Consider the following 56593-nt stretch of genomic DNA (forward strand, 5'->3'; position numbering starts at 1 on the left):
CGACCGCGACCGACACGTCGTAGTGCCCCTTCTCCATCCCGAAATTCCCCGCCAGTCCACAGCACCCGGCGATCGAGGTCACCGTCGCACCCGCCCGGTGCGTACGCTCCCCACGGGTTGCCCGCCAACCCGCATCCGGCCCTGTACCCCGGAGCGCCGATTCCGCCCGGAGTGCCCGCGCCGCCGCCTGCGCGACCTGCCCCGACCACCATCGGTGAGATGCTGCTGCCGGCCGAGGCCGCGCCGGAGGGGACACCGTGATGACAGGTCGTTCCCGCACCACGGCCCGCCGGTGGGCCGCGACAGCGTGCTGTGTGACGTTGACGGCGACCGGTTGTTCCTTCGACGGGCTGAACTCACTTCCGCTGCCCGGGACGGTCGGCACCGGTTCGGACGCGCTCGTCTACCACCTCCAACTCGCCAATGTCGGTACGCTGGAGTCGAATTCACCGGTCATGCTGGACGATGTCGTCGTCGGCGCGGTGCGCAAGATGACGTTCACCGACTGGCACGCCGAGGTCGAGGTCTCGGTGAAGCCCGATGTGGTGGTGCCCGCCAACGCCGTCGCAACAGTCGGTCAGACCAGCCTTCTCGGCTCGATGCACGTGGCCCTGGACCCGCCGGTCGGTGAGGAGCCGGCCGGCCGGTTACAGCCGGGAGCGAACGTCCGGCTGGACAGAACCTCCACGTATCCGTCGACCGAGCAGACGTTGTCCTCGCTGTCGGTCGTCGTCAACGGAGGTGGCCTCACCCAGATCGGCGACATCATCGGCAACTTCAACGCCGCACTGGACGGCCGCCAGGAACAGATCCGGAGCCTGCTCACCCGCATCAACGACGTGATCGGCATCCTCGACAACCAGCGCGACAACATCAACGCCACGATCGGAGCGCTGCACCGGCTGACCGACACGTTCGCCGGGCAGCGCGACGTGCTCGCCGCCGCGCTGACGCGGATTCCGGAAGCTCTCGAGGTGCTCAACCGGCAACGGCCGCGCATCGTCATCGCAATGCAGAGACTCGGTGAGTTCAGCGAAACCGCAACACATCTGATCGACGAGTCACAGGACGACATCGTGCGCAACCTGCGAAACCTCGAGCCGGCGGTGCGTGCCCTCGCCGACGTGGGACCTGACCTGGCCACGGCACTGTCGTTCCTGCCCACCTATCCCTACACGCAGGAGTTCATCGACCGGGGTATCCGGGGTGACTACATGAATCAGTTCATCGTCTTCGACTTCACGATCCCGCGACTCAAGAGCGGCATCTTCCTGGGCACACGCTGGGGTGAACCGAATGCGTCGCTGGTGCCCGCACCGGGTGACCCGTGGTACTCGTCGTACACGCTCGACCCGCTCCAGGCTCCGGTGACACCCGTCCCGGCGGAGGTGGCGACCGTGCCACCGCTCATCGACCCGCCGGCCGCGGCGAGCGGGCAACCTGCCGAAGGCGGCAACTGATGCTGACCCGTTTCGTCCGGATACAGTTGATCGTCTTCACCATCGCCTCGGTGGTGGGGGTGGGGGCGAAGGTGTTCGGCTACCTACAGGCCCCGGTTCTACTGGGAATCGGGCGGATCGCGGTGACCCTGCAGCTGCCCACCACCGGCGGTCTGTACGAATTCTCGAATGTGACCTACCGGGGGATCGAGGTCGGCAAGGTCACCGGCATCCGGCCCACCCGCGACGGGGTGACGGTCACGATGTCGCTGAAGAGTTCGCCGAAGATCCCGGTTGATCTGAAGGCCAACGTGCGTAGCGTGTCCGCGGTCGGCGAGCAGTACGTCGATCTCGAGCCGCGCTCCGACAGCGGGCCCTATCTGGAGGACGGCTCCGTCATCACCGGCGACCGCTCCTCGATTCCGCGGGCCGTCGGACCGATGCTCGACCAGATGAGCGCGCTTGTCGACAGCATCCCGACCGGCACACTGAGTGGCCTGCTCGACGAATCGTTCAGGGCGCTCAACGGATCCGGCTACGAGTTGGGGTCGCTGTTCGACTCCTCGGCCCGGCTGGCCGCCGACGCCAACGCCACCGGTGAGCAGATGCGCACCCTGATCGACGACGGCCGCCCCCTTCTGGACGGTCAGGCCGAGAACACCGATGCGATCACCACCTGGGCGCGCAGTCTGGCCGGGATCAGCCGCCAGGTCGCCGACGACGACCAGGCGGTGCGCACGATTCTTCAGACCGGTCCGGCAACCGCCGACGAAGCCACCCGCCTGCTCGACGCGGTCAAGCCCACGTTGCCCGTGCTGCTGGCCAATCTGACCACCGTGGGCCAGGTCGGCGTCGCCTACCATCCGTCGCTGGAGCAGTTGCTGGTGTTGCTGCCCCCGTATCTGGCGGCGACACAGTCCTACGGCTCGTCGCTGAACAATCCGACAGGCATGGCCCTGTCGGAGTTCACCCTCAACCTGGGGGATCCGCCCGCCTGTACGGTGGGCTTCCTGCCGCCGTCGTCGTGGCGCTCACCGGCGGACCTGACCGACGTCGACACCCCGGACGGGCTGTACTGCAAGCTGCCGCAGGATTCACCGATCGGTGTACGCGGCACCAGGAACTTCCCGTGTATGGAGCAGCCGGGCAAGCGCGCACCCACGGTCGAGATCTGCGAGAGTGACCGGCCTTTCGAACCGTTGGCGATGCGCCAGCACGTGCTCGGGCCCTACCCGATCGACCCGGCGCTGATCGCTCAGGGCGTGCCGCCGGACGACCGCATCACCCGCGACGGCCAGATCTTCGGGCCACTCCAGGGCACCCCGATGCCCGCCCCGGAAGCGCCGGTACCGCCGGCACCCGTGCCTGCGCCGGCTGCCAACGGCGCGATTCCGGTCGCGCCGAGCGGTTTCGACACGCCGGACGGTGGCCCGTCGGTGGCGGTCGCCACCTACAACCCGGAGACGGGGCAGGTCGCAACCCCGGACGGGAACGTGTTCAGGCAGTCGAATCTTGCTGCGGGAACCCCGGACAGCTGGGAGGACCTGTTCCCCAGGTGAGGCCGGTCAGCCGACCTTGACCAGTTTGAACGGCATGTTGATGTACACCGGCCGGTTCACGCCACACGCTCCGCTGACACCGGTGGTGATGTCCTCGCCGACGAGCGTCGTCGATGACGGGTCGGCCATCGCGCCTTCGGCGTTCATGGCCTTGAACCGGAACACCTGAAGCCCGGGCGCCGAAGTGCCGTCAGGACAAGGGATCCAGTTCTCGACGGTGTGCTTGACGTACCAGACGCCGCTCTTCTGGTAGATCGGTGCGCTCCACCCCCACTCGCTGTCCACGGTGCCGGTGCACTCACCGGGGTAGCTGCACTGTGTGCGGACCGTCCAGGTGCTGCGCAGACTCGCCTGGTCGTAGAAGACCTCGTTCTTGCGGCCCACTCCCCGTTGGAGGTGGCGAGGTATGAGCCGTTGAGCCCCCAGTCCGGGTTGTCGGCCGTTGCCGGGGACGTACTCCCCGCAACGCCGCAGACGGCCATCGTCGCGACAGTGGTCAGCACCACGGGGACACGGATCATGGCTGCTCCTCACGCCGCCGACCGGCACGCCTCGGCGGCGCACGAGGCTAACACCGGGACACGCGGGTTCACGGGTGAATGTCCGCTGAGCGGACTCGCCGAAACCGTTCCGGTGCCGCTCCTGTCATGCTGTGCGCCGTGCGCAGGGCAATCGGTGTGATCGCGGCATCACTGACCGCTGGACTGCTGACGGCCGCACCCGGTGCGGCCCAGCCGGTGCCCTGCGACGACCCGTTCTGTACGCCCGGGATCAGGCCTGCGGTCGTCCTCGGGGCGCCATGCTCGGACACATCCCATTACGTGTTCGGTACCACCTCGTGGGGCCGGCTGGTGTTCTGCGGTTCACCGCGGCGGTTCGAGCCGCGCTACTTCCGTTCCCCGTCGATGGCGGGCGTCAAGGAGTTCGACTCCGGCTGTGCGGGTTACGAGAACTGGGTCGCGCAGAGCCCCGACGGGCTGTTCCTGACCTGCCAGTCGAACAACGGTGCGCCCAGATGGATCCGCGGCGATGACGGGTAGGGCGCTGCAGGCGGGATTGGCGGTCCTCGTCGCGGCAACCGTGTCGGCGCCGTTCGCGACGGCCGACCAACCTGTGCTGCGGCAGGTCACCTACACGGTGACCGCGGACCACCCCGTCACCGCCGACGTCTACTACCGGGACACCGATCCGCCGACGTGGGCCGACTACAGCCACAACCCGTACCGGTACAGCCCGAAGGCACGCGCCGAGATCGGCCCGCACCAGCCCTGGGTGCTCAGCGTGGCACTGGCCGATCCGGACCGCTGGGCGATGGTGTCGGCGACCAGTGGACTGCTTCCCGGGGAACCGCTGTTCAGGTGCGAACTGGCGGTGGACGGAGTCGTGGTGGCCACCGGCGAAGGGGCACGAGGTGCGCTCTGCTCGCTACGGCACTGGTGACCGCCGTGCGGCGCGGTGAGGCAGCCCACTGGGTGGGAAGGCGGCCTCGGTGGACTTGCGCCGCGTCCTACGGTGCCGTCGAGGGTCGCCGCCGGCAGCCGGGGACGGAGGGAAGGTGCGGATGTCGAAACGCGAGGCGCCGATGCGGGCCGACCGAGTCGCGGAGCTCGACGACCTCGGCGAACTGACCGCGCAACAGGCGGCGCTGTCGGCCGGGACCGGTGATCGGCCCAGGCCGCGGTGGAAGTGGGTGGCCGGCGTCGTGGCGGTGCTGTGTGCGGTCGCGATGGCGGCGGCCAGCGGTCACATCCTCTGGGAGCACCGTAATGGGGTCCGCGACCAGCAGAACCGAGCCGAGTTCGCCGCAGCCGCCAAACAGGTCGTGGTCACGTTGATGTCCATCGATTTTCGCGACCCGCAGGCCGGCGCGCAGCGCATCGCCGACAACTCGGTCGACCCGTTCCGGACCGAATTCCAGAGCAGCGTCGATGATTTCGTCAGGTTGTCCGCCGATGCGGAGGTCACCACGAAGGCGACCGCGAACGCGGCTGCGGTGCAGTCGGCCACCGCTGATTCGGCGGTGGTCCTGGTGGCCGCCACCTCCACGGTGACCGGTGCCGACGGTGTCGCCGAGGCGCCGCGGAGCTGGCGGCTGGCAGTCGACCTGCAGCGGGACGGAGATCGGATCAAGATGTCGAAAGTGCAGTTTCTGCAATGACGTTCCGGGGCATTTCCCGCAGCACCGTTGCGGCGCTGGGGTCGCGATGGCGCTCCATGGTCGTCGCGGTGCTGGTGATCGCGTCGGCGGCGGTGTTGCTGACGCTCTACGTGACGCAGTACCGCGTCGACCGCCAGACCGGTCCCGCCGCGGAGGAGTCGGCGGTGGAGGCGGCCTCGAGCGCCAGCGCTGCTCTGCTGTCGTACGCCCCGGAGACCATCGACGCGGACCTGAGCACCGCGCATTCGCTGATGACCGGAGAGTTCGCCACCTACTACGGCAAGTTCACCGCCGACGTGGTCGCGCCTGCCGCGCGCGAGCGCGGGGTCAAAGCCCGTGCACACGTGGTTGATTCGGCTCTGATGGAGCTCCAGCCCGACCAGGCCAAGGTGCTCGTCTTCCTCAATCAGGAGACCGTCAGCCGCGAACGACCGGAGCCCTCGCTGACCGCCAGCAGCGTGGTCGTGACCATGACCAAGGTCGACGGCCGTTGGCTCGTCTCGTCCTTCGAACCCGTGTAAGTCAGCAGCCCCCTCTGAGCGCGAGTGTGCGTGTCTGTGGGCGCCACGCCGTGGTTTTTTAGGATTTCACGCACGCTCGCGGTGGTGTTGGGGTGTGTCGGCGGGCGATGGTGACCGTGGCGTTGTCGACTTGGCGGCGGCTGGTGGCTTGGCCTTTGAGTTGCCCGGTGAGTTCGCAGACTTGGGCGATGGCTTGGGCGGGAATGGCTTCGCCAGGCCTTCGGCGGCCAGTTCGACGGCGGCCACGGCGAACGGTTCGAGCGGATCCGGGGACGGCAATCGCAGGCTGCGAAGACATGTCAACGGTCATGACTTCACTTTCGGTCGGATGAAGACACCCTCGGCCTCGACGGTCACCACCCCGTGGCTGTCCGTGATCCGGCCCACGGCAAAGGTTTTCGAGCCGGCATCGCGGTCAACCCACGCCTCGGCCCGCAGCGCGCCCAGCCGGGTGGGCGCCAGATACCGAACGGTCAGGGTGCCGGTGACGGCGGGCTCTCCCGGCCGGTGCGCGGTGGCGCCGAGGACATGGTCGAGCACGAGGGCGCACACCCCGCCGTGGACATGGCCTGGAGGACCCTCGTAAGCCGCACCCAAGTTGAGATCGGTTGTGGCCCTGCCATCCTGGTCGCTGCGGACGTCCAGCGGGGGAGCGATCGCATTGCGCATCCCGATCGCGACATTGCCCCACGTGAGGATCCGGCCGTCGGTGGTGCAGCGCACTCCGAACGGTTCGGTGTCGAGTCGGCTGCCGAGCAGGTCGGCGGCCTCCTCGATCAACCGGTGCGCGCGCGTCACCTCGGCTTCATCGGCCCGGCTGCGGATCGTCACGTCGACGAGCCGGCGCAGCGACTGCGTGAGCGGACGGTAGAGCTCCTCTGTCCGGTGCGCCTCGTCGGGGTCCAGGGGTGTGTTCACCGGGTGTGGCCCCCGCCGGCCATGTCCAGCGCCGCCAGGTGGCTGAACAGCAGCGACGCGCCGATCGGATTGCCGCCGCCGGGGTAGGTCGTGCCCGACACGGCGGCCATGGTGTTTCCGGCGGCATACAGCCCCGGAATCGGGGTGCCGTCGGCGGTCAGGGCGCGAGCGTGCGTGTCGGTGCGCAGTCCGCCCTTGGTGCCGAGGTCGGACAGACCGAACGCGGCCGCGTGAAACGGCGGGGTGTCGATCGGGACCAACGGCGACTCGCCCGCCGTGAACACCCGGTCGTAGGCTTCGGCGCCGCGGCCGAAGTCCTCGTCGACTCCGGCCGCGGCAAACGTGTTGAACCGCTCGACGGTGGCTTCGAGTTCGCCGGCCGGAACCCCGAGAATCTCGGCGAGCCCGGCGACGGTGTCGGCGGTGTGCCACAGCCCGGCGGCGCGGTACTGGGCCTCGTCCACCATCGACACGTTGGTCGCGCCGACGGGTGGCACGGATCCCGCGCGGTTGTCGTACACCATCCAGAACGGCAGACGTGTTGTGCCCTGGTCCATCTGCCGGATCACCTCGCGGCCGAGCCGGTCGTAGGGAGCCGACTCGTTGACGAACCGACGTCCGTCCTGGTTGACGAAGATGCCGCCGGTGAACCACAGCGCGAACGCCGACCGTCCGTCGGGATGAGTCATCCCCGGCGACCACCACGCCTGGTCCATCAGGTCGAGGTCGGCGCCGACCGCGACGGCGGCGCGGTGGGCACGGCCCGTGCTGCCCGGCCCGCCCATCGTGTCGTTCGCGCTTCCGGGCACGCCGTACCGCGCACGCATCGCGGAGTTCTGCTCGAAACCGCCACTGGCCAGCAGCACCCCCCGCCGGGCCCGCACCCGGACGGTGCCGCCGTCGCTCTCGATCACCGCCCCGACGACGCGCCCACCGTCGGTGATCAACCCGTCGAGCGGGGAGTTGCGCCGGCAGGTGACCTTGGGCAGCTGCGCCATCGCGGCGAGGAACCTGCCGACCAGGGCGCGTCCGCCGACGAGCAGATCGGGTGCAGGGGTGCCGAGGCGCTCGGTGTCGAGCGGTCCGCGCACCAGGCCGGCGTACTCGCCGAGAGCGCTGTCGGGCACGGGCACCGGGACCGTGTGCCGGTAGCCGTCGTCGCGTGCCCCCGGCGCGGAACCGTAGTAGTCCGGCCAGGGCAGGACGGTGAACTCGAACGCGGGATCCCGCTCCAGGTATTCGATCAACCCGGCCCCGCCACGGACATACGCGTCCTGCAGCGCGCGGGAGGTCCTGTCGCCGACCACCGCGTGGAAGTAGGTCAGCGCGTCGTCGATCGTGTCGTCGGTGCCGGCCCGCAACAACACCGGGTTGCACGGGAACCACATGCCGCCACCGCCCGAGTAGGCCGTGGTGCCGCCGAACATGTCGGTGGCCTCGACCAGCAACACCGACAGACCCTCCCGTGCCGCGGTGTACGCCCCCGCGACACCGCCGCCCGAACCGGCGACGACGACATCGAACTCGGCGTCGAAGCCGGCGGCGGACTCAGTCATGGTCACCGCCGAGCGCACCGAATCCGCCGCGGAAGAACAGCAGCGGGTTGCGTTCCCGGTGAGCCCACAGACGGGTCACCCGCGCCACCACGATCGTGTGGTCACCGGCGACGTGCTCCATCTCGACATCGGCCTCGATGCAGGCCAGGGTTCCGTCGAGGACAGGCGCGCCGTTGCCGCCGGGCCGCCAGCTGACCCCGTCGAACTTGTCATCGCTGCGCGACGCGAAGCGGGTGCAGACCTCCTGCTGTCCTTCGGCGAGGATGTTCACGCAGAGCGCCCCGGCCTGCCGGATCAGCGGCCAACTCGTCGAGGAGGCGGACGGGCAGAACGAGATGTACGGGGGTTCCAGGGAGACCGAGGTGACCGACTGGCAGGTGAAGCCGATTGCGCGGTCCCCGTCGTGCGCGGTGACGACGGCGACGCCGGTGCAGAAGTTCCCCAGGACACGGCGCATCTCGGACGCGTGCGGCGGTGTCAGACGCCCACCCGGGGACGCGGTCAACTCGGCGGTCATACCCCTCCTTGTGTAGGTCGACCCACTGCCGGACACTGTCGCCCGCCGCGACCGGCGGCGCAACGTGCCCTCCCGGTCAGCGGTAGTGGCACGACGACGGTTCATCCTCGTTGCTAGCCTTGGCCGGTGACGGAAGACGCCGAGAACGCGCCTGGTGGGGTGAACGTGTCGCCCACCGGGTGGGCCTTGCTCGGGATGCTCTCCGGCGGTGCGGAGCTGTCGGGCTACGACATCAAGAAGTGGATCAACTGGGCGATCCGGTTCTTCTACTCCAGTCCGGCCTACAGCCAGATCTATTCAGAGCTCAAGCGGTTGGAGCGGCTGGGCCTGGTGAGTTCCCGGGTCGACGCCGGCATCCGCAGCCGACGCATGTACAAGATCACCGAGAGCGGACTGGCCGCGGTCACCCGATGGGCCAATGAAGAACCCGTCGAACCGCCCACCCTGAAGCACAACCCGCTGCTGCGGGTGATGCTCGGACATCTGCACAACCCTGGACGTCTCCGCGAGATTCTGGCCGAGCACGCCGCATACGCCGAACAGTTGCAGCAGGCAGCGGCTACCGAGGTGCGTTGGACCGGTGAGCAACCCGCATGGTCGTATGCCCGGCTCGCGTTGCGCTGGTCGGAGCAGTACTACGCCGCCGAACGTGACCTGGCGCTGCAGATGATCAAGGAACTCGATGCTGTCGAGGAGACCTTCGGCGAGAGTGGGCCGGAGGGCGTGCAGTTCCCGGTGCGCGAATACTGGTACGAGGTCGAGCGGCGCATCGCCGCCGAAGACTCGTCAGACACCCCGGACTGATCCGCCGGCAGGTTCAGACGAGCCGGCCGGCGGCGTGGCGGGCGGCGATATAGCCGAAGACGAAACCCTGCCCGATGGTCGCGCCCGCTCCCGGATAGGTCTTGCCGAACGCATTGGCTGCGGTGTTGCCGATCGCGTACAGCCCGTCGATCGACGAACCGTCCTCGCGAAGAACCCGGGCGCGGGCATCGGCACGCAGCCCCCCGCAGGTGCCCAGGTCACTGAGCACCACCTTCACCGCGTAGTACGGTCCTGAATCCAGCGGGCGCAGATTGGGATTGGGGTCGACCGTGGGGTCGCCGTAGTAGCGGTCGTAGGCGCTGGCACCCCGCTGGAAGTCGTCGTCCACGCCCGCGCGCGCCAGGTCGTTGAACCGCTGCATCGTGGCGGCGAAGGCCGCCGGTGTGACGCCGATGCGCTCGGCGAGACCGGAGAGGTCGTCGCTGCGGTGGGCGATCCCGGCGTCGTACCACGGCTGGGGAATCGGCATGCGCGGGAACAGCTCTGCGGCCATCAGATAGCTGTTGCGGTACCGCTGGTCGAACACCATCCACATGGTTTCCACCGGGTCGCCGGCCTGTTCGCGTCTGAGCATCTCCTGCCCGAAAGTCATGTAGTCGGTGGCCTCGTTGATGAAGCGCCGGCCGTGCTGGTCGACCAGGAGGCAGCCCGGGAGGGAGCGTTCGGCGAGCATGACCGTAGGGTCGCCGTCGGGCAGCGGGGCGAATGCGGGGAACCACCACGCCTGATCCATCAGCGCGGTGTCGGCGCCGAGATCCTGGGCGAGCCGGATCGCGTCGCCGGTATTGCCTTCGGCGCCGAGGCTGAGGTGCTGACCGAGTTGCTCGGACTGGAACTTGTGCCGCCAACTCATCAGATGGTCGAAGCCGCCGGCGGCCAGGACGACACCGCGCCGCGCCGTGACCTGCACCTCGGTGCCGTTGCGGTCCACGAGCGCGCCGGTGACCCGGCCGTCGTCGACCAGCAGCGACGAGATCGGCGAGTCGGTCCACACCGGAATCCGTGCGTTCAGCACGCCGGAGAACAGGCCGGCCGCCAGGCCCTGGCCTCCGGCGGCGTAGCGGCGGCGCAGCGCCAAGCCCCCGATGCCCTGGAACACGCGGAGCAGGATGCGGGGCCAGGACTTCCGCGGCATCCGGGCCATCAGGTTCAACCAGCGGTAGTCCGCGCCGGTGACCGGCATGGGGAAGCCGGACTCCATCACCCCGGGCCGGAGCCGGGCCAGGTCGGCGCCGAGCACCGCGGTGTCGAACGGACGGCACTCGCAGGTGCGTCCGACGGCGCTGCCGCCGGGTTTCTCGGGGTGATAGTCCGAATAACCCTTCGCCCACTGGAACTTCATCGGCGTGGTGCGGCGCAACATCTCGATGGTCGCGGGACCGTGCTCCACAAAGGCGTGCGCCCGGTCGAGCGGGGCGTCCCCGTCGACCAGCGCGTCGATGTAGGTGCGACCGTAAGCGACGGTATCCCCGGAACCCGCATCGGCGAGGATGGGGTTGCCCGGCATCCAGAACGCGCCACCGGAGCGGGCCAGCGAACCACCCACGTATGACGTCTTCTCCACGATCAACGTCGACAGACCCACCTCGTGGGCCGCCAGCGCGGCGGCCATGCCGGTGCCGGATCCGACGACGAGCACATCGACCGTGATGTTCTGCGGAGATGTCACCGGGCGATTCTCGGGGGTGCCGGCCGGCGTGGCGCCGGTGGTGCCCGGTCAGTGGAACATCACGCAGCTCACCCCGGAATGCCGGTGCTACAACGGAGTTTCGCTAGCAGTCAAGCAACCACAGTGAGGATGGCCGGCGATGACTTCGTTGCAGCCCGACAGCGCCACAGACGTCCGGCAGATCGAGGCGCAGGCCGCGCCGACCAGGTACGCGCGCGGTTGGCACTGCCTGGGACTCACACGCGATCTCGGCGACGGAAAGCCGCATTCGGTCAACGCGTTCGGCACCAAGCTGGTGGTGTTCCGCAGCCAGGACGGCGAGATCAACGTGCTCGACGCGTACTGCAGGCACATGGGCGGAGACCTGTCCGACGGCGAGGTCAAGGGCAACGAGATCGCGTGTCCGTTCCACGACTGGCGGTGGGGCGGCGACGGCCGCTGCAAGCAGATCCCGTACAGCCGCCGCGTCCCCAAGCTCGCCCGTACCGCCGCATGGCCGACCATGGAGCAGGACGGCATGCTCTTCGTGTGGAACGACCCCGAGAAGAAGGCCCCGCCGGCCGACGTGACGATTCCGCACGTCGAAGGCGTCGGCACCGACGGGTGGACCGACTGGCACTGGTACAGCACGGTGGTGCACACCAACTGCCGCGAGATCATCGACAACGTCGTGGACATGGCGCACTTCTTCTACATCCACGGCGGGTTGCCCACCGGGTTCAAGAACGTCTTCGAGGGCCACGTCGCCACGCAGTACTACCGCAGCGACGCACGACCGGACCTGGGCAGCGGTGAGGGCGCCAGAATCCTCGGCACCACGTCCGTCGCGTCCTACTATGGGCCGTCCTTCATGATCGACGACCTGACCTACCACTACGAGCACGGCGACCAGCGCACCGTGCTGTTGAACTGCCACTACCCGATCGACGCGAACTCCTTTGTGTTGCAATACGGCATCACGGTGGAGAAGTCGGATGCGCTGCCCGGCGACGCGGCGATGCAGATGGCGGTCGCGCTGGGGGACTTCGTCAAGATGGGTTTCGAGCAGGACGTCGCGATCTGGCGGCGCAAGGCGCGCATCGACAACCCGCTGCTGTGTGAGGAGGACGGTCCCGTTTACCAGTTGCGCCGGTGGTACGAGCAGTTCTACGTCGACGTCGCCGACGTCACCCCGGACATGGTGGACCGCTTCGAGTTCGAGATCGACACCACCCGGCCCCGCGAAGCCTGGATGAAGGAGGTGGAGGCGAATCTCGCGGCGGGCCGGCTACCGAAGTTGGTGGGTCTGACCAAATGAGCGTCCGCCCCGACAACCGGCTCGCCGATGCACCGATGCAGCCGGTCGAGTGCGAGGCGTGCGGGGCGCAGGTGCTGGTACGCAAGAGCAGCTGGGAGCAGACCAGCGTGCAGTGGGACGCCGATTCCCTTGCGCGATGCGGGCGGCACCGCGAAGCGCGGGGCCGTACCGGTCGGCATGTGGAAGCGCAACACCAAGCCATCTCGCTCTGCCCCCAGCTGCGCGAGTCCATCGAGGTCGCGGTGCGCGGGGGAACGGTACCGGTGCTCGATGAAGCCGAATCACTCTGAAACTCCATACGTCCGAGGACGAGGTCTTCAAACCAGGAGAGCGTCGATGCCTACAGATCGAGATTGCGACGTCATCGTCGTCGGATTCGGGGCCGCCGGTGCCGCCGCGGCGATCGAAGCCGCCGACCACGGTGCGCGCGTGCTGGTGCTGGACCGCGGCTACGGCGGCGGCGCCACGGCCTACTCGGGCGGGATCGTCTACGCCGGAGCCGGCACCGACGAACAGCAGGCGGGTGGATATTCCGACAGCGTCACCGACATGCGCGCCTACCTCGCGCATGAGGTGACCGACGCCGTCAAACCCGAGACGCTGACCCGGTTCTGCGAGCAGAGCCCCGCGATGATCGAGTGGCTCAAGGCACAGGGCGTCCAGTTCCGGGGCGGCGCGGTGCCGTCGTACAAGACCTCGTACCCCACCGACAAGCACTACCTCTACTACTCGGGCAACGAGAAGGCATTTCCGTACGCTGACCACGCGCACCCCGCCCCACGCGGTCACCGCGTGCTCGCACCCGGCATGAGTTCAGGCCGAGTGCTTTTCGAGCGCCTGCGGGATTCCGCGAAGGCCAAAGGCGTCGAATTCCTGCCGCTCGCACATGTGCACTCCCTGATCCAGGGCGAGGACGGACGGGTCACCGGTGTCCGGTACGCGGTGCTGAATCCCGAGCACCGCAATGCACGCCGGCATCGACTGATCGCGCAGGCCACGGGGAAACTCGGGACATGGATGCCGAGCGTGGTCGCCGGTGCCGTGAAGCTCGGCGAACGGTTACGCGACGAGGCCAGTTCCGAGACCGAAGCCCGTGCCGGGGCGGTCATTCTGGCCGCAGGCGGATTCATCAACAACCGCGCCTGGGTCGAGATGTACGCGCCGGAGTTCCTGAAGATCTCGCCGCTGGGGACCGTCGGGGACGACGGGACAGGGATCCGGCTCGGGCTGAACGCCGGTGGCGTGGCCGACAAGATGGGCAACGTCACCGCTTGGCGGTTCCTGTCACCACCCAGTGCATTCCTCGAAGGCCTCACCGTCGGCGCGGATGGACGGCGAATCGCCAACGAGGATCTCTACGGAGCCACCCACGGCAATGTCCTCATGCGTGACTTCGGTGGCACCGGGTGGGCGATCTATGACGCCGCCACGTGGCGGAAGATCAGGACGCAGGTCAAGGAACAGACCCAGGTCTTTCAACGCCTTCAGCTGTGGTATCTGCTGACCATCGGCCACAAGAAAGCGGCCACGATCGAGGGCCTCGCCGCCGAAAACGGTATCGACGCCACCGGCCTCCGAAAGACAGTCGACCGATACAACAACGGAATCAGCAGCGGGACAGGCGATCCCGCCCACAAGGATCCATCGCTGTGTCCGCCGCTGGAGCGCGGACCGTTCTACTCGATCGACATCTCCGCCGATTCCTCGTTGTTCTACCCGATCCCCGGATTGACCCTGGGTGGGCTTGTCGTCGACGAGGACACCGGTGCGGTGGTCCATCGAGACGGTGGGGTGGTGCCCGGTCTGTACGCCGCCGGCCGCAATGCCGTCGGAGTGTGTTCGAACAGCTACGTCAGCGGCCTGTCGATCTCCGACTGCGTGTTCAGTGGACGGCGTGCCGGCGCCGATGCCGCTGCGAGAGCACGCCGGTCGTCTCGCGGATCCGACACCTCGAACATCGGCTAGGTCGGTCGCCGCGTCCGACCCGGTACCTCCACCGGCCGGCCCGACGACTGTGGCCCCGGATCCTCTCGGTTCCGGGGCCACAGTCGTCGGATGTGCGGTTCAGGCGAGCTGGAACGCGCTCAGCGGCGCCTCTTCCGGATAGATCGCCGGGCCGCCGAGGTCGTAAGCGGCGTTCAGCGCACCGATGAAGGCCGGATCGTGCAGCGGTTCACTCGGGATGTCGAGCTTGATGCCCTTCTTGGCCAGGTCGTCGACCATCATGTCGATCGCCCTGTCGATCGTCAGGTCGTCGGTGTGGTCCATGTTCTTCTTCAGCTCGTCGTAGTCGGAGAACACCTCGGCCGACCAGTGCACCAGGAAGCGAAGTTCGTCGGTGTGATGGCGGGCGATCACGTCCGCACCGTTGCGCAGCACCCAGTGGTCGCGCGACTCCGGGTCGCCGGCGAAGACGGTGTCGAACGCCAGCCCGGCCGGAACCTGTTGCTCCAGAGGCCCGTTGGCCTCGCCGCGGTGCACCATCATCTCGTTCTGCACCACGACGCCGCGGTTGTAGACCGGGGGCAGCACCCGCTTGGGCGCCTTCAGCGGGCCGTCGGGCCAGTAGGTGAAACCGCTGCCCTCATCGTGTGAGAACCAGGTGATCACCTGAGCCATCTTGATCAGATAATCCGTGAACAGGCCGGACTTGCCCATCACGCTGACCAGCCACGTCGGTGCGTTCTCGTAGCGCACGCCCCGGAAGCTCGGCGAATCGAGGTGACCCGGGTCGCGGTTGCAGCACGGGCCGTTGATGTTGAACAGCATCATCTGCGGCTTGGCGTACTCGGCGCCCCAATAGGACTTGGCCATGTCGAGAAACTCTGCGTTGTAGAAGCAGTCGTGAATCTCGGGGTACAGGACGGTGCCGTAGTTCGCGAGGTGACCGCGGAAGGTGGGGGTCAGGAACAGGTCGAGCGTCGGGGTGAAACCCTCGGGGAACTGTCCGCTCATGGTCGCCATCAGTTCTTCGGGCGAGGAGAAGTGCTGGGCGATGATCAGACGCCACGGCGCGTCTTGGCGCACGACGTCGAGCAGTCGCTGTCGCTGATCGTCGGTGTAGACGTTGTCGACCTCGCGCGGCGGTGCCACGGGGCGCAGGACGTCGGACAGTTCCATGCGCCGTTCGTCGGTGAGCATCGGTACTCCTTCTCTTGAGATCCGGCGGTGTGAGCGCCGTTGCTGCGTTCGATTGTGGGTTCACACCAGACGGTGCGGACCCGTCATGTCCGGCCATCGGGAGGTTGGTCGTCCCGCCGACCCGATCTCAGACCGAAAACGGCAGCGGGTGGGCGAACTTCGCGCGCAACACCGCGCCGATCTCGGCCATCGCCAACCGGCCCCGCGCGGTCGCCTCCGAGCGCATCAGAAAGCCGTGGTAGATGCCGGGGTACCGGGTGAGCGTGGTTTGCACCCCGGAGTCGCGCAGCCGCGCGGCATAGCGTTCACCCCAGTCGGAGATGGGATCGAGTTCTGCGGTGACGACAATCGCCGGTGGCAGCCCGGACAGGTCGGTGGCATAGGCGGGGACCCGCCGGGTGTCGTGCGGGGTGCCCGCACCGACGTCGGCGAGTTCATGCAGGTACACGATGTCGTCGTGACTGAGCATCGGCGCGTCCGGGTTCGACAGGACAGACGGGGCGGCCATGTCGCGGTCCACTCCCGGATACATCAGCACCTGGGCGAACAGCCGGGGTCCGCCGTCGTCACGGGCGGCCAGCGCGACGGCGGCGGCAAGGCCTCCACCGGCGCTGTCGCCCGAGACCACGACCCTGTCGGCGTCGAACCCGAACCTTTCCGCATCGGCGGCGACCCGGGTCGTCACCGCCCACGCGTCCTCGAACTGCGCCGGCGGCGGGTGCTCCGGCGCCAACCGGTAATCGACTGCCACCACGGCAGCGCCGCTGGCCGCGGCCAGCGCCCGGGCCATCGGCTCGAACGAGCGGTTCGAGCCCATGACCAGTCCGCCGCCGTGCAGATGCACGATGACCGGTGTGGGGTCGGCGGTGTCGTCGGGCCGGTAGATCCGCACCGGAACCGGTCCGCCCGGACCCTCGACCTGGGTGTCGCGGATCTCGGCCATGGCCGGCATATCGGCTGGGGGAGGCGCTGATTCGAGTGCGTCGCGCACGGCCTGCAGCCCTCGCTCCCGAACGGGGACGGCAGGACCGAACGCGGCGACGCGCGCCGCGGCGTCGGGATCCAGTGTCGGGCGGTGAGGCATCGCAGACCGTCTTCAGTGCTTGGCCGGATCGAATCTGCGCTTGGTGCGCAGCTGCGGAGGCGTCAGCGTTCTGAGCACCTCGGCGCGCTCGGCCATCGCCGATCCGACATAGTCCGGCTGGGTCAGCAGATAGAACGCACCCTGGGCGGACTGCTCGAACACCACCTCGGCGGCCTCGACGGGATCCATCGCGGCGGCCTTGATGTCGAGCATGGCCTCGCGTTGAGCCTCGGCCGCGGCGACATCGGTGCCCGCGGCGCCGGCGTCGACACCGCCTGCGGCCTCGAAGATGTTCGATTTCACCGCTCCCGGCAGTACGGCCTGCACCCGGATCAGCTCACCGTGGCCGGCCAGCTCGACCTCCAGACGCAGGCATTCGGTCATTGCCAGCACGGCATGCTTGCTGACGATGTAGGGCGTCTGCAACGGGACGGCGGCCACCCCGCCGATCGACGACAGATTCCACACCCAGGCCGGAGATGCGGCGGCGATCATTCGGGGCAGAAACGCGCGCACACCGTGAAAGACGCCGCTGACGTTGATGTCCATCACCCGGTTCCAGTTGGCCACCGGGGTGTCCCACAGATAGCCGAACTGTTCGACACCGGCGTTGTTGACCAGCAACCGCACCGGGCCGATGTCCCGGTAGACGCGCTCGGCCAGCGCGGCCATCGCGTCGGCGTCCCGCACGTCGCAGACTTCGGCGCAGGCGGTGCCACCGTCGGCCCGCAGTTCGTCGCGTAGTGCCGCGACAGCCGGACCGTCGACGTCGGTCAACACGACCGTCATGCCGAGCCGGTGGGCGTGCCGGGCCAGGCCGGCGCCGATACCGGCGCCGGCTCCGGTGATGACCGCGATGCCGCCGCCGAAGGCTTCGCGTGCCCGGCTCATGCGCCGGTCGCGGTGGCGGACTTCGCCCGGTACTCCGCGAACGGGATCGAGTCCTCGGCGTCGAGTATCACCGTCATCGAGGTGAACACCAGGCCGCCGTCGGCACGCCGGATGCCGACGTCCACCACCCCGGAGGACACGTCGAAGGGCACGTTGTTGGTGACCTGGTTGACGTACAGGTAGAACCGGACGTCGGTGACATCGCCGTCAGTGCCGGTGCGGAAGATGTTGGTGGCGTGATGCCGCAGCGGATAAGGGTTCTCGTCACGGTGCTTGCTCAGCCACGCCAACGTCTCGGCACCACCCCGCACCTCGGCGGCGAGAAGCTCCTCGAACGGGCAGTTGCCGGAGTCGGAGCGGCTCAGGTACTGCATCTCATCGGCGACGTAGCCGGCAAGCACATCGAACCGTCCCTGGTCGTAGTGGTACCAGAAACCGGCGATGAACTCCTGAATTTCCGGCAGCGTGATCTCGTTGGTCATGCTGACGAGTGAACCGCCACGGTGTGCGCAGCGACACACCGCCGCCCGGTCAGCGGAACACCTCAGTCGGCGATCAAACCCCACAACCCGTTCGCGCCGGCAGCCACCGCGCTGCGCGTCACCTGTTCGTCCCAGTGCCGCACCGATCCGTACTCCGAACGCCACGCCAGCGCCGCGCGGGTGTACAGGTGCAACCGGTGTTCGACGGTGGTGCCGATCGCGCCGAACGCCTGATGGGAGTTGCGGACCACCACCGATGCCGCATGCCCGGTGCAGGATCGTGCGACGGCTACCAGGAAGTCGAGATCCGGTGCCGACCAGTCTTTGTCGACGGCCGCGGACAACGCGGCCTCGGTGGCCGCGCGCGCCAGCGCCGTCTCGGCGGCGATGTCGGCCACCAGGTGCTGGACCGCCTGGAACTTCGCCAGGGGACGGCCGAACTGGATTCGCGAGGTGGTGTGCTCGACGACGAGGTCGACGATGACGTCCAGTGCGGCGCAGACCTGGATCGAGCGCACCAGCGCCGACCTGCGATGCAACTGCGACACCAGCGCGGTGTCCACGGCGACCGCACGTGGCCCCAGTGCGGCGAGGTCCGCCGAAACGGTATCGCGAGGCTCACCGATCATGTTGGTGCCAGGCGTGATTCGCAGGCCGGTTGCGGCTGCGTCGACGAGGTGAGCCCTGTCGCCGTCGGTCCAGACGACCACCACCCGATCGGCGGTGGAGGCCCACGGAACGGCGGTGGCGGTGCCGGATTCGTCGAGCACGCACACCGTGCGCGCGGTGCTGTCGACCGGACATCCGGCTGCCTCGAGCAGCCAGCAAGCCAGGAGATCGTGTTCGGGCAGCGGTAGCCGTACGGCATGCCTGACCGAAGCAGCGATCAGTGCGGCGGCCTCGGGCCAACCGGCCCCACTGCCGCCGCCTGCCGGTGTACCGGTCAGGCGCACCAGGCCCAATCCGTCGAGTTTGTCCCACAATTCGGGATCCCGGGTGGCCGTGCCGGTGGGTGGACGGTTCCCGCGGTGCGCGGCCAGGACGCCGTCCATCATCTCGATCAGCTCGCGGTCGACGGTCACCGAAGCCCCAGTCCCCGCGCGACGACACCGCGCAGCACCTCGGTCGTGCCCCCGCGCAAGGTGAAGCCGGGCCGTTGATCCACCGCGGTCGTGATCAGAGACCGCAACGCCGGATCGATGGCGGTCTCGTCGCCGGTGTGCAGATCGGCGAAGTCCGCGATGTCGCCTTCGGTGCTGGTGCCGAGCAGTTTGACCACCGCTGCGGGCACATCGGCGGGTTCCCGGCGTTCCAGCGCTCCGGCCACGGCGGTCGACATGTGATGCAGGCCTGCGACTCTGGCGACCAGTCGGCCCAGGCCGGCGTCGTAGGAGGTCCGGTGCTGGGCCATGCTCTCGGCGGTCGCGGCCAGTAGCGTGAATGTGGACAGCAGCCGTTCGGGACCACTGCGCTCGAAACTGAGCTCCGAGGTCACCTGCCGCCAGCCCTGACCGATCTGCCCGAACACCATGTCGTCGGCGACGAACGCGTCGTCGAGGATCACCTCGTTGAAGTGGTGGCTGCCGTTCATCGACACGATGGGCCGGACCTCGACGCCGGGTCCGTCGAACCTCACGATGAACTGGCTCAGACCGTCGTGTCGGTGCGCCGGGTCCACAGGTGCGGTGCGGGCCAGCACGATGAACGCGTGTGCGTGGTGTGCTCCGGAGGTCCACACCTTGGTGCCGGTCAGTGACCACCCACCCTCGACCCGGGTGGCGCGAGTGCGCACACTGGCCAGGTCCGAACCGGAATCGGGTTCACTCATCCCGATACCGAAAAAGCAACGACCGGACGCGATCCCGGGCAGAAACTCCCGCTTCTGGGCTTCGGTGCCGTCCTTGAGCAGAGCAGGCACGATCTGGCGGTCGGCGATCCAGTGCGCGGCCACCGGCGCCCCGGCCGCGAGGAGCTCCTCGGTCACCACGAACCGCTCGATGTGTGAACGGCCTCGACCGCCGTACTCCTCGGGAATCGTCATCCCGAGGTAGCCCCGCTCGGCCAACGCGGCGGTGAAGTCCTCGTCCCAGCCGCACAGCCACGCGTCGACCGACGGGGTGAACCTCCCCGCCGCCCGTTGTTCTGCCAGAAAGGCCCGAACCTCGGTGCGCAGCGCGGCGGTGTCGCCGTGGCGGACGCCTGCCTGGGGAACCAGCCGGGCGCCGGCCATCAGGTGGTCCGCCACCGGCTGACCAGTGCCCATACCAGTGCGGTGGCGGCATCGACGGCACCGTCGGTAGTGACGATCTGCGGACTCGGGCTGTCCATGGGTCATCTCTCGCTTCTCGGGGGTTCGGGTGGCGGTCACGGCAACTGCAGGGACTTCACCTGCAGATACTCCTCGAAGCCGTAGCGCCCGAGTTCGCGGCCGATGCCGGACTTCTTGTAACCGCCGAACGGCGCCGCCGGGTTGTACTTTCCGCCGTTGATGTCGAGCTGGCCGGTCTGCACCCCGCGCGCGAACGCGATCGCCGTGTCGTCGTCGGCGGCCCACACGGCGCCGGACAGGCCGTACGGTGTGCCGTTGGCGATCGCCAGCGCGTCTTCGGTGTCGCGGTAGGGGATGACGGCCAGCACGGGACCGAAGACCTCCTCCTGACCCAATTCCGAGTCGGGGTCGACATCGACGAACACCGTAGGTGCCACGAAATAACCGGTGTCGGCGATCTTCTCGGCGCCGCCGGTCAATAACCGGGCACCGTCGCGCTGGGCACGCTCGATGAAGCCCAGCACGGTCCGGTACTGAGCTTCGGACGCCGACGGGCCGATCCGGGTGCCGGGATCCCACGGGTCGCCGACGGTGTACTTCGACACTGCGGCCTCGACCAGGTCGAGTGCCTCGCCGTAGCGTGCCTGCGGTACCAGCATGCGGGTCCAGGCCATACAGGTCTGCCCGCCGTTGAGGAACGCGTTGCCGACGCCGACCTTCACCGCACTGGCCAGGTCGGCGCCCTCGAGAATCACGTTGGCGGACTTGCCGCCCAGCTCGAGCGCCACTTTCTTGACGGTCCGGCCGGCCAGCTCGCCCACCCGGCTGCCGACACCGGTCGAGCCGGTGAAGGACACGAAGTCGACGTCGGGATGGGCCGCCATCCGTTCACCGATCACCCGTCCGGGTCCCGACACGAGATTCACCACACCCGGCGGCAGTCCCGCCTCGGCGAGGGCGTCGACGAACTCGAACACCGACAGCGGAGCTTCGTTGCTCGGTTTGAGTACGACCGTGCATCCCGCGGCGATCGCCGGGATGACCTTGGCGACCACCTGGTACAGCGGATAGTTCCACGGGGTGATCGCCGCGACAACCCCGTACGGTTCGCGGACGACGAGAGAGTTTCCGATGCGCTCCTCGAACTCGAAACACGCCACCGCATCTGCGACGGCGCGTGCCACCGCCAGCGGCACCTGGGTCTGGACGGACTGCGCGATGCGGATGGGGGCGCCCATCTCGCTGGTGATGGTCTCGGCGATACCGGGCAGACGCTTCTCCATCGCGGTGATCACCGCGTCGAGTCGGTCGCGGCGCTCCGCGACGCCGATCAGCGGGTCGAACGCCCGCCGGGCCGCGGCGACCGCGGCGTCCACGTCGGCCTCCGATCCGCCGGGCACCGAGCCCAGCACCTGTTCGGTGGCGGGGTTGATCACCTCGATGACGTCGGTGCCGGCGGGGGTGACCCATTCGCCGCCGATGAAGAGTTCGGTGCGGCGGTAATCGTGGTTGCTCATGGCGCTTTCCGTCGGTGGGTCAGGGAACGATGCTGGCGCGGACGTCACGCTTGTCCGCCGCGGCGGCGAACGCGGCGTTGATGTCGTCCAGTGGGTAGCGGGCTGCCGCGAGCCGGTCGAACGGCAGAGTGTGCTGGTACTGCTCAAGGAAGGTCAGCGCGCGGGACAGCACCGACGGTTCGTAGAGCGACACGCCGACGATGGTCTTGTTGGCGAAAACAAACCGCGACGGGTCGAATTCGAAGGTCTTGCCGATGTTGATGTTTCCGATCTCGACGTAGCGGCCGAACTGGCCGAGCAGCTTGAGGCCCTCGTCGATCGCCGATGGATGGCCGACGACCTCGACCACGACGTCGGCGCCCTGCCCGTCGGTGAGGTTCCGGACGATCCTGGCGCGGTCTCTGTCGGTGGTCTCGGTGATGTCGATGACGGCGTCGGCGCCGAACGCGGTGGCCAACTCCAGCCGTTCCGGTACACCGTCGATCGCGATGACCGTGGCTGCGCCCCGGGCCTTGGCCACCGCGACGGCGTAAAGCCCCAAGGCGCCGGCACCCTGCACCACGACGCTCTCACCGAGCTGCTGGTCCACACGTTCCAGCCCGTACATGACCTGGGACAGAGCGCAGTTCGCGCCTGCCGCGATCTCGTCGGACACCGCATCGGGAACGGTGTAGACCACCGCGCCGGCCGGCAGCACGAAGTAATCGGCGTAACCACCGACGAAGTACGGGGGCTCGTCGGCGCGGCCGAGCATGGCCATCTTCAGATTCAGGCACGCGTTACGCCGCCCGGACAGACAGTTGCGGCAGGTGTGGCAACAGAAGAAGTACGGGAAGACCACCCGCGTTCCCGGGCTCAGCGGCGCTCCGTTGGAGTCGGCGCGCACACCGTCACCGACGGCGTCGACCACACCGACCATCTCGTGGCCCAGCACGGTGGGCAGCTGTCCGCCCAGACCCCGGGTGGCGAAGGTGCCGTGCCAGGCGTGGACGTCGGAGCCGCAGATGTTCGCGCGCGTGACCTTGATCAGGATCTCGCCCGGGCCGATGCCGGGCAGCGTGACCGTCTCGATCGCGAACGGTTTGCCCGGCTCGTCGAAGCGGGCGATCCGGCCCTTGAACGGAGCATGACTCACGGTTTGAAATCCTCTCGCCACCAATGGGTTCGCCGCACGGTCGGCGGACGCGCCGGGCGAAGGTAACGGTGTCCGGGTGGTGTGGGGTACGGACTTCCCACCCAGTGGTCTCATCGGGCGCCACGCCCGGTGGTCAGTGCGTGCTGAACCGTTCGCGCAGCACGCGCTTGAGCAGCTTGCCGCTCGGGTTCTTGGGCAGCGAGTCGACGAAGAACACCTGCTTGGGCGTCTTGAAACCGGCGAGGTGGGTGCGGCAGTGGCTCATCAGTTCGTCTTCGGTGAGCTGCGTGCCGTCACGTAGCACGACCGCGGCCACAACCGCCTCGACCCAGACCGGGTGCGGTACGCCGAACACCGCGACCTCCTCGACGGCCGGGTGGCTATACACGGCTTCCTCGACCTCACGGCTGGCGACGTTCTCGCCGCCGGTCTTGATCATGTCCTTCTTGCGGTCGACCACATGGAGCAGACCGTGCTGGTCGTAGTAGCCGAGATCACCGGAATGGAACCAACCGCCGCGGAACGCCTCGGCGGTCTTGGCGTCGTCATCGAGGTAGCCCAGCATCAGATGTGGGCTGCGGTGCGCGATCTCGCCCACCACGCCGGTCCCGACCGCCTCATTGTCGTCGTCGAGAATGGCCGTCTCCACGTTGATCACCGGCCGCCCCGCCGAGCCGGCGTGGGCGTCTTGTTCGTCAGGACCCAGCGCCGAGGCCAGTGGCGCCATCTCCGTCTGGCCGTAGAAGTTCCACAATCGCAGGTGCGGCAACCGTTCCCGCATCTCAGCCAGGATCTCGGTGGGCATCGCCGAGGCCCCGTAGTACCCCTTGCGCAGGCTGGACAGGTCCACCTCGTCGAACACGGGGGAGCGCAGCAGTGAGATCCACACCGTGGGCGGGGCGAAATAGTTTGTCACGCCGAAGCGTTCGATGCCGCGCAACACCGCCTCGGGTTCGGGGCGCGGCAGGATGATGCTGGTGGCGCCGAGATAGATGTCGGTGATCAGGAAGTTGTCGAGCTGCGCGCAGTGATAGAGCGGCAGCGAGTGGATCTCGATGTCGGTGCCCTCCATGGACCCGGCGATGATCGAGCTGATGTAGTTGCCCATCAGGCTGCGGCTGGAGTGCATGGCGCCCTTGGGATGCGACTCGGTTCCGCTGGTGTACATCAGCCGGATCAGCTGGTCGTCGTCGATGTGGGGGCCCGGCGCGACCGAATCGGTCTGCATCCACTGTGCGAAGTCGTCCCAGCCCGCCGGCAGGGCCTGTCCGGGAGCCACGATCGCGGCCGCGGTGCGGACGTTCCCGCCGAGCCGCATCGCCTCCTCGGCTGTCGGCACCAGGTCTGCTTCGACGAGAAAACCGGTGGCCCGGCTGTGGCCGAGGATGAACGAGATCTCCTCGGCGGTCAGCATGAAGTTGACCGGGACGAGAACCACTCCGGCCCTCGCGGTGGCGAACGCCAGCACCGCGTACTGCCAGCAGTTATGGGCGAGCAGGGCAAGCCGGTCACCGACCACGAAGCCGTGGTCCGCCAGCGCCGCGGCGGCGCGGTCGACCAGCTGCTCGAAGTCTGCGAAGGACAGGCTGACGTCCCCGTCCACGATCGCGAGCTTCTCCGGGTGCTTGCGCGCCGACCGGCGCGGAATGTCCCCGAGCGCGTGGCTGCGCGCGGAGGCCGGCACGCCGTGCAGATCCTGCATGTCCGCGACTGTAGGCCCAGCAGCACTGTGGGGATCGAGCGGCGTCCCGCTGAGTAGAAAGGCCACCGACCGGGCCCTGCCGGTGATCCCATACTCGACCCGGCAGCGAGGAGGATCGATGACGACGGGCGAGACCGTGACAGCGGATGCGAGGACCCCTGATCCCGCAGAACTTCGGGAAAATCTGCGGCAGGCGGATGCCGGGATCCTGGTGGCGGTGCTGGCCCAGCTGACCGGTGATCCGAGCGTCGCCGACCGGTACGCGGCCAGGATCACGTTCGAGCCGGACCCGCCCGAGCAGGTCGGGGTCACCGACCCACAGACCCGGGAGGAACTCGTCGAGGCGGTGGCGGCCGCGATGGGCGCGCCGCGTCCCGCCGGCGCATCGGCCCCCGACGACATCACCCTGTTCGGACGGGTGGCTCCGTTGGCGCTGGGCACCGAGGTGGGTGATGAATACCTCGGGCTCCTCCTGGAGCAGGGCGGTTTTCACCCGTCGCAGCCGGTGTTGCCGCGGACCGCCGCGCTGCCGCCCGGGTTCAAGGTGGTGATCGTCGGCGCCGGTATCGCGGGACTGGCCGCGGCCCTCGAGTGCGCGGACGCCGGCATCGACTACGAGATCGTCGACCGCAACGACGAGGTCGGCGGCACCTGGTACACCACCGTCTACCCCGGCATCGGGGTCGACACCCCGTCGGCCTACTACTCCCTGTCGCGGGACATCAACGGCGACTGGACGAGCTATTACCCGCAGGGAGCCGAGTACCAGCGGTACCTGCAGGCGGTGGCCGACAGGAACGGGCTGCGTGACCACATCCGGTTCAGCACCGAGGTGGAGGCGCTGCACTGGGACGAGACCCGCCGAATGTGGGAGATACACACCGTGGCGGCGGACGGCACCCGCGCCGTCGGTCACGCCAACGTCGTCGTCCCGGCCGCCGGCTACCTCAACAGGCCGCGATGGCCCGAGCTGCCGGGCCGGGAGTCGTTCGGCGGCACCAGTATCCACTCCGCCGAATGGGATCCCGAGCTGTCGCTGCGCGGGAAGAGGGTGGCGGTCATCGGCGCCGGATGCACGGCCGTGCAGATCGTCGACGCCTGTGTCGGCCAGGTCGCACACCTCACGGTCTTCCAGCGCCAACCGCACTGGGTGGCGCCCCGCAAGCGCCTGACCGACGACGTCCCCGAACACCGGCGCTGGCTGAACGCCCATATCCCGTTCTACGCCAACTGGACCCGGCTCAAGTCGTTCTGGGGGACCGCCGACAACAACTATCCGGTCATCGTGCGTGATCCGGAATGGGCCGCCGACCACCTGTCGATCTCGCCGGCCAACGACGTGCTGCTGAGGTTGTGCCTGGACTACATCGACCGGACGTTCGGAGCCGGCTCCGAACTGGCGAAGAAGGTCACCCCCGATTTCGCGCCGTACGGCAAACGCATCATCCGCGATCCCGGCGGCTACTACGCGGCGCTGACCCGGGCCCACGTCGACGTCGAAGCCAGTGAGCCCGCGCGGGTCAACGAAGCCGGCATCGTCACCGCGGACGGCCGCCAGATCGACCTCGACGTGATCATCTACGCCACCGGCTATCACCTGGACTTCCTGTCCACCGTCGACATCCGGGGCCGCGACGGTGTGGAACTGAAGAAGGTGTGGGGGGACAGCCCCGCCGCCTACCGCGGTGGGCTGGTCCCCGGGTTCCCGAACATGTTCATCTCGTCGGCGCCCAACTACAGTCCCGGTCACGGCGCCGGTCACAACTTCGGCGTCGAGGTGATGGTGCACTACGTGATGGAGTGCCTGCAGTTGATGGCCCTGCGTGAGGCGGCGACCATCGAGGTCAAACCCGAGGCGTTCGCCGAGTACGTACGCCAGATCGACGAGCAGATGGCGCAGACGGTCTGGTGTCACACACCGACGGCACACACCTACTACCGCTCCGGAGGCGGCCGCATCGTGACCGCGTTCCCGTTCCGGCTGATCGACGTGTGGCAGAGCCATCGCGTCCCGAACGAAGAGGACCTCGAGCTCCGGTGAGTGAATTGTTGACCGGCAGAACGGCCCTGGTCACCGGCAGCAGCCGCGGCATCGGCCGCGCGGTCGCGCAGCGGCTCGCGGCCGAGGGCGCCACGGTGGCCGTCACCGCCCGGTCCTATCAGCCGTCCCCGTCGACACGTGCGGGGCGGAAGGCGGAGTTGCCGGGCACCATCGGCGAGACGATCGGCCTCATCGAGGCAGCCGGCGGTAAGGCGTTCGGCATCGCGTGCGATCTGGAGGACCCGGACGCCCGCGCCGGACTCGTCGACCAGGTCGTCGAACGGACCGGCCGGATCGACATCCTGGTCAACAACGCCGGCTACGCCGACTACTCGGTCATCGAAGACATGGCGATGGACACCTTCGACCGCACGGTCGAACACTATGTCCGGACGCCATTCGTGTTGACCCAGAAAGCGGTTCCGCACATGCGCCGCCAGGGGGCAGGCTGGATCGTCAACATCGGGTCGGTCACCGGGCTGGCGCCGGCCCGGCCCTACCGCGAGTACAACAAGTCCTCCGGCGACGTCGTCTACGCGTCGATGAAGGCCGCGCTGCACCGGTTCACCCAGGGGGTGGCCGCCGAACTGCTGGACTCGAACATCGCCGTCAACGTCGTCGGTCCGTCCAGCGCGGTCCGCACACCCGGCGCCGCGGATCTGATCCCGGACACCTTCCCGACCGAGCCGGTGGAGTATCTGGCCGAGACGGTGCTGGCGATGTGCCACCTGCCGGCCGCGGTCCGCACCGGGCTGGTGGCGTTCAGCCTGCACTACCCGTGGTCACAGCGGCTGCCGGTGCACAGCCTGGACGGCGAGACGGTGTTGCCGCCGCTGGAACCTCCCGCCGCGGCGAACCCCAACATCCTGCCGGCCGGTCTGTAGCCGCGCGCTCAGCGCAGCACACGGGTGCTGTCAAGGCAGAAGCTGTGACAGACCCGTTCGCGGACAATCACTTTCGGGCACTCCGGATCGAACCACTGGTCGACGACGGCCCAGTGGATCGGATGCATCAGGTAGGCGCCCATGATGCCGTCGGCATCACTGAACTCCTGCTCGAACACGTGCGTCCACTCCGACGCGCCGACGGTGTGATCAGGACGGCTCAACTGCCAGGCGGCGATCGTCGAGACGTGTCCGGGCAGCAGCTGCAGGTCTGCCTCGAAGCGTGCGAGGGTGTCCGAGTCCGTGCCGGGCTCGACGCGCAACATCAGCGTCCGGTACACGGTTCCGGTGCCGCGGCCCGGAATGGTCTGAGCACGGCCCCGGTATCCGACGCCGTTGACGCGGCTGATCGCCGGATCACGCAGGACCGCGGCGAACTGGTCGGCGATGTCGACCCATGCGGCCTCGTCGTCGAAACGAAGGTGCAGGAGCAGGTCACCACCGTTGCGGCTGCCCGGCAGCGTGGGAGCGACGAGATGCCGGGCGGCCCCGCACCGCTCGGCCAGCCGCAGCAGGTCCCGATGCACCCGGTCGCGCTCGGCGTCGGCGACGTCGACGAGGCGGGTGACGTTATACATCGCAGAGCCGGTCGACGTCCTCGAACGCCGCAGCGGCACTGCGGTCGCGCTCGACGATCAGGTGGGCCACTTCGTCCCACCACGCGCCCAGACGCGGGTCCGGCCGTCCCCGCCACGTCATCTCCCACCACGCCCGGGGGCTCGGCAACGACCAGGTGATGGTGATGGTGTTGGGCTCGTCGGCGAACCAGATCGGCGGTGACACAAGCACATCGCGCAAAGTCATGCCGCGCTCCCGGGCTCCCGGGGCGTACCCGCCGAGGTAGGTGTCGACGAACTCACGGGCACATCCGGGCCGGGTGACCACCCGGTCGATGACGAAGACCTCCTCGGACATGGGAGCGAGACTAGGGATCGCGTGGCGCGTCGACGGTGGCGATCCCGGCCATCGGGATACCACCGTTGACGTCGTGCCGCGCGAGGTCGACGGTGACGTGATGACCGATCTCAGCCCGGATCCGTTCGCTCCTGTCCGTCTCGGACCGGTGCGGCTGCGCAACAGGATCGTGAAGGCGGCCACCTCGGAGGGACGGTCACCCGACGGCCTGGTCACCGACGACCTGATCGCGTTCCACCGCCGCTTCGCCGAGGGCGGCGTCGGGATGACGACCGTCGCCTACTGCTGTGTCTCGCCGCAGGGGGCCAGCGCCCCGGGCCAGATCGTGATGAACCGTGACGCCCTGCCCGGGCTGCGCAGACTCACCGACACGGTGCACGACGCCGGCGCGGGAATCTCGGCGCAACTCGGCCATGCCGGGGTGGTGGCGCCCAAGAAGTTGACCGGGGTGACCGCGGTGGCACCGAGCCGGTTCGTCAACCCGACCTCGTTCGCGTACTGCCGGGAGATCCGCCGCGACGAGATCGCCGCGGTCATCGATCAGTTCGGGCAGGCCGCGCAGGTCGCGGTGGACGCCGGATTCGACGCTGTGGAACTGCACTTCGGGCATCTGTACCTGCCGAGCTCGTTCCTCAGCCCGCTGATCAACCGCCGTAAGGACGAGTACGGCGGCGACATCGACAACCGGTCGCGGCTGGTGCGGGAGATCGCGCAGCGCGTCCGTGCGGTCGTCGGCGACCGTATCGCGGTGATCGCCAAACTCGACATGGACGACGGCCTTCCCGGCAGCATCTGGATCGACGAGGCGTTGCGCACCGCGCAATTGCTCGACACCGACGGCATGCTGGACGCACTGGAGCTGACGCAGGGCTCGTCGGTGTACCGGCCGATGTATCTGTTCCGCGGCGATGTGCCGGTCCGCGAGTTCGCCACCGTGATGCCGGCGATGCTGCGTCCGGGTGTGCGGCTGATGGGCAAATCGGTGATGGGTAGCTACCCGTACCAGGATCTCTACATGCTCTCGGCGGCAAGACAATTCGTGCCCGTTGTGCGTAACACCAAGCTGATCCTGCTCGGCGGGATCACCGACCGCACGCATGTCGAGACCGGTATGCGCGAGGGATTCGACTTCGTCGCGATGGGCCGGGCGCTGCTGCGCGAGCCGGATCTGGTGAACAAGATGATCGCCGACGCGGGGGTGCGGAGCCGCTGCAACCACAACAACAAGTGCATGGTCACCGTGTTCGGCCGCACGCACTGCGTGCTGGATCCCGACCAGCGCTACGGCGCGGCGGTACCGATGCTGCCCACCAGATCGGCGACGTCCGCGCAGACCTGAGCGCGGGCACGCCGGCAGATGTCGAACGCCGGCATCGTCATGAAGCCGTGCACACCGCCCTCGAAATACCGGCACACGGTCGAAACACCCGCCGCCTCCAGGGCTTCGACGTAGGCCAGCCCCTCGTCGCGCAGCGGGTCGTGCCCGGCCACCACGGCGACGGCCGGCGGCAGACCGGAAAGGTCTTCCGCGCACAGCGGCGAGGCGTACGGGTGGGTCCGGTCGGCGGTGTTCGGGACGTACTGGTCCCAGTACCACTGCAGCGCGGGTCGCGGATTGTAGAAACCCTGGCCGAACAGACGATACGACTCGGTGTCGAAACCGGCTGCGATGACCGGATACAACAGGACCTGACCGGCCAGTGCAGGCCCGCCCCGGTCCCGTGCCATCAGCGCGGTGACGGCAGCGAGGTTGCCCCCGGCCGAATCGCCACCGACCAGCACCGCCGACGGGTTGCCGCCGAAATCCTCGATGTGCCCGGCCACCCAGGCTGCCGCTGCATGGATGTCCTCGGCTGCCGCGGGCCACTGACCTTCTTCGGGGGCGCGGCGATAGTGCACCGACACCACCACGGCGGACATGCCGTTGGCGAAGGCGCGGCACAACCCGTCATGGCTGTCCAGATCGCAGAACACCCAGCCGCCGCCGTGTGCGAAAACCAGTGTGGGAAGCGGGCCTTCCACCGTGGTCTGCGGCCGGTAGATGCGCACCGGTACCGGTCCCGCGGGCCCGGGTATCGTGCCGTCCTCGACGGAGGCGACCGGCTCGGGCTGGTCCGGCGGGACGAATCGCGAGCGGATCACCGCGCGAGCCTGTGCGCCGGTCATCGTGTGCACAGGCGGGAATCCGGAATCCAGCGCGTCGATGATGTTCGCGATCTGCGGGTCGAGACTCATGCCGGTTGCAGGTTGGTCTGGCCGGGCCGGGCGATGGGGCCGCGCAGCGGCTGCGCCTGCAGAGTCGGCGTCACCCGCGTCGGGCCGCCTTCGACGGCGCGCCAGATGCGCATGGCCGCCACCCGTACGGGCGCCACCAGCCGCTGGTCGAACATCATCTGGCTCATCGGACCGCACACCGACACCGCGGCGGTCGCATGGCCCGGATCCCCGATCGGTGCCGCGACGCAACCGAACCCCGGCACCGACTCCTCGCGGTCGAAGGCGATGCCGTGCGAGCGCACCTTCGCCAGCTCGGTGCGCAGCTGGGCGTGCGTCGAGACGGAGTACTTGGTGAGCCGGGGCAGGAAGTCGGCGTCGAAGAGCTCGATGTCCTTCTCGTCGGTGTCGGCCAGGATCGCTTTGCCGACGGCCGCGCAGTGGGCGGGCCGTCGGCCCCCGACGCGGGTCGGGATGGCCGCGGTCATCCGGTTGCCGACCTTCTCCATGTAGACGACGTCGGAGCCGTCGAGCACCGCGAGGTGCACGACCAGTCCGGTGGCGGCGTGCAGCTCGTGCAGCATCGGGATCGCCGCCTTGTGCAGCCGGTCCTGATGCACGGCCAGCGAACCGAGTTCGACCAGGCGCATCCCCAGCTCGTAGTCCCGGCCGTTGCGCCGCAGCCAGCGCAGCTGGACCAGCCGTTCCAGCATGCGATGCGCCGACGAGCGGGGCAGGCCGGTCCGTCGCACGATCTGCGCCAGTGTGAGCCGGCCGGGACCGTCGAATGCGTCCAGCACCAGGGAGACGCGGTCGATCACGGCACTCGGGGTCTCGGGAGCCGCCTTGGCGGGAGCGGGCGCGGGGCGGTCGACGGTCACGGTCATCCTGGTCCTCCGGAAAGTCATACTCCTAATAGGCATATGCCTATTGGTCATATAGAAGTACCACATCGCTGTGGCTGCTGTCACATGAACACGGCAAATGTCGCCTGCGGCACGCTCGACCAGGCCGGCATCGCATTCCGGGCTGGGCCGCGGAGCCGAACTACCGCGCGACCTGCAGATTCAGGCTGTCAGCCGCGGGCGGCGCTGCGCCCGGCGCGCCTGCCGTAGAAGCTGCCGTCGCCGAGGGACACACCGCTGGCATACCCCCACGCGGCCAGACCGGCCGCGCAACGACCCGCCGCGAACAGTCCCGGAATGGGCTCTCCGCTGACATGCAGGACTTCGGCGTCGAGGGTGGTGGCCAGCCCGCCGAGGGTGAAACCGCCGGTGCTTTCCCGCAGATCGACGGCGCCGACCGGCGATCCGATCGGCTTCAGCCACTGCGCCTTCTTGTGCAATAACGGATCCACACCGCGTGCGGCGCCCTCGTTGTAGGCGGCCACGGTGGCCTGCAGCGAGCCCGGGGCGAGACCGATCTCGCCTTCCAGGTCGGCGACCGTCTCTGCCACCCAGGTGGGCGGGCGCATCATCAGCTGCGGCGACAGCGAGCCCATCGCCTCGTCATGCGCGTCGCCGTCGATGATCAGGTACGCGGTGTTGTCCTGGTGGTACAGCGTCAGCTGCCCGACCCGGCCGGGATAGGTGTCCTCGGCGACGAAACGCTGGCCGCGTTCGTTGACCAGGATGCCGCGCACCAGCTGCTGCGGGTCGATGAAAATCGCCACCTCGGTGGCGTCCATGTGGGCCAGGTCGGCGCCCAGCGCCTGGGCCATCCGGATGGCGCGGCCGTCATGCTGCTCGATCGACGCCGCGGGACGGCCCGCGATGCGCGGGGCGTACTGCGCCACCATCGCGTCGTTGTAGGCGAAACTGCCGGTGGCCAGCACGACTCCACGGCGCGCCCGGACAGCGATCTCGGCGCCGTACCGGCGCGCCAGGAGCCCGACGACCCGTCCATCTCCGGCGACGACAAGCCGTTGCGCGCGAACGTCATACAGTGCCCGCGCCCCGGCTGCGGTGGCAGTCTCGACGAGCGGTTTCATCAGCATGTACCCGGCGCTGGACTCGCCCTGCTTCTTGCCCGTCATCTGCGGTACGTGGCCGCGGGGAGCGGGAGAGGCGATCGTGTTGAACGGGAAGGAGTTCTCGCCACCGGAGTACATCAGACCCTGGTCGCCCATCGGCTCCCACCCGGGCTCTCCGAAGAACTCGGCCTTGAACGGGACGCCACAACCGACCAGCCAGTCGAAGTGCGCGACACTTCCGGCGCAGTAGTCGGCGATGCGGTTCTCGTCCGCCCCGGGGCCCATGGCCACCGTCAGGAAAGCGGCCATGTTGTCGACCGAATCTTCGAAGCCGCAGGCCTTCTGGATCGCCGTGCCGCCGCCGAGGTAGATGAACCCGCCGGCCATCGACGCCGCGCCGCCCCAGGAACCCGTGCGCTCCAGCACGAGCACATCGGCACCGGCGCGCGCGGACTCCACCGCCGCCGCCGCGCCGGCCACGCCGTAACCGGCGATCACGACATCGGCCTCGTGGTCCCAGGCGGTGATCAGTGATTCCGGGACCGGGACGACGTCTTCGCTCATGGGCGCATCGCCGCGGGCAGGTCATCGACCCACTGGTGTCCCCAATAGCTGTCGGCGGTGATCTCCTCAGCGGTGTAATACGTTTCGTCGACCCGCATTCCGTCTGTGCCGAACTCGATGTCCCAGTCGCCGGGCGCGCGGACGTAGAACGACACCATCTTGTCGTTGGTGTGGCGGCCCAGCGTCGAGGACAGCTGGAAGCCGTCTTTGGCGACCCGGTCGAGTGCCTGCCCGACGGCGTCGAGGGTGTCGACCTCCACCATGAGGTGAATCAGGCCGGGATCCCGCGATGTGGCGGCCGGACACAGGGCCAGGCTGTGGTGGCGCTGGTTGACACCGAGGAACCGCACGCGGATGGGTCCGAACTCGGGTGGGGCCGGGACGCGGAACGCGCCGCGGGACTTGAATCCCAGGACACCGGTGTAGAAGTCGAACATCCCGTTGACGTCCATCGCGGGAAGCACGACGTGTCCGAGCCCCTGGTCCCCGGTCACGAACGTCGCGCCGAACGGGGTCACGACCGGGCTGTGGTCGAGTACCGCGCCGTGGAACACCTCCAGCGATGTCCCGGCCGGATCCTGGAAGGCGATCACCTCCTCGACCCTGCGGTGGTCGGCCTCGGCCGGCGCCAGCTCCTTGTAGGGTGTGCCCGCCGCGTCCAGCGTGCGTTTGACCTCGTCCAACGCGGCGTGATCACGCACCTCCCAGCCGACCGTCATGATCTTATCGGTGTCTCCCGGCGTCACGATGATCCGGGCGGCCCGTTCGTCCATCCGCAGGTACAGCGCATCCGGATCGGGCCCGCCGCCCTGGGCGAAACCCAGGACGCCGAAGGCGAAGTGGCGCCACCGCACCATGTCGGTGGCCTGCACGGTGACATAACCGAGGCTCTTGATCACGCTCATGGCAAGCCCCTAGATCATCGCCCGCAGCGGGCCCTGCGGGTCCACGCCGAGGGAGCTCAACGCCGACGCGTGGTAGACGGTGCCCGGGACGTGGATGGCGTGCGCCTGGCCGACATGGACATCGCGCCAATAGCGTTGCAGCGGTTTGTCCATGCGGGCGGCGTTGCCGCCACAGCGGGCGAAGATCTCGTCGACGGCAGACACGGCGCGCCACACCGCACGGATCTGGGTGCGCCGGCCGGCGGCGCGGTCCTCGAAGGAGACGTCCCGGCCGGCGGCCACCATGTCGTAGATGCGGTCGGCGTTGGCCAGCAACTCCTGGCGCGCGGCGTTGATGTCGGCGGCGGCTTCACCGATCGCGTACATGACGTAGGGATCGTCCTTGATCGCCACGCCGCTGGAGTTCACGCGCTGGCGCTGGTAGTCGAGCGCGGCGGCCAGTGCGCCTTCGGCGATGCCGATCGTGGCCGCCGAGATGCCCAGCGGGAACATCGTCGACCACGGCATCAGGTACAGCGGTTCGGTCATCCCGGCTTCGCGCTGGGCGGTGCCGTCCATGACCTTCATGCCGTCCATCGTCCGGTAGCCGGGGACGAAGGCGCCGTCGACGATGACGTCCTTGGACCCGGTGCCGCGCAGGCCGACGACATCCCAGGAGTCCTCGACGATCTCGTAATCCCTGCGCGGCAGGATCATGTGCAGCATCTGGGGAGGCATCAGCGGCTTGCCGTCGGTGTCGCCGACCATCGCGCCCAGGATGATCCAGTCGCAGTGGTCCGTGCCGGAGCTGAACTGCCAGCGGCCGGTGAAGATGTAGCCACCGTCGGTGGGTACGGCGACGCCCTGAGGGGCGTACGGAGAGGCCACCCAGGTGTCGACGTCCTCGGACCAGATTTCCTGCGCGACACGGGGGTCGGCGTAGGCGAGCTGGTAGGGATGCACGCCGACGACACCGTTGATCCAGCCGGCGGACGGGTCCAGCGCGGCGGTGGCCATCACCGTCTCGGCGAACTCCCGCGGATGCACCTCCAGGCCGCCGTGCTGCTTGGGCTGCAGCAGCCGGATGGACCCGATCTGCTTCATCGTCTTCACCGTGTCATCGGTGAGCTTGCCGATCTTCTCCGCTTCCACAGCTTGTTCGCGAAGCCGGTCCGCCAGATCGGCGATGCGGTCGATCACCCGTTGTGTCATGGCACCGATGGTGCCGCGTCGGGCCGCCGCCCGTCGGCCTTTTCCCAGTGAGCGGAAGTGATTCGCCGGGTCAGAACTCGATTCTCAGCGAGTCCGACACCGGGCGGGCCTGGCATGCCAGGAACAGGCCGTCGGCGATGTCGTCGTCCTCGAGGATCGCCGCGTCGCCGAGGTCCACCTCACCGTCGACGACCGTGGCCGCGCAGGACCCGCAGTTGCCCTCGCGACATGAATACGGGACGTCGAGACCGGCAGCAAGCATGGTGTCGACGAGGTTCTGTTCCTTCGGCCAGCGCAGCTTGTGAAGCGCGCCGTCGAGCAGAACCTCGGCGTCCGAGGCGGGCTCGTCGTCGGCGGCGCCCGCGACCGGAACGTCGGCGAACGGGTCACCGTCGAGGGACTGGAAGACCTCCAGGTGGATGCGGTCGCGGGGGACACCGGCTTCGGTGAGCGTTTCCCTGACCACCGCCATGAACGGCGCCGGCCCGCAGATGAACGACTGATAGCCGACGAACATGCGAGCGAAATTGGTCAGCTGCGCGAGGGTCGGTAACCCCTGGACGGACTCCAGCCAGTGCAGAACCGTGAACCGTCCGGCGTAGCGCGCCGCAAGGTCGCGCAGCTCGGCGGCGAAGATCACCGACGCCTCGTCCCGGTTGGCGTAGCACAGCACCACCCGGCCGGTGCCGGCGGCCAGCACGGACTTCAAGATCGACATCACCGGTGTGACGCCGCTGCCGGCAGCCCACAACAGGAAGTCACCATCGAGGTCGCGCGGTGTGAACACCCCCGACGGTGGCAGCGATTCGATGATGTCGCCGACAGAGACGTTGTCGCACAACCAATTCGAACCGTAACCGCCGTCGGTGCGTTTGACGGTGACCTTCAGGGCGTCGTCGGTGTGCGGTGAACTCGCCAGCGAGTAACAGCGCGCGACCGAACCCGTCACATCGCTCGGGATCCGCAACGTCAGGAACTGTCCGGGCCGGTAGCCGAACCGTCCCCGGTGCTCACCGGGAACGGCGAACACCAGCGTCTTCGCGTCCCGGCTCTCCTCGACGACGTCGGTGACGGTCAGGGGTACGGCACGGGTCGCGGCGCTCATGGGCCGTCATCATGGCCCACGGCGGCGGGGCTTCGCGCCGGCACTACCGGTGGACGGGACGGAATCCCGGTGACCGTTGACCGGGAGACACCCACGGCGGCTGAGGGCCGTCGTCCTAACGTTCACCACGTGAACAGTGCGACTGAGAGCTCTGTCGACGTCGTGGTGGTCGGCGCCGGTTTCGCGGGCCTGTACGCCCTGCACAAGTTCCGGGCGCAGGGCTGGTCGGTACGGGTGTTCGAAGCCGCACCGGAGGTCGGCGGGACGTGGTACTTCAACCGGTACCCGGGCGCGCGCTGCGATGTGGAGAGCCTCGACTACTGCTACTCGTTCTCCGACGAACTCCAACAGGAGTGGACGTGGACCGAGAAGTACGCCACGCAGGCTGAGATCCTGGAGTACATCAACTGGGTCGCCGACAAACTCCACCTGCGCTCGGGCATCACGTTCAACACCAGGGTCGTCTCCGCCGTCCTCGACGAGGAGACGCTGCGGTGGACGGTCGCCACCGACGGCGACGAAGTCGTCAGCGCACGGTTCGTGGTGATGGCCACCGGCCCGCTGTCGTCGCCGCTGAAACCGGACATCGAGGGACTCGACACCTTCGAGGGCGAGGTGTACCACACCGCCGACTGGCCGCACCAAGGCGTCGACTTCCGCGGGAAGCGGGTGGGAGTCATCGGCACCGGGTCCTCGGGAATCCAGTCCATCCCGATCATCGCCGAACAGGCCGAGCGCCTTGTCGTCTTCCAGCGGACCCCGAATTACAGTGTGCCCGCCGGTAACCGGGCGCTCTCCGCCGACGAGATCGCGCATGCCAAGGCCACCTACGACGAGCGCCGGCGGATGTCCTGGCGCAGTGGTGGCGGCTCCCCGCACGTGGCGCACCCCAAGCTGACGATGGAGGCCAGTCCCGAGGAGCGCCGCGAGGCCTTCGAGAAGCGGTGGCAGCTCGGCGGTGTGCTGTTCTCCAAGACCTTCTCCGATCAGATGATCAACCTCGACGCCAATGAGGAAGCCCGCAAATTCTACGAAGAGAAGGTCCGGGCGGTCATCGACGATCCGGAGGTCGCGAAGCTGCTGATCCCGAACGATCATCCGATCGGTACGAAGCGGATCTGCACCGACACCAACTACTTTCAGACGTTCAACCGGGCCAATGTGAGGTTGGTCAGCGTTCGCGACACCCCGATCACCTCGATCGACGCCACGGGGATCAACACCTCCGACACCCATTTCGAACTGGATGCGGTCGTGCTCGCCACCGGTTTCGACGCGTTGACCGGAACCCTGGCCAAGATCGACATCGTCGGGCGCGACGGACAGAAGCTGGTCGACGACTGGTCCGGCGGACCGCGCACCTACCTGGGCCTCGGGGTGGACGGCTTCCCGAACCTGTTCCTGGTGTCGGGTCCCGGCGCGCCGGCGGTGTTGGCCAACATGGTGCTGCACGCCGAAGCGCATATCAACTGGATCTCCGACGCGATCACGTACCTGAACGAGCATGATCTCGCCGCCATCGAGGCGACCCCGGATGCGGTGGACAACTGGATCGCCGAATGCAATCGCCGCGCCGACGCCACCCTGTTCCCGCGGGCCAACTCGTGGTACATGGGCGCCAACGTGCCCGGTAAACCGCGAGTGTTCATGCTGTTCATCGGCGGCTTCGGCGCGTATCTCGACATCTGCGCCGAGGTGGCCGCCGCGGGATACAAGGGGTTTGAACTGCTCGAGGCGCCGTAGTGCCCGTGCTGGTCGGCAAGCCGTAGAGGAGCATCCGCATCGGGACGTACGTGGTGACCGGGTCCGCGTCGGGCATGGGGCTGCAGGCCGCGGCACGGTTGGGTGCTGCCGGGCACACCGTGATCGGCGTGGACATCACCTCCCCGCGGTCTCGAGCGGAGGACGGCCCACCGGCAGGCACAGGCACGCCCGGACCGCTCGACGTGGTCGCCGATCTGTCGACAGCGGAGGGACGGCGGGCCGCGGCCGAGGGAGTCCTGGCGGCGTGCGGCGGAACCCTCGACGGTGCGGTGCTGGCGGCCGGCCTGGGCCCGATCACCGGCCGTGATCGCCAGATCGCCGAGGTGAACTTCTTCGGAGTGGTCGACCTGTTGAGCGCTCTGCAGCCGGCCCTCGCACGGGCGAGGGCGGCCAAAGTGGTGGTCGTGGCCAGCAATTCGGTGACCACCACACCGCTGGTGCCGCGCCGAGCGGTTTCCGCGCTCCTGGCCGGCGACCCGGCCAGGGCGCTACGCGCGGTGCGCCGGTTCGGCAAGCGGTCAGCGCCCATGATCTACGCGGCATCGAAGATGGCGGTGTCGCGCTGGGTGCGCGAGCACGCGGTGACTCCTCGATGGGCGGGCAGCGGAATCCGGCTCAACGCGTTGGCGCCCGGGGCGATCATGACGCCGCTGCTGGCAGAACAACTGGCCAACCCCTCCGAGGCCAGGGCCGTGCGGGCGTTCCCGGTTCCGATCGGTGGCTTCGGTGATGCCGGTCAACTCGCGGACTGGATGGTGTTCATGCTCTCCGACGCCGCTGATTTCCTCTGCGGCAGTGTGGTGTTCGTCGATGGTGGATCGGACGCGTACTTCCGGTCGTCAGCGTGGCCGGCACGCCTCCCGGCCCGTGCGTTGCCGCGTTATGCGGTGCGGTTCCTCGGATACCGCAGGATCATGCGGTCCCGCTGAGGAACGCGAGGACGGTCCGTTCGAACGCGGCCTTGGCCTCGATCATCACCCAGTGCCCGCAGTTCGGGAACACGTGGAACTCCGCGTTCGGGATCGTGCGCATCGGCACCAGTGCCATGTCCAGCGGACTGACCCGATCGTCGCGGCCCCACGTCAGCAATGTCGGGGCCGACACCTTGTGCATCGTGGCCCACGGCATCGGGACATCGGCCTTGCGCATCATCTCCATCATCGCCGCGAACGCGGCCTTGCCGTACATGCGCCGCGCCGCGGCGAGGGTCTCGGGGTCGGTGGCCAGGGCCCAGCGCTCCTCGATCAACTCGTCGGTCACCAGAGCGGGGTCGTAGACCATCGAGCGCAGCCAGTCGACCAACCGCTGCCGGGTGGGCTCCTCGGTGAACTCCTGCAGCAGCCTGATGCCCTCGCTGGGCCCCGGGCTGAAGATGTTGGTGCCGATGCCGCCGATGGTGACCAGCTTTCCGATGCGGTCGGGGTGCTTGATGGCGAAGTTGATGCCGACCCCACCACCCATGGAGTTGCCGATCACGTCGACCCGTTCCAATCCCAGCGCGTCGGCGAACGTGATGACCGCACCCTGGGCGTCCAGCATCGGATGCCCACCGAAGTCGTCACTGACGCCGAAGCCGGGGAATTCCAGCACCAGGCAGCGATAGTGCCTCGCGAACACCTCGAGGTTGCCGCGATAGTTCCGCCACCCGGTCACACCCGGGCCGGAGCCGTGCAGCAGCAGCAGCACGGGACCGTCACCGGCTTCGTGATAGCGGAGCACGCCGGAGGGAGTGCTGATCTCACGCAAGGTCTCGTGGTAGTCGACTGTCATCCTGCGATTCCACAGGATCGGCACGGGTGCGGCCAACGGCGTTCCGGTGAGTGGACGCCACCCTTGTCCGGCCCAGCCGTCGGCACACAATGATGCCAACGCGGCTCACCGTGGGCCCGCGCCCCACCGCGGTGCCGAGACGGTGGCGTGAACACGTTGTGTCCCAGGGAGACCCATGCAGCAGACCTCAACGTCTGATCCGGTGTTGTTGCGCCGGGTCGCGCTGTCCAGTCTGTTGGGCACCGCCATCGAGTACTACGACTTCCTCGTCTACGGCACGATGAGCGCCCTGGTTTTCGGGCTGGTGTTCTTTCCGGAATCGAATCCCGCGGCGGCCACCATCGCGGCGTTCGGGACACTGGCCGCAGGTTATGTCGCCAGACCGGTCGGGGGAATCCTGTTCGGGCACTTCGGTGACCGTCTGGGCCGCAAGTCCATGCTCGTGCTCACCATGGTCCTGATGGGAACCGCCAGCTTCCTCATCGGGCTGCTGCCCACCTACGCCGCCATCGGAGTGGCCGCACCCGTTCTGTTGGTGGCGCTGCGCGTGATCCAGGGCATCGCGATCGGCGGGGAGTGGGGCGGAGCCACCTTGATGGTCACCGAGCACGCCGAGGCGCACCGGCGCGGCTTCTGGAACGGTGTGATGCAGATGGGTTCGCCGATCGGCTCGCTGCTGTCGGTCGCGGTGGTCACGTTGATCACGATGCTTCCCGACGACGATTTCCTGTCCTGGGGCTGGCGCATCCCGTTCCTGATCAGTGTGCTGCTGCTCGCGATCGGCGTCTATGTGCGTCTGTCCATCACCGAGAGTCCGGTGTTCGAAGCGGCACGGCGCACCCCCGCCGAAACCGCGCAGGTGCCGCTGGTCGAAGTGCTCAGGAAGCCGCGAACACTCGTGCTGGCGTGCGCCGTCGGGATCGGCCCGTTCGCGTTGACCGCACTCATCAGCACGTACATGATCAGCTACGCGACCGCGATCGGGTATGACCGCACCGACGTGATGACCGCGTTGATCTTCACGTCCCTCACCGGACTGGTCGCCATCCCCGCGTTCTCCGCGCTGTCAGACCACGTCGGCCGGCGACTCGTCATGCTCTGCGGAGCGGTCGGCATCATCGCGTACGCGTGGCCGTTCTACGCGCTGGTGGATGCGCGGTCTCAGCTGTGGCTGACAGCGGCGATGGTGCTCGCGCAGATCCTGCAATCCATGATGTACGCCCCGCTGGGCGCGCTGTTCTCCGAGATGTTCGGCACCACGGTGCGGTACACGGGCGCGTCGATGGGCTACCAGCTCGCCGCGCTGCTGGGCGCGGGCTTCACTCCGCTGATCGCCAGCAGCCTGCACGCCGAGGCGGTCTCACGGCTGCCGCTGGTCGTGCTCGCCGCGGCGTGCGGTCTGGTCACGGTCGTGGCCGTCTGGCGGATCAGCGGGACCCAGGGCGCCGATTTGACGACGGTCTAGGCCAGACACGGTTACGGAACCGACAGCACCGGGCCCGGACACCGCCGGTGCGCACAAGGTGTTTTCCCAAGCAATCAGTTTCCGCCGCAACGTATGTCGTCACGCAGACCGTGAAAGCCCGGCGGTAACGTGCTCAGGTGGTCCATCAGTCCTGGTGAGGGCATTCCTCCAAAGTTGCTGTGAGTTAGCTGTTCTCGTCGGTTTGTGTACAAAGTCCTGTGAAACGGCTGAGATTTCGGAACGGAAAGGTTGCTTCGCCACGCGGGGTGATGTCATCTGGCTTACATTAGGACCGGCTTAAGGCCGCATAAGAAAGCGGGGCAGCCAGGGGCATCCCTGGATGCACCGCTCACCCGGGGTGAAGAAATCGCTCCGCCAGCCAGGCATGAACTCAACGGTCGTCCAGTGGGGCGGCCGTCGACCTTATGAGGGACACACATGAAGGTAATCAGTCGGGTGCTGATCGCGATGGTCGCGTCCATCGCGGCTCTGTTCGCCGGCTCTGGCACGTCTCATGCCGGGCTGGACAACGAGCTGAGCCTGGTCGACGGCCAGGGTCGGACGTTGACGATCCAGCAGTGGGACACGTTCCTCAATGGTGTTTTTCCGTTGGACCGCAACCGTCTGACCCGTGAGTGGTTCCACTCGGGCAAGGCGACCTACATCGTGGCCGGTGAGGGTGCCGATGATTTCGAGGGCACGCTGGAGCTGGGTTACCAGGTGGGCTTCCCGTGGTCGCTGGGTGTGGGCATCAACTTCAGCTACACCACCCCCAACATCGCCTACGACGGTTTCGGCTTCGGTCCCCAGGCGGACGACCCGCTCTTCGGCTTCGGCGACAGCATCGTGACCCCGCCGCTGTTCCCGGGTGTCTCGATCTCGGCTGACCTGGGCAACGGCCCGGGTATCCAGGAGGTCGCCACCTTCTCGGTGGACGTGACCGGCACCGGTGGTTCGGTGGCGGTGTCCAACGCGCACGGCACGGTGACCGGTGCTGCCGGTGGTGTGCTGCTGCGCCCGTACGCTCGGCTGATCTCGTCAGCAGGTGACAGCGTCACCACCTACGGCGAGCCCTGGAACATGAACTGACACAACGCTCCACAGTGGCGAGCCGGGGGCCACTTCCATCTCTGCGGCCCTCGTCCGCGACGCACCGGCGCCCACCAACGCTCCGGACCCGTTCGCCGGTGATTCAATCGATTTGCCCAGAGATCGTCGGGCCACACGCATCTGCTCTGGGCATGCACGGCCGAGTGGCGGGCAGGGAACGCGTACCCCGCGGCTGTTGCCGGAGTGAAAGGTGATGTCAGACGGGTGTGCTGTCAGCGCTGAGTCGGGTGGCGAACTTTTAATAGCTTCTTAGGGATTCAGATAACTTCTGGCTCGCGCACTGGTACCCGGATTCGCTCGGTGAGACCAAGATAGTGCCAGATCAATGCGGTCTTATGCCCAGTGACAACATGTTGGGCTCCCGCGATCGACGGCAGTTTGGCTAAGCAGACATCGATTGCTACAGATACAACTATTAGAAATCTTAAAATTTTGCTGGCACGGGCCCGATAACTCCACTTATGCTTTCCTCACCGCCGGATCTCGGCGAGTCGAATCACTGCTTCACAACGGGGAGAATCCATGAAAATCGGGGTGCGCAAAGCCGGCATCGCGTGCGGTACGGCGTTTGCTTCGGCCTTGCTGGCGGCAACGACTGCCACGTCGGCCTGGGGCAGCAGCTCGGCCCTGGTCATCGGGGGTATCGCGACGTCGTCGATGCATGACGTCGTCATGAGTCAGGTACTCGGGGGGTCCCTGAAGGATCAGCAGCGGGTGAGCGTCAACTGGCCGGCCGAGGCCGCGCCGTACACCGGTAGGGGTGATCTGACGCTGGGAGCGTCGATCAACATCGGTGTCGACAACCTCAACGCGGAGATCGACGCGGCTCTCGACCGCCTCGGCAAGGACGCCAACGGCAACTACGTCGACGGCGAGAAGGTCACCGTGGTCGGGATGTCCGCCGGGTCACTGGTGGTCAACGAGGTGCTGCGCCAACTGGCCGCCGACGCCGAGGCGCCGGACAAGAATCAGATCACCTTCGTCCTGGTGGCGGACTCCAGCCGTCAGAAACTGATCAACCAGACCCGGTACAACAAGAGCTTCGACTACACCTACCGGCCCGCGCCCGAGACCGAGTACGACATCATCGTGGTCACCGGGGAGTACGACGGTATGGCGGACTTCCCGGACCGCTGGTGGAACGGCCTCGCGGTCATGAACGCGATCGCGGGCGGAATCTACGTCCACGTCCCGATGATGTTCGCCGACCTGTCCAAGGTGCCGGCGGAGAACATCTCGGTGGACGTCAACTCCAAGGGCGGCACCACCACCAACTACCTGGTGCCCACCGCGAAACTTCCGCTGGTGCAGCTGTTCCCGAGCCTGGCGAAGCGCGAGGCCGAACTCAAGGCCAAGATCGACAAGGCATACAGCCGCAACGACGTTCGTGCCACCGCGCTGCGCACGTTCGTCGCCGCTCCCGCCGTCGACGGCCCTGCCGTCCCGGCCGCCGCGGACACCAGCGCGCAGGCCCGTGAGGACTCGGCCGCCGAGCCGGTCGCCGAGGCGGCCGCCGAAGAATCGGTCCGGGACGATGTGACCGGTTCGCGCGACGACGATGTCACCGGGGCCGGCGATGACGTCACCGTGATCGAGGACGAGATCGACACGGCGGCAGTCGAGGAAGCCGCCGACGCGACCTCGGGGTCCGTCGACGCGGACCAGGATGACGAGGACTCCACCAAGCCCGAGACGTCGTCCGTCTCCTCGTCGGACGATTCCGATTCCGGATCGTCTGACGCCTCAGACTCGGAGTAACCTCCCCGGACTCCGCAGACCCGAAGCCCCGGCCACTGGTCGGGGCTTCGTGGTCTGTGGTGACTGACGCGCTTCCGGGGGCGTGCACCGGCGCGCTTCAGTCCGCGACGATGAAGACCTGCTTGTTCACGAACTCGTCGATCCCCAGCGCCCCGAGTTCGCGGCCGAAGCCGGAGCGCTTCACGCCGCCGAACGGAATGTCGGGCCCTTCTCCGGCCGGGGTGTTGACGTTGACCATCCCGGCGTCGAGACGTTGCGCCACCTTCTCGGCGCGGGCGACATCGGTGCTGAACACCGAGGCGCCGAGTCCGAACGCCGAGGAGTTGGCCAGCGCGACGGCCTCGTCTTCGTCGCGGACGCGGTAGACGACCGCGACGGGCCCGAACAGTTCTTCGGTGTAGGCCCGCATGTCCGGGGTGACGCCGGTCAGCACGGCCGGGGTGTAGACCGCCGTGGGTGCGTCGGCGAGCACGCCGCCGGCGTGCAGGGTGGCGCCCTTGTCGACGGCGTCGCGGACCTGCGCGGCGACCGTCTCGGCCGCCGCCCGCGACGACAGCGGGGCGATCTCCTCCGGCGTGAGATTCCGCGCCAGCGTGGTCAATTCGGCGACAAAGTCGTCGTACAACTCGTCGACGACGATCATCCGCTTGTTGGAGTTGCAGGCCTGCCCCATGTTGTAGGTGCGGAACTCCCAAGCGGTGCGGGCCAATTCGCCGACATCACCGTCGAGGACGATGAACGGGTCGGAACCGCCGAGCTCCAGCAGGCACTTCTTCAGCGCCCGTCCGGCGGTGGCCGCCACGGCGGCGCCGGCACGTTCGGATCCGGTCACCGAGACACCCTGGACGCGACGGTCGCCGATGATCGTCTCCACCTGGTCGAACGTCGCGAACAGGTTGGTGTACACCCCGTCGGGCACACCGGCGTCGCGCAGCAGATCGGCGATCGCCAGCGCGCACTGCGGCACGGATTCCGCGTGCTTGAGCAGAACGGTGTTGCCGAGCACCAGGTTCGGCGCGGCGAAGCGGGCCACCTGGTAGACCGGAAAGTTCCACGGCATCACCCCGAGCAGTACGCCGACCGGCCGGCGCCGGATCACCGCGGTGCCCCCCGAGAAGGTCGGGATGGGCTGGTCGGCCAGCAGCGCTGCACCCTGATCGGCGTAGAACTCGAAGATCGACGCGGAGAACTCGGCCTCGCCGGTGCCCTGATCGATCTTCTTGCCCATCTCCAGCCGTGCCAGCTCGCCCAGATCCGCCGCGCGCTCCCGCAGCAACCGGCCGATGTCGCGTACCACCTCGAGCCGCATCTGCAGCGGCTGCTCGCTCCAGACCCGGTAGGCCTCGTCGGCCGCGGTGATCGCGGCGGCGACCTGTGCATCGGTGGTGGTGTCGAACGTCGCGAGCACCTCGCCCGTCGCGGGGTTCAGCGTCTGGTACGGCGGCTGCGTGACGGTCACGGCGTGTCCTCGTCCTTCACTTCGGGGTGGGGATGGCGTCGGCGTACGGCGCCGCGCTCTTGTCGTGCAACGGGTGAATCGCCATGTACACCAGGCCGACCCCGATCACGATGGCGGCCGACAGCGGCACGATCCAGTTGTCGAACCACGGGGCATCCGGCGTGCGCGGCCATGCCATGTTGATCATCGCGATGACGCCGTAGACCAGCGCGGCGATGTTGACGGGCAGTCCCCACTTGCCGAGGCTGTACTTGCCGCTGGGAACCCAGCCCTTCAAGCGGGCCCGCAGCGCGGCCAGCACCACCATCTGGAACCCGATGTAGATCCCCAGCGCGGCGAAGCTGATGATCTTGGTGATCGCGTCGGTGGAGAACTTCGATCCGAGGATGATCACGGCGGGCACCGCGGCGGCCAGCAGCAGCGCATACGGCGGCACGTGGCGGGTGGCCGAGAACTTCTTCAACAGCGCACTGCCCATGATCATTTCGTCGCGGCCGTAGGAGTACGCCAGCCGGCTCGCGGCGGCCTGCAGGCTCATGGCGCAGGACAGGAACGAGAGCAGGACGATCACCAGGATGATCTTCGACCCCACCGGGCCGAAGGCTTCGCCGAGCACCGCGCTGACCGGGTCGGTGTCCTCACCGGCGATCACCGCGGGGATGTCGGCGACCGCGAGAATCAGCGACAGGCATACGAAAGTCGCTGCGGCACCGCCGATGTAGATGGTCCGGCGCATCGCCTTCGGGATCAACCGGCCCGGATCAGGAACCTCTTCGGCGACGTCGCCGCACGCCTCGAAGCCGTAGTACTGGTACAGGCCGATCAGCGCAGCGGCCGCGAACGCCCACATGTAGCTGCCGTCGCCGCCGGCGCCGAAGCTGTCGAAGATGATGCCGATGTTGTGCTCGCGGTGGGCGATCAGCAGCCACCCGCCGACCACGAGAGCGCCGATGATCTCCGCGCTGAACCCGATGATCGCCGCTTTGGCGAGGACCTTCGTGCCCATGAAGTTGATCACGGTGGCGAGCGCGAGCAGCACCAGCGAGAACGCGATGATGTTGTCGACCGTGGCGTCGATGCCGAACGTGGCGGCCACGAACGGTCCGGAGCCGTAGGTCACCGACGCGATGGTCACCAGAAGCGCCGCCAGGTACACCCACCCGGTCATCCACGCGTACCGCCGGCCCCACAGGCGGCGCGCCCACGGGTAGACCCCGCCCGCGACCGGGTACTGCGCCACGATTTCGGAGAACACCAGGGCGACGAGCAGCTGCCCGACACCGACGATGAGCAGGCTCCAGATCATCGGCGGTCCTCCGGTCGCCAACGCGAACGCGAACAGCGTGTAGATGCCGACGACAGGGGAGAGGTAGGTGAAGCCCAACGAGAAATTGGCCCAGGGGCTCATGTCCCGCTTGAACTCCGACCGGTATCCGAGCGCGTGCAGATGCGCGGCGTCGGACTGGTCTGGGAATGCGGAGTGATCGTCACCGCGGGCGCCGGAGGTGGGTCGTGTAGCGGACATCAGCCTGCTTTCTGCCGGGGGTACATGCAGGAACCCGAGTGATCCGAAAAACTACAGTCCTATTGTTTATCGGGCAACAGGAACGACGGAATTGCTTCCAGATCGGGTACATTCCCGTCGTCGGGCGTGCCGGACTGCGGAGGAGGTGCTCGTGTCGTCGCTGTCGCCACTCGTCGCCACCGAGGCGCCGGTGGGTCGTGCCGACGAGATCGTGCAGCGCATCACCGAGGCGATCCACCTGGGCCTGCTCGACGACGGCGAGCGTCTGCCGGTGGAGATCGACCTGGCCGCGCAGTTCGGTGTCGCGCCGATGACCGTGCGCGAGGCGCTGGCGACGTTGCGCGAACAGCAACTGGTGGAGACCCGTCGCGGCCGCAGCGGCGGATCGTTCGTTCGCCGGCCCGCAGGGCCGCCGGTGGACCAGTTGACCGCGCGGCTGGCCGCGATGAGCGCCTCCGATCTCCGCGACCTGTTCGACGAACACACCGCGGTGTCCGGGCAGGCGGCGCGGCTGGCGGCCGAGCGTGCGGCGCCGTACGCGGTTCGCAGACTGTTCGCGCTGACCGACCAACTCGGAGCCGCGGCGACGCTGGGTGACCGCATCCGCGCCGACAGCCGGTTCCACATCCAGGTGGCGATCGCGTCGCAGTCGGCGCGACTGGCCCGGCGCGAGGCCAATCTGCAGGCCGAGGCGGCCGGGCTGGTGTGGCTGCCGATCGGTCCCGAGATGGACGTCGCTGCCCACGTCCAGGAGCAACACGCGATCGCCGCGGCGGTCGCGTCGGAGAACCCCGAGGAGGCACGCAGGCTCGCCGAGGCGCACGTGATGGGCCAACTCGCGCGCCTGACCCAGGTCAACCTCGACCTCACGAGCGTGGCGGGAATCGAGTCATGACAACGCCATCGCAGGCCTTGCGGCTGGCCGAGGACGCGTCCCGCGCGCTGGAGCCCTTCTACGAGTTGCTCGGCGAGATCGCCGAGGAGGTGGTGCGCTGCCGGCCGCCGCGGGCCGCGCTGAGCGAGGCGCATTTCAGTGCACTGCACCGACAGTTGGCCGACCGGTTGCGCGACGAGCACGCGGTGTGGGGCATGGGCTTCATCGCCGCGCCGTTCGTGGTCGACGGCCAGGAGCGCTATCTCGCGTGGTGGCAGCGCACCAGCGACCGCGTGACGCGTCTGCGGCTCAACTTCGACCCGACGAGCATCGACGTCTACGACTACCTGCAGATGGACTGGTTCCAACTGGCCAAGCGCGGCCAGGCGCGGGTGGCGTACGGGCCCTATGTCGACTACAGCGGCTCAGACATGTACACGATCACCGCCACGGTTCCGGTGGTGGCCGACGGGACTTTTCTCGGTATCGCGGGCGCCGACCTGGTGGTCGGTGAGGTCGAACGGCGGCTGCTGGAGGTGTTGCGCCGCTGCGACGAGGACGCCGTCGTCGTCAACACCGAACGCCGTGTCATCGCGGCGAACACCCCGCGGTGGTTCGTCGGATCCCGGCTGCCCGCGATGCCCGCGGTGTCCCCGGCGCCGGATCCGTCAGGGTTCCGCGACGTCGCGGAGATGCCGCTCGGAACCGGCTGGCTGGTCGCCATCGCGTGGCCCCCGGACGACGACCAGTCGCAGCCTGGCGGCGCGTAACCGACTTTTAACGGGCAATCGCCCTCCAGCTGTTGACTTGAAGCATCTAGTTCTAGAGTATTTGGTGACCATTCGGTCGCACTCTCGGAGGTAGTACTGGTGTCGTCGGTCATCCTCGGTTCCGTCCCGGCGTTCCAGGTCGCCGACCCGGCGTTCTCCATCACCTCTGCCGAGGTGCACGCGGCCCGCGAACAAAGCTGGTATGCGACCACCGAATACGGCCTGGCCGTCCTGCGCTACGAACAGGTGAACCGCCTGCTCAAGCATCCGAAGCTGCGGCAGGGCAGCGCGGCGTGGCCGGCTCACAACGGCGTCACCGAAGGGCCTTTCGCCAAATGGTTCGCCAGCTGGATCCTGAACAAGGAGGGCGAAGAACACCATCGACTGCGGCGGCTGATGAATCCGGCCTTCTCCAACAAGCTGATCGGCGGACTCGTGCCGAGATTCCAGGCCCTGGCCGAAGAACTCATCGACGGCTTCGCCGAACCGGACCGCTGCGAATTCGTCAGCGAGTTCGCCGAACCCTACGCGGCCCGCGTCATCGCGATCATGCTGGGGATCCCCGAGAGCGAGTGGAAGGTCATCGCCTCCGAGTCGGCCACCATCGGCCTGGCCCTCGGGATCACGATCCGTCAGGACCTCCCCAAGATCGAGTCCGCGCTGAATACCCTCTACGCCTACTGCGACGAACTGATCGCCGACCGGAAGGTCAACCCGCGCGACGACTTCGTCACCACACTGGTCGACGCGTCGCGGCCCGAGGACGGCCGGCTGAGCGACACCGAGCTGCGAGATGCCATGGTGCTGTTGATCTTCGGCGGATTCGACACCACCCGCAACCAGCTCGGGCTCGCGATGCAGACCTTCATGGCCCACCCCGACCAGTGGCGCCTGCTCGCCGAACGGCCCGAGCTCGGCGGCAAGGCCGTCGAGGAGGTCATGCGCGTCAACCCCACCGTGCGCTGGGTGACCCGTGAGGTGCTGGAGGACTTCGAATACGAAGGGGTGACGCTGACCGCAGGCACCACCGTGCACCTGTACAGCGAGTCGGCGGGCACCGACCCGCGAGTCTTCGAGCCCGGGTTCGACATCGCGGCAGAACGTAAGCCGCACTTCGGTTTCGGTGGCGGTGCCCACCATTGCCTGGGGCACTTCGTGGCCCGCTCGGACATGAGCGAGGCACTTCCCCTGCTGGCGCGCCGGCTGCTCGACCCGCACGAGCTTCCCGGTGCCACCTGGTTGCCCGACTCGGGCAACACGGGTCCGATCACGCTGCCCATCGGCTTCAGCCCCGCCTCCTGAAAGGAACGCCGAATGCACGTCACCGTCGATCTCGCCAAATGCCAGGACCACGGCCAGTGTGCCATCGCCGCACCCGCCGTCTTCACCCTCAACGACGACGGGAAGCTGGAGTACGACGGCAATCCCGATGATTCGGAGCGTGCCTACGTCGAAGACGCGGCCGATGTGTGTCCCGCTCAGGCGATCGTCATCGAGGACTGACCCGCGATGACCGTCACGCCCCTCGACACCCACCGGGAACTCAACGCATCCAGCCCCGAACTCGCCGCCGCGCTTTCCACCATCGCCGAACACGGCGTCGAGTTCGTCTATTTCCAGGCGGTCACCATCACCGGCCGGGTGGTCGGGAAAGTGGCCCCGGCAAGGCATTTCGAGCGGCTCGCGATCCGCGGTGTGCAGCAGCACCAGACCGCGATCGCCAACCTGCAGGGCACGCGCGAGGGAGTGCTGCTTGCCGGTGGGGTGAACGCGCCCGAGTACACCGCGATCCCGGACCTCGAGACGTTCGCGGTGCTGCCGTGGGACACGAGTTTCGCGCGGGTGTTCTGCCGGCTCTACGAACCGGATCATCTGCTGGAGCGTGCCGGCTCCGAGTTCTCCTGCGACACAAGAGGATTGTTGCGCAGGATGCTCACCCGGTTCACCGACCGGACCGGTCTGGAGCTGCGGACCGGCTGCGAACCCGAGATGACCTGGCAGGGGGACGGCCTGGAGGCCCAGTTCCGGCCGGGGTCGAGCCCGTCCTACCACATCGAACACCTCGAGCGGAACCGGCCGATCGTCAAGAAGGTCATCGAGTACGCCCAGGCGCTGGGCCTGGACATGATCGAGGGTGACTACGAAGACGAGTTCCAGGTCGAGCTGAACTTCATGTACGACCGCGCCGATCTCACGGCCGACCGGCTCATCACCTACCGGCAGATCTGCAAGCAGGTGGCCCGCGAGCTCGGTATCCACGCCAGTTTCATGCCGAAACCCGCCACCGGCATGATGGGTAACGGGTGCCACCACAACTTCAGCTTCTGGCGCGACGACGTCAACGTCCTCGCCGAACCCGGCGTCACCGAACTGCATCTGTCCGAGATCGGACGGCACGCACTGGGTGGGCTGCTGGCTCACTCCGCCGGAGCGATGCTTGTCAACGGATCCACGGTGAACTCCTACAAGCGGTATTGGGACGCAGGGCAGTTCGCGCCGTCGCGGATCAACTGGGGCCTGGACAACAAGACCTGCACCGTGCGGCTGTCGGCGGTCGGGCGTCTGGAGTACAAGCTGCCCGACGCGGCGGTGAACCCGTACCTGTCACACGCGGTGATCCTGGCGGCGTGTGAGGACGGCATGAAGAATGCCATCGACCCGGGCGATCCGACCCAGGGTTCGTCCTACGACGCACCGGCCGACGACCGGTTCCCGGCGCTGCCGTTGACCCTCGGGGACGCCATCGGCGCCTTCCGCGCCGACGAGGTGCTCAACCAGGCGTTCGGGCCGGAACTGTCGGCGTTGCTCGTCGACTTCCACGCCGACGAATGGGCCCGGTTCTGTGGACACGTCACCGAATGGGAGCGCGAGATGTACTGGAACGACGCGCCGTGACGGCCGCCCTCAGGCTCGCCTGCCTGGATGCCGAGGCGCCGCCGCTGTTCTCGCTGTGGACCCCGGAGCGCGGACGGCAGGGCTACGAACCCGGTGTCGCCGAGATCCTGGGCGCCGAACTGGGCAGACCGGTCGAGTGGGTCCGGGTGCCGTGGGTGGACATGATCCCGGCCGTGCAGCGCGGTGAGGCCGACGCGGTGCTGTGCGGACAGGGCATCACCGCCGAACGGCAGGCACAGGTCGACTTCACCCGTCCGTACGCGATCTTCCACGAGGGCGTGCTGGTCCGGCGTGGCTCCGGCATCCGGTCCGCGCAGGATCTGGTGGGCCGCAAGGTCGCCGCGATCGAGAACAGCACCAACATGGCGCTGGCGCAGACGTTCACCGGGGCCCAGCCGGTCGCGTTCGGCGCCGGATCGGACGACGTGTACGCCGACATGCTGGCCGCGCTGCGCACCGGCGAGGTGGACGCGGTGGTCGACGACGACGTCGTGTTCGTCCCGCTGGGCGCCACACACCCGGACTACGAGCTGGCGTTCACGGTGCAGACCGGTAACCGGTGGGGCATCGGGGTGGCCAAGGACCGTTCCGACACCCTCGCCGAGATCGACGCGGCGCTGGGTCGGCTCATCGAGTCCGGGCGCCTGCGCAAGGTCTGGGCGCAGTGGCTGTCGACGCTCGACTATCCGTTCGCGGGAGACTGAGTGACCCGACCCCTGGTGGCGGTGGTCGGGCGCCGGGCCGCGCGGGTGCCTATCCTGCGGTTCTCGGCGACCCTGGCAGCCGAGGCGATCTGTGAGGCGGTGTGGGCCGCAGGCGGCGAACCGGTGGTGCTGCACGGGCCTGCCGCGGACCCGCTGACCGAACTGCCGAGGCGGCTGTCGCGGTTCGACGGCGTGCTCCTGCCCGGCGGTGCCGACGTGGAACCGGGCCGTTACGGGGCGCAGCCGGCGCCCGAGACCACCGGCACGGTGGCGTTCCAGGACGACCTCGATCTCGGTGTGGCGCAGGCGGTGATCGACCTCGACATGCCCACGCTGGCGATCTGCCGGGGGATGCAGGTCCTCAACGTCGCTCTCGGTGGCACCTTGATCCAGCACGTCGTCGAGACCGACACGTTGCACCACAACGCGATTCATCCCGTGCACGTCAAGCGTGGTTCGCGGCTGCACGCCATCGTGGGCGCACAGACCATCGACGTCTCCTCCTACCACCACCAGGCCGTGGATCGACTGGCGCCCGGTCTGGTCGCCACCGCTCTGGCCGCCGACGGTGTCGTCGAGGCGGTCGAACACCGCCGCGCCGACATCGTCGCCGTTCAGTGGCGCCCCGAGGACCGCCACGCCGACTGCGCCACCGACGCGGCACTGTTCATCGATCTGGTGGACCGTGCGCGGAAACGAAAGGACTCCAGCACATGACCGCCGTGGAACGGGTGCGGCTGCAGGACGTCACCCCGGACCGTCCCGGCCCGCAGCGCCCGCGCGCCCACGTCTGCGTTCTGGCGTCTCTGAATTTTCCCGACATCAGCGCCGAGGACGCCGCACTGATCCGGCGCTTCACGCGCGTCGCGCTGACCACGCTCGTCGAGCTCGGCGCGAGCTACGAACTGTGGGACACCACCACCGCGTTGGAAAATCCGGACGCGGCAGGGGAATTCGACGGTCTGCTGCTGCTCGGCGGCGGCGACATCGATTCGTCGTGCTACGGCGTGGCGGCCCAGCACCCGACGTCCTACGGTGTCGATGCGCGCGCCGACCGTGACGCGTTCGCCGCGATCGCCGCGGCCGAGGTCGCCGGCCGCCCGGTCTTCGGCATCTGCCGCGGCTCGCAGCTGCTCAACGTCGCACGCGGTGGCACCGTCATCGGCGACATCGTCGACTACGCGTTACACCACGGCGCGCCGGGCGAACCGCAGTTCGTCGACGAGCCGGTCGACATCGTGCCGGGCACCCGGCTGGCCGCGATCCTCGGCACCGACCGGGTCACCGGGCGCTCCGGGCACCATCAGGCGGTCGACGCGCTCGGCCGCGGCCTCGTGGTCGCCGCCCGCGCGCTCGACGGAATCACCGAGGGCGTCGAGGATCCCGACAAGTTCTACCTCGGCGTGCAATGGCACCCCGAGGACGACGACGGCCCCGAAGCGGACCGGATGCGGCTGTTCGGCGCGTTTGTCACGGCCGCGGAGCGCTCCCGGGACAGCACGGCCGCGGAGCGCTCCCGGGACGGCACGGCCGGTGTCAGGTCGACCACCTCGGCCTGAGCGGGGCCCGGCAACCGCGACTCGGCGCCGGCTGTGCGGATTCAACCCGGCCCGTTGGGGTTATCACTACGCCCATGAGTGATACCGCGCTGCTGGTGATCGACATGTTCAACGCCTACGACCATCCCGACGCCGAGCAGTTGGCCGAGAACGTGGCAGGAGTGGTCGAGCCGATCGCCGATCTGGTGACGCGCGCCGTCGACCACGACGACGTCGACCTCATCTACGTCAACGACAACTACGGCGACTTCGCCGCCAGCCATACCGACATCATCAAATCGGCGCTCCAGGGCGCCCACCCGGAACTGGTCCGGCCCCTGGTACCGGCACCGGACGCCCGGTTCCTCAACAAGGTGCGTCACAGTGCGTTCTACGCGACCCCGCTGGACTACCTGCTCAGCCGCCTGGGCGCCCGCCGCATCATCCTGACCGGACAGGTCACCGAGCAGTGCATCCTCTACACCGCCCTCGACGGATACGTCCGGCACTACGAGGTGGTGGTGCCCCCGGACGCGGTGGCGCACATCGACACCAAGCTCGGCGAGGCGGCGCTGGAGATGATGGGACGCAACATGAAGGCCGAGCTGTCCAAGTCGACCGAGTGCCTGCCCTGATGAGGTGACGGTATGTGCGCCACCGGGCGTGCGGGAGGACAATCGAGGACGGGTGCATGTACCGGGGGTCGGTACGTGTTCTCCTCGGGCATCGCACGGACCTCCGGTTCTGCCGCCCCGCCGGGGCGGCGGGAAGGAGTGAGGTCATGACGACGAGGAGAGCGCTGATGGCCGCCGGCGCGGCCGCGGCATTGATCACCTCCGGGCTCATCGCGGCGGGGCCGGTGTCGGCCCAGCCGTGCGTGGGTCCCAATGCGGTGGTCGCCGGGCACGGTGGCGGGCGGTGCGACTATCCGCCGGGTCCGGACGGCAGTTTCGTCCGCTGCGACACCGTCTACGTGTTCGGAATCGGCGGCACGAACTGCTACCCGGTGCCCGCGGGCACGCCGCGGATGTGATTTTCCGGTGAGGGCAGGTCGGCTGCGGTAACCTCGCGGCATGGAAGTACTACGTTCTGTAGTTGTTTTGCTGCACATCGTCGGCTTCGCCATCACCTTCGGAGGCTGGGTGGCCGAGGCGGTGGCCGGTCGCTTCCGCACCACCCGGGTGATGGACTACGGCCTGCTGGTCTCGCTGCTGACCGGTCTCGCGCTGGCCGCGCCGTGGCCCGCCGGAGTCGAACTGAACTATCCGAAGATCGGCATCAAACTGGTGCTCCTGGTGATCCTCGGCGGGTTGCTCGGCATGGGCAGCGCACGCCAGCGGCGCACCGGGGAGGCGGTGCCCCGTCCGCTGTTCTACGGAGTCGGGGTGCTGTCGTTCGCGGCAGCGGCCCTCGCCGTCGTGTGGTGAGGCGTTCGGCCGGCTGCCCGCGCGCCCGCGGTGCCGCGGTGCAGCGTTCGTAGGCACGTTCCTTTCCGGAATCCACGACCATCCACCGGCCGCCGCGCGTATGGTCGGTCCGTGCCACATCTCACCGGCGAGGACGTGCGCAGACCCGAGCTGACCCGCTTGACCGGACTACCGTTCGACGACGACGACGAGGTGTTGCGCGCCGCGATCGACGACGCCAGCGTGCCCGCCCTGCTGATGTCGATGGTCCACATGACCGGCGATCTGCGGATCCTCGATGAGCTGCCGCGTCCGTTCATGCTCATCGCGATGGACCTGCAGGGCGGCATGAGCGAACAGGACAAACAGGCGGTGCGGGACAAGGCGTTCCAAATCGCCCGCGAATACCGCGACCGGGGCTGCCCGCCGCCGTTCGTACCCGACGAGCACCAGCTCCGCGTGATGCTCGACGTGGTGTCCGCCGGTCAGGTCACCGATGAGTTCGTCGACTACATCGCCGCCGATCTGAGGGTCACCGATGCCGACCAGAACGGTCTGGTGCCGGTGTCGAGCCCCGAGCAGCGCGCCAGCTTCCCGGTCGTCGTCATCGGCTGCGGTGAGGCGGGTCTGCTGGCCGGCATCAAGCTCAAGCAGGCCGGTGTGCCGTTCACGATCATCGAGCGGCAGTCCGGGGTCGGCGGCACCTGGCTGGCCAACCGCTACCCGGGCTGCCGGGTCGACATCGCCAGCCAGTACTACACCTACTCGTTCGAACCGACCGATCACTGGCAGCACCACTACGCGACCCAACCGGAGATCCTGCAGTACCTGCGCGACGTCGCCGACCGCTACGGCCTCGCCGAGCACATCCGGTTCGACACCGAGGTCACCGGAGCGGTGTGGGACGAGACCGAATCACGCTGGCGGGTGCGGGTGCGCCGCCGCGGCACGGGCGACGGCGCTGTCGAGGAGCTGACCGCCTGCGGCCTGATCTGCGCGGTCGGCCAGTTCAGCACCGCCGTCA

General features: G+C 68.1%; 54 protein-coding genes and 3 pseudogenes (1 of these 57 cut by a window edge). 31 read left to right on the forward strand and 26 right to left on the reverse strand.

Annotated features, from left to right (window positions below; translation table 11 throughout):
- The 3 genes and pseudogenes from ASJ79_RS35080 to ASJ79_RS16200 form a co-directional block, all read left to right on the forward strand.
- Window positions 1–261, forward strand: a pseudogene (locus tag ASJ79_RS35080) (mammalian cell entry protein); the annotation flags it as partial.
- Window positions 261–1460 (forward strand): MCE family protein, encoded by a 1200-nt coding sequence (locus ASJ79_RS16195; protein WP_067956987.1) that lies wholly within the window; start codon window positions 261–263, stop codon window positions 1458–1460. The pseudogene ASJ79_RS35080 and the gene ASJ79_RS16195, both read left to right, overlap by 1 nt.
- Window positions 1460–2998 (forward strand): MCE family protein, encoded by a 1539-nt coding sequence (locus ASJ79_RS16200; protein WP_067956990.1) that lies wholly within the window; start codon window positions 1460–1462, stop codon window positions 2996–2998. Before ASJ79_RS16195 ends, ASJ79_RS16200 begins: the two co-directional genes overlap by 1 nt.
- Before the next feature lie 6 nt (window positions 2999–3004).
- Here the strand turns inward: ASJ79_RS16200 and ASJ79_RS16205 are convergent.
- Window positions 3005–3519 (reverse strand): annotated as a pseudogene (locus ASJ79_RS16205) (hypothetical protein).
- 138 nt (window positions 3520–3657) lie between these two features.
- Between ASJ79_RS16205 and ASJ79_RS16210 the strand changes: the two are divergent.
- The 4 genes from ASJ79_RS16210 to ASJ79_RS16225 all read left to right on the forward strand — a co-directional run bounded on the left by ASJ79_RS16210 (window position 3658) and on the right by ASJ79_RS16225 (window position 5677).
- Window positions 3658–4038, forward strand: a complete 381-nt coding sequence (locus ASJ79_RS16210; protein WP_231750873.1) for a hypothetical protein — start codon at window positions 3658–3660, stop codon at window positions 4036–4038.
- Window positions 4028–4438: a hypothetical protein gene (locus ASJ79_RS16215; protein WP_067956994.1), complete on the forward strand. Its 411-nt coding sequence runs from the start codon at window positions 4028–4030 to the stop codon at window positions 4436–4438. The genes ASJ79_RS16210 and ASJ79_RS16215 overlap by 11 nt, the downstream gene beginning before the upstream one ends.
- Before the next feature lie 121 nt (window positions 4439–4559).
- Window positions 4560–5156, forward strand: coding sequence for a hypothetical protein (locus ASJ79_RS16220; protein WP_067956998.1), 597 nt, complete (start codon window positions 4560–4562; stop codon window positions 5154–5156).
- Window positions 5153–5677 carry a hypothetical protein gene (locus ASJ79_RS16225; protein ID WP_067957001.1) on the forward strand — a complete coding sequence of 175 codons (525 nt, stop codon included), beginning with the start codon at window positions 5153–5155 and terminating at the stop codon, window positions 5675–5677. The genes ASJ79_RS16220 and ASJ79_RS16225 overlap by 4 nt, the downstream gene beginning before the upstream one ends.
- Window positions 5678–5735: 58 nt before the next feature.
- Here ASJ79_RS16225 and ASJ79_RS33990 read toward each other — a convergent pair.
- The 4 genes and pseudogenes from ASJ79_RS33990 to ASJ79_RS16240 form a co-directional block, all read right to left on the reverse strand.
- Window positions 5736–5891: pseudogene (locus ASJ79_RS33990) on the reverse strand (hypothetical protein); the annotation flags it as partial.
- 92 nt (window positions 5892–5983) lie between these two features.
- Window positions 5984–6595 carry a PaaI family thioesterase gene (locus ASJ79_RS16230; RefSeq protein WP_067957004.1) on the reverse strand — a complete coding sequence of 204 codons (612 nt, stop codon included), beginning with the start codon at window positions 6593–6595 and terminating at the stop codon, window positions 5984–5986.
- Window positions 6592–8151, reverse strand: a complete 1560-nt coding sequence (locus ASJ79_RS16235; protein WP_067957124.1) for an FAD-binding protein — start codon at window positions 8149–8151, stop codon at window positions 6592–6594. The genes ASJ79_RS16230 and ASJ79_RS16235 overlap by 4 nt, the downstream gene beginning before the upstream one ends.
- Complete coding sequence (locus ASJ79_RS16240; RefSeq protein WP_067957007.1) at window positions 8144–8668, reverse strand: flavin reductase family protein; 525 nt, start codon at window positions 8666–8668, stop codon at window positions 8144–8146. The genes ASJ79_RS16235 and ASJ79_RS16240 overlap by 8 nt, the downstream gene beginning before the upstream one ends.
- A 195-nt stretch (window positions 8669–8863) precedes the next feature.
- Between ASJ79_RS16240 and ASJ79_RS16245 the strand changes: the two genes are divergently transcribed.
- Complete coding sequence (locus ASJ79_RS16245; protein WP_369803689.1) at window positions 8864–9472, forward strand: PadR family transcriptional regulator; 609 nt, start codon at window positions 8864–8866, stop codon at window positions 9470–9472.
- Window positions 9473–9485: 13 nt separating this feature from the next.
- Here the strand turns inward: ASJ79_RS16245 and ASJ79_RS16250 are convergent, their stop codons facing one another.
- On the reverse strand, window positions 9486–11162 hold the full coding sequence (locus ASJ79_RS16250) for a 3-ketosteroid-delta-1-dehydrogenase (RefSeq protein WP_067957012.1): 1677 nt from the start codon (window positions 11160–11162) through the stop codon (window positions 9486–9488).
- Between the two features lie 139 nt (window positions 11163–11301).
- Between ASJ79_RS16250 and ASJ79_RS16255 the strand changes: the two genes are divergently transcribed.
- The 3 genes from ASJ79_RS16255 to ASJ79_RS16265 are packed head-to-tail and all read left to right on the forward strand — an operon-like array spanning window position 11302 to window position 14424.
- Complete coding sequence (locus tag ASJ79_RS16255) at window positions 11302–12459, forward strand: Rieske 2Fe-2S domain-containing protein (RefSeq protein WP_067957015.1); 1158 nt, start codon at window positions 11302–11304, stop codon at window positions 12457–12459.
- Window positions 12456–12749 carry a hypothetical protein gene (locus tag ASJ79_RS16260; RefSeq protein ID WP_067957018.1) on the forward strand — a complete coding sequence of 98 codons (294 nt, stop codon included), beginning with the start codon at window positions 12456–12458 and terminating at the stop codon, window positions 12747–12749. The genes ASJ79_RS16255 and ASJ79_RS16260 overlap by 4 nt, the downstream gene beginning before the upstream one ends.
- A 46-nt stretch (window positions 12750–12795) precedes the next feature.
- Window positions 12796–14424 carry an FAD-binding protein gene (locus ASJ79_RS16265; RefSeq protein ID WP_067957021.1) on the forward strand — a complete coding sequence of 543 codons (1629 nt, stop codon included), beginning with the start codon at window positions 12796–12798 and terminating at the stop codon, window positions 14422–14424.
- 99 nt (window positions 14425–14523) lie between these two features.
- Here ASJ79_RS16265 and ASJ79_RS16270 read toward each other — a convergent pair whose 3' ends face one another.
- The 9 genes from ASJ79_RS16270 to ASJ79_RS16310 form a co-directional block, all read right to left on the reverse strand.
- Window positions 14524–15600, reverse strand: a complete 1077-nt coding sequence (locus ASJ79_RS16270; RefSeq protein WP_067957024.1) for a hypothetical protein — start codon at window positions 15598–15600, stop codon at window positions 14524–14526.
- Between the two features lie 127 nt (window positions 15601–15727).
- Window positions 15728–16684: an alpha/beta hydrolase gene (locus ASJ79_RS16275; RefSeq protein ID WP_067957027.1), complete on the reverse strand. Its 957-nt coding sequence runs from the start codon at window positions 16682–16684 to the stop codon at window positions 15728–15730.
- A gap of 12 nt (window positions 16685–16696) precedes the next feature.
- On the reverse strand, window positions 16697–17575 hold the full coding sequence (locus ASJ79_RS16280) for an SDR family NAD(P)-dependent oxidoreductase (RefSeq protein ID WP_067957030.1): 879 nt from the start codon (window positions 17573–17575) through the stop codon (window positions 16697–16699).
- A complete protein-coding gene (locus ASJ79_RS16285) occupies window positions 17572–18057 on the reverse strand; it encodes a nuclear transport factor 2 family protein (RefSeq protein WP_067957033.1) in 486 nt (161 codons plus the stop codon). Before ASJ79_RS16285 ends, ASJ79_RS16280 begins: the two co-directional genes overlap by 4 nt.
- A 62-nt stretch (window positions 18058–18119) precedes the next feature.
- Entirely contained in the window at window positions 18120–19112 is a 993-nt protein-coding gene (locus ASJ79_RS16290) for an acyl-CoA dehydrogenase family protein (RefSeq protein WP_067957127.1), read from the reverse strand.
- Window positions 19113–19135: 23 nt separating this feature from the next.
- The gene (locus tag ASJ79_RS16295) at window positions 19136–20287 is read right to left on the reverse strand and encodes an acyl-CoA dehydrogenase family protein (RefSeq protein WP_067957130.1); all 1152 of its coding nucleotides are present in this window, start codon (window positions 20285–20287) and stop codon (window positions 19136–19138) included.
- Window positions 20288–20421: 134 nt separating this feature from the next.
- Entirely contained in the window at window positions 20422–21843 is a 1422-nt protein-coding gene (locus ASJ79_RS16300; RefSeq protein WP_067957036.1) for an aldehyde dehydrogenase family protein, read from the reverse strand.
- Window positions 21844–21862: 19 nt separating this feature from the next.
- Window positions 21863–22978 (reverse strand): zinc-binding dehydrogenase, encoded by a 1116-nt coding sequence (locus ASJ79_RS16305; protein WP_067957039.1) that lies wholly within the window; start codon window positions 22976–22978, stop codon window positions 21863–21865.
- A gap of 133 nt (window positions 22979–23111) precedes the next feature.
- The gene (locus ASJ79_RS16310) at window positions 23112–24680 is read right to left on the reverse strand and encodes an acyl-CoA synthetase (RefSeq protein WP_067957041.1); all 1569 of its coding nucleotides are present in this window, start codon (window positions 24678–24680) and stop codon (window positions 23112–23114) included.
- Between the two features lie 118 nt (window positions 24681–24798).
- Between ASJ79_RS16310 and ASJ79_RS16315 the strand changes: the two genes are divergently transcribed.
- Window positions 24799–26721 (forward strand): NAD(P)/FAD-dependent oxidoreductase, encoded by a 1923-nt coding sequence (locus ASJ79_RS16315; protein WP_067957044.1) that lies wholly within the window; start codon window positions 24799–24801, stop codon window positions 26719–26721.
- Window positions 26718–27605 carry an SDR family NAD(P)-dependent oxidoreductase gene (locus ASJ79_RS16320; protein ID WP_067957045.1) on the forward strand — a complete coding sequence of 296 codons (888 nt, stop codon included), beginning with the start codon at window positions 26718–26720 and terminating at the stop codon, window positions 27603–27605. Before ASJ79_RS16315 ends, ASJ79_RS16320 begins: the two co-directional genes overlap by 4 nt.
- A gap of 8 nt (window positions 27606–27613) precedes the next feature.
- On the opposite strand, the gene ASJ79_RS16325 is transcribed toward ASJ79_RS16320, so the two are convergent.
- Both ASJ79_RS16325 and ASJ79_RS16330 read right to left on the reverse strand, forming a co-directional pair.
- Window positions 27614–28243, reverse strand: coding sequence for a Dabb family protein (locus ASJ79_RS16325; RefSeq protein WP_067957048.1), 630 nt, complete (start codon window positions 28241–28243; stop codon window positions 27614–27616).
- The gene (locus tag ASJ79_RS16330) at window positions 28236–28580 is read right to left on the reverse strand and encodes a hypothetical protein (protein WP_067957051.1); all 345 of its coding nucleotides are present in this window, start codon (window positions 28578–28580) and stop codon (window positions 28236–28238) included. Before ASJ79_RS16330 ends, ASJ79_RS16325 begins: the two co-directional genes overlap by 8 nt.
- Before the next feature lie 100 nt (window positions 28581–28680).
- On the opposite strand from ASJ79_RS16330, the gene ASJ79_RS16335 reads away from it, so the two are divergent.
- The gene (locus tag ASJ79_RS16335; protein ID WP_067957133.1) at window positions 28681–29919 is read left to right on the forward strand and encodes an NADH:flavin oxidoreductase; all 1239 of its coding nucleotides are present in this window, start codon (window positions 28681–28683) and stop codon (window positions 29917–29919) included.
- Here ASJ79_RS16335 and ASJ79_RS16340 read toward each other — a convergent pair.
- The 6 genes from ASJ79_RS16340 to ASJ79_RS16365 form a co-directional block, all read right to left on the reverse strand.
- Entirely contained in the window at window positions 29862–30815 is a 954-nt protein-coding gene (locus ASJ79_RS16340) for an alpha/beta hydrolase (protein WP_067957054.1), read from the reverse strand. The genes ASJ79_RS16335 and ASJ79_RS16340 overlap by 58 nt on opposite strands.
- The gene (locus ASJ79_RS16345; protein ID WP_067957057.1) at window positions 30812–31681 is read right to left on the reverse strand and encodes an IclR family transcriptional regulator; all 870 of its coding nucleotides are present in this window, start codon (window positions 31679–31681) and stop codon (window positions 30812–30814) included. Before ASJ79_RS16345 ends, ASJ79_RS16340 begins: the two co-directional genes overlap by 4 nt.
- A 188-nt stretch (window positions 31682–31869) precedes the next feature.
- Window positions 31870–33330 (reverse strand): FAD-dependent oxidoreductase, encoded by a 1461-nt coding sequence (locus tag ASJ79_RS16350; RefSeq protein WP_067957061.1) that lies wholly within the window; start codon window positions 33328–33330, stop codon window positions 31870–31872.
- Entirely contained in the window at window positions 33327–34235 is a 909-nt protein-coding gene (bphC, locus tag ASJ79_RS16355) for a biphenyl-2,3-diol 1,2-dioxygenase (protein ID WP_067957064.1), read from the reverse strand. The genes ASJ79_RS16350 and bphC overlap by 4 nt, the downstream gene beginning before the upstream one ends.
- Window positions 34236–34244: 9 nt before the next feature.
- Window positions 34245–35426, reverse strand: coding sequence for an acyl-CoA dehydrogenase family protein (locus tag ASJ79_RS16360; protein WP_067957068.1), 1182 nt, complete (start codon window positions 35424–35426; stop codon window positions 34245–34247).
- A 70-nt stretch (window positions 35427–35496) separates the two neighbouring features.
- Window positions 35497–36531 (reverse strand): ferredoxin--NADP reductase, encoded by a 1035-nt coding sequence (locus ASJ79_RS16365; RefSeq protein ID WP_067957071.1) that lies wholly within the window; start codon window positions 36529–36531, stop codon window positions 35497–35499.
- Window positions 36532–36660: 129 nt separating this feature from the next.
- Between ASJ79_RS16365 and ASJ79_RS16370 the strand changes: the two genes are divergently transcribed.
- Window positions 36661–38274, forward strand: a complete 1614-nt coding sequence (locus ASJ79_RS16370; RefSeq protein ID WP_067957073.1) for an NAD(P)/FAD-dependent oxidoreductase — start codon at window positions 36661–36663, stop codon at window positions 38272–38274.
- A 38-nt stretch (window positions 38275–38312) separates the two neighbouring features.
- The gene (locus ASJ79_RS16375; RefSeq protein ID WP_067957076.1) at window positions 38313–39224 is read left to right on the forward strand and encodes an SDR family oxidoreductase; all 912 of its coding nucleotides are present in this window, start codon (window positions 38313–38315) and stop codon (window positions 39222–39224) included.
- On the opposite strand, the gene ASJ79_RS16380 is transcribed toward ASJ79_RS16375, so the two are convergent.
- A complete protein-coding gene (locus tag ASJ79_RS16380; protein ID WP_067957078.1) occupies window positions 39208–40065 on the reverse strand; it encodes an alpha/beta fold hydrolase in 858 nt (285 codons plus the stop codon). The two genes, ASJ79_RS16375 and ASJ79_RS16380, sit on opposite strands and share 17 nt — an antisense overlap.
- Window positions 40066–40240: 175 nt before the next feature.
- On the opposite strand from ASJ79_RS16380, the gene ASJ79_RS16385 reads away from it, so the two are divergent.
- The 3 genes from ASJ79_RS16385 (at window position 40241) to ASJ79_RS16395 (ending at window position 44398) form a co-directional block, all read left to right on the forward strand.
- The gene (locus ASJ79_RS16385; protein ID WP_067957081.1) at window positions 40241–41530 is read left to right on the forward strand and encodes an MFS transporter; all 1290 of its coding nucleotides are present in this window, start codon (window positions 40241–40243) and stop codon (window positions 41528–41530) included.
- 438 nt (window positions 41531–41968) lie between these two features.
- A complete protein-coding gene (locus ASJ79_RS16390; RefSeq protein WP_067957084.1) occupies window positions 41969–42619 on the forward strand; it encodes an MspA family porin in 651 nt (216 codons plus the stop codon).
- Window positions 42620–43162: 543 nt separating this feature from the next.
- A complete protein-coding gene (locus ASJ79_RS16395) occupies window positions 43163–44398 on the forward strand; it encodes a PE-PPE domain-containing protein (protein ID WP_082753869.1) in 1236 nt (411 codons plus the stop codon).
- 97 nt (window positions 44399–44495) lie between these two features.
- Here the strand turns inward: ASJ79_RS16395 and ASJ79_RS16400 are convergent, their stop codons facing one another.
- Window positions 44496–45857, reverse strand: a complete 1362-nt coding sequence (locus ASJ79_RS16400; RefSeq protein WP_067957087.1) for an NAD-dependent succinate-semialdehyde dehydrogenase — start codon at window positions 45855–45857, stop codon at window positions 44496–44498.
- Window positions 45858–45873: 16 nt separating this feature from the next.
- Window positions 45874–47382, reverse strand: coding sequence for an APC family permease (locus tag ASJ79_RS16405; RefSeq protein ID WP_156448479.1), 1509 nt, complete (start codon window positions 47380–47382; stop codon window positions 45874–45876).
- 151 nt (window positions 47383–47533) lie between these two features.
- Here ASJ79_RS16405 and ASJ79_RS16410 point away from each other — a divergent pair, with 151 nt between their 5' ends.
- The 12 genes from ASJ79_RS16410 to ASJ79_RS16465 all read left to right on the forward strand — a co-directional run.
- Entirely contained in the window at window positions 47534–48277 is a 744-nt protein-coding gene (locus tag ASJ79_RS16410) for a FadR/GntR family transcriptional regulator (protein WP_067957145.1), read from the forward strand.
- Complete coding sequence (locus ASJ79_RS16415) at window positions 48274–49026, forward strand: hypothetical protein (protein ID WP_067957090.1); 753 nt, start codon at window positions 48274–48276, stop codon at window positions 49024–49026. Before ASJ79_RS16410 ends, ASJ79_RS16415 begins: the two co-directional genes overlap by 4 nt.
- 99 nt (window positions 49027–49125) lie before the next feature.
- Window positions 49126–50328 carry a cytochrome P450 gene (locus ASJ79_RS16420; protein WP_067957093.1) on the forward strand — a complete coding sequence of 401 codons (1203 nt, stop codon included), beginning with the start codon at window positions 49126–49128 and terminating at the stop codon, window positions 50326–50328.
- Between the two features lie 12 nt (window positions 50329–50340).
- Window positions 50341–50529, forward strand: a complete 189-nt coding sequence (locus ASJ79_RS16425) for a ferredoxin (RefSeq protein WP_067957097.1) — start codon at window positions 50341–50343, stop codon at window positions 50527–50529.
- Between the two features lie 6 nt (window positions 50530–50535).
- Window positions 50536–51921, forward strand: a complete 1386-nt coding sequence (locus tag ASJ79_RS16430; RefSeq protein ID WP_067957100.1) for a glutamine synthetase family protein — start codon at window positions 50536–50538, stop codon at window positions 51919–51921.
- A complete protein-coding gene (locus ASJ79_RS16435) occupies window positions 51918–52625 on the forward strand; it encodes an ABC transporter substrate-binding protein (protein WP_231750874.1) in 708 nt (235 codons plus the stop codon). Before ASJ79_RS16430 ends, ASJ79_RS16435 begins: the two co-directional genes overlap by 4 nt.
- Window positions 52626–53342 carry a gamma-glutamyl-gamma-aminobutyrate hydrolase family protein gene (locus ASJ79_RS16440; protein ID WP_067957105.1) on the forward strand — a complete coding sequence of 239 codons (717 nt, stop codon included), beginning with the start codon at window positions 52626–52628 and terminating at the stop codon, window positions 53340–53342.
- Window positions 53339–54184 carry a gamma-glutamyl-gamma-aminobutyrate hydrolase family protein gene (locus ASJ79_RS16445; protein ID WP_067957107.1) on the forward strand — a complete coding sequence of 282 codons (846 nt, stop codon included), beginning with the start codon at window positions 53339–53341 and terminating at the stop codon, window positions 54182–54184. Before ASJ79_RS16440 ends, ASJ79_RS16445 begins: the two co-directional genes overlap by 4 nt.
- Before the next feature lie 74 nt (window positions 54185–54258).
- Window positions 54259–54798, forward strand: coding sequence for a cysteine hydrolase family protein (locus ASJ79_RS16450; RefSeq protein WP_067957110.1), 540 nt, complete (start codon window positions 54259–54261; stop codon window positions 54796–54798).
- A gap of 146 nt (window positions 54799–54944) precedes the next feature.
- A complete protein-coding gene (locus ASJ79_RS16455) occupies window positions 54945–55196 on the forward strand; it encodes a hypothetical protein (RefSeq protein WP_067957113.1) in 252 nt (83 codons plus the stop codon).
- A gap of 40 nt (window positions 55197–55236) precedes the next feature.
- Entirely contained in the window at window positions 55237–55590 is a 354-nt protein-coding gene (locus ASJ79_RS16460) for a Fe-S protein (protein ID WP_067957116.1), read from the forward strand.
- 111 nt (window positions 55591–55701) lie between these two features.
- A protein-coding gene (locus ASJ79_RS16465; protein ID WP_067957118.1) for an NAD(P)/FAD-dependent oxidoreductase crosses the window boundary here: on the forward strand, window positions 55702–56593 show its 5' end (the start). It continues 1076 nt past the right edge of the window; 892 of the gene's 1968 nt are visible here — the first part of the coding sequence; its start codon is at window positions 55702–55704; the stop codon falls past the right edge of the window.

This window comes from Mycobacterium sp. NAZ190054 (assembly GCF_001545925.1).
GTDB lineage: Bacteria > Actinomycetota > Actinomycetes > Mycobacteriales > Mycobacteriaceae > Mycobacterium.

What these genes read in the sequence shown, in the direction of transcription:
- ASJ79_RS16415 (WP_067957090.1), top strand. Translation starts at nt 48,274, where the DNA reads ATGACAACGCCATCGCAGGCCTTGCGGCTGGCCGAGGACGCGTCCCGC.
- ASJ79_RS16310 (WP_067957041.1), bottom strand. Translation starts at nt 24,680, where the DNA reads ATGCAGGATCTGCACGGCGTGCCGGCCTCCGCGCGCAGCCACGCGCTC.
- ASJ79_RS16285 (WP_067957033.1), bottom strand. Translation starts at nt 18,057, where the DNA reads ATGACCAACGAGATCACGCTGCCGGAAATTCAGGAGTTCATCGCCGGT.
- ASJ79_RS16260 (WP_067957018.1), top strand. Translation starts at nt 12,456, where the DNA reads ATGAGCGTCCGCCCCGACAACCGGCTCGCCGATGCACCGATGCAGCCG.
- ASJ79_RS16325 (WP_067957048.1), bottom strand. Translation starts at nt 28,243, where the DNA reads ATGTATAACGTCACCCGCCTCGTCGACGTCGCCGACGCCGAGCGCGAC.
- ASJ79_RS16385 (WP_067957081.1), top strand. Translation starts at nt 40,241, where the DNA reads ATGCAGCAGACCTCAACGTCTGATCCGGTGTTGTTGCGCCGGGTCGCG.
- ASJ79_RS16445 (WP_067957107.1), top strand. Translation starts at nt 53,339, where the DNA reads ATGACCGCCGTGGAACGGGTGCGGCTGCAGGACGTCACCCCGGACCGT.
- ASJ79_RS16460 (WP_067957116.1), top strand. Translation starts at nt 55,237, where the DNA reads ATGGAAGTACTACGTTCTGTAGTTGTTTTGCTGCACATCGTCGGCTTC.
- ASJ79_RS16335 (WP_067957133.1), top strand. Translation starts at nt 28,681, where the DNA reads ATGACCGATCTCAGCCCGGATCCGTTCGCTCCTGTCCGTCTCGGACCG.
- ASJ79_RS16390 (WP_067957084.1), top strand. Translation starts at nt 41,969, where the DNA reads ATGAAGGTAATCAGTCGGGTGCTGATCGCGATGGTCGCGTCCATCGCG.
- ASJ79_RS16245 (WP_369803689.1), top strand. Translation starts at nt 8,864, where the DNA reads ATGCTCTCCGGCGGTGCGGAGCTGTCGGGCTACGACATCAAGAAGTGG.
- ASJ79_RS16265 (WP_067957021.1), top strand. Translation starts at nt 12,796, where the DNA reads ATGCCTACAGATCGAGATTGCGACGTCATCGTCGTCGGATTCGGGGCC.
- ASJ79_RS16255 (WP_067957015.1), top strand. Translation starts at nt 11,302, where the DNA reads ATGACTTCGTTGCAGCCCGACAGCGCCACAGACGTCCGGCAGATCGAG.
- ASJ79_RS16315 (WP_067957044.1), top strand. Translation starts at nt 24,799, where the DNA reads ATGACGACGGGCGAGACCGTGACAGCGGATGCGAGGACCCCTGATCCC.
- ASJ79_RS16365 (WP_067957071.1), bottom strand. Translation starts at nt 36,531, where the DNA reads ATGAGCGCCGCGACCCGTGCCGTACCCCTGACCGTCACCGACGTCGTC.
- ASJ79_RS16340 (WP_067957054.1), bottom strand. Translation starts at nt 30,815, where the DNA reads ATGAGTCTCGACCCGCAGATCGCGAACATCATCGACGCGCTGGATTCC.
- ASJ79_RS16430 (WP_067957100.1), top strand. Translation starts at nt 50,536, where the DNA reads ATGACCGTCACGCCCCTCGACACCCACCGGGAACTCAACGCATCCAGC.
- ASJ79_RS16360 (WP_067957068.1), bottom strand. Translation starts at nt 35,426, where the DNA reads ATGACACAACGGGTGATCGACCGCATCGCCGATCTGGCGGACCGGCTT.
- ASJ79_RS16280 (WP_067957030.1), bottom strand. Translation starts at nt 17,575, where the DNA reads ATGAGCCGGGCACGCGAAGCCTTCGGCGGCGGCATCGCGGTCATCACC.
- ASJ79_RS16380 (WP_067957078.1), bottom strand. Translation starts at nt 40,065, where the DNA reads ATGACAGTCGACTACCACGAGACCTTGCGTGAGATCAGCACTCCCTCC.
- ASJ79_RS16220 (WP_067956998.1), top strand. Translation starts at nt 4,560, where the DNA reads ATGTCGAAACGCGAGGCGCCGATGCGGGCCGACCGAGTCGCGGAGCTC.
- bphC (WP_067957064.1), bottom strand. Translation starts at nt 34,235, where the DNA reads ATGAGCGTGATCAAGAGCCTCGGTTATGTCACCGTGCAGGCCACCGAC.
- ASJ79_RS16425 (WP_067957097.1), top strand. Translation starts at nt 50,341, where the DNA reads ATGCACGTCACCGTCGATCTCGCCAAATGCCAGGACCACGGCCAGTGT.
- ASJ79_RS16455 (WP_067957113.1), top strand. Translation starts at nt 54,945, where the DNA reads ATGACGACGAGGAGAGCGCTGATGGCCGCCGGCGCGGCCGCGGCATTG.
- ASJ79_RS16405 (WP_156448479.1), bottom strand. Translation starts at nt 47,382, where the DNA reads ATGTCCGCTACACGACCCACCTCCGGCGCCCGCGGTGACGATCACTCC.
- ASJ79_RS16300 (WP_067957036.1), bottom strand. Translation starts at nt 21,843, where the DNA reads ATGAGCAACCACGATTACCGCCGCACCGAACTCTTCATCGGCGGCGAA.
- ASJ79_RS16450 (WP_067957110.1), top strand. Translation starts at nt 54,259, where the DNA reads ATGAGTGATACCGCGCTGCTGGTGATCGACATGTTCAACGCCTACGAC.
- ASJ79_RS16195 (WP_067956987.1), top strand. Translation starts at nt 261, where the DNA reads ATGACAGGTCGTTCCCGCACCACGGCCCGCCGGTGGGCCGCGACAGCG.
- ASJ79_RS16215 (WP_067956994.1), top strand. Translation starts at nt 4,028, where the DNA reads ATGACGGGTAGGGCGCTGCAGGCGGGATTGGCGGTCCTCGTCGCGGCA.
- ASJ79_RS16235 (WP_067957124.1), bottom strand. Translation starts at nt 8,151, where the DNA reads ATGACTGAGTCCGCCGCCGGCTTCGACGCCGAGTTCGATGTCGTCGTC.
- ASJ79_RS16275 (WP_067957027.1), bottom strand. Translation starts at nt 16,684, where the DNA reads ATGCCTCACCGCCCGACACTGGATCCCGACGCCGCGGCGCGCGTCGCC.
- ASJ79_RS16240 (WP_067957007.1), bottom strand. Translation starts at nt 8,668, where the DNA reads ATGACCGCCGAGTTGACCGCGTCCCCGGGTGGGCGTCTGACACCGCCG.
- ASJ79_RS16225 (WP_067957001.1), top strand. Translation starts at nt 5,153, where the DNA reads ATGACGTTCCGGGGCATTTCCCGCAGCACCGTTGCGGCGCTGGGGTCG.
- ASJ79_RS16345 (WP_067957057.1), bottom strand. Translation starts at nt 31,681, where the DNA reads ATGACCGTGACCGTCGACCGCCCCGCGCCCGCTCCCGCCAAGGCGGCT.
- ASJ79_RS16295 (WP_067957130.1), bottom strand. Translation starts at nt 20,287, where the DNA reads ATGGCCGGCGCCCGGCTGGTTCCCCAGGCAGGCGTCCGCCACGGCGAC.
- ASJ79_RS16270 (WP_067957024.1), bottom strand. Translation starts at nt 15,600, where the DNA reads ATGCTCACCGACGAACGGCGCATGGAACTGTCCGACGTCCTGCGCCCC.
- ASJ79_RS16200 (WP_067956990.1), top strand. Translation starts at nt 1,460, where the DNA reads ATGCTGACCCGTTTCGTCCGGATACAGTTGATCGTCTTCACCATCGCC.
- ASJ79_RS16330 (WP_067957051.1), bottom strand. Translation starts at nt 28,580, where the DNA reads ATGTCCGAGGAGGTCTTCGTCATCGACCGGGTGGTCACCCGGCCCGGA.
- ASJ79_RS16350 (WP_067957061.1), bottom strand. Translation starts at nt 33,330, where the DNA reads ATGAGCGAAGACGTCGTCCCGGTCCCGGAATCACTGATCACCGCCTGG.
- ASJ79_RS16395 (WP_082753869.1), top strand. Translation starts at nt 43,163, where the DNA reads ATGAAAATCGGGGTGCGCAAAGCCGGCATCGCGTGCGGTACGGCGTTT.
- ASJ79_RS16290 (WP_067957127.1), bottom strand. Translation starts at nt 19,112, where the DNA reads ATGATGGACGGCGTCCTGGCCGCGCACCGCGGGAACCGTCCACCCACC.